General features: G+C 34.4%; 32 protein-coding genes. 17 read left to right on the top strand and 15 right to left on the bottom strand.

All coding sequences use genetic code 11. The features are described from left to right. The 3 genes from J0M08_10980 to J0M08_10970 form a co-directional block, all read left to right on the top strand. On the top strand, positions 1-2,674 hold a 2,674-nt coding region (locus J0M08_10980), incomplete at its 5' end, for a gliding motility-associated C-terminal domain-containing protein (GenBank protein MBN8703581.1). 111 nt (positions 2,675-2,785) lie between these two features. Continuing rightward, positions 2,786-3,844: a class I fructose-bisphosphate aldolase gene (locus J0M08_10975; GenBank protein ID MBN8703580.1), complete on the top strand. Its 1,059-nt coding sequence runs from the start codon at positions 2,786-2,788 to the stop codon at positions 3,842-3,844. A gap of 156 nt (positions 3,845-4,000) precedes the next feature. Beyond that, positions 4,001-4,843 (top strand): acetyl-CoA carboxylase carboxyltransferase subunit beta, encoded by an 843-nt coding sequence (locus tag J0M08_10970; protein MBN8703579.1) that lies wholly within the window; start codon positions 4,001-4,003, stop codon positions 4,841-4,843. Positions 4,844-5,023: 180 nt separating this feature from the next. Here the strand turns inward: J0M08_10970 and J0M08_10965 are convergent, their stop codons facing one another. From J0M08_10965 to J0M08_10935, 7 genes are all read right to left on the bottom strand, one after another. After that, the gene (locus J0M08_10965; GenBank protein ID MBN8703578.1) at positions 5,024-5,212 is read right to left on the bottom strand and encodes a cold shock domain-containing protein; all 189 of its coding nucleotides are present in this window, start codon (positions 5,210-5,212) and stop codon (positions 5,024-5,026) included. A 357-nt stretch (positions 5,213-5,569) separates the two neighbouring features. Continuing rightward, on the bottom strand, positions 5,570-9,148 hold the full coding sequence (locus tag J0M08_10960) for a hypothetical protein (GenBank protein ID MBN8703577.1): 3,579 nt from the start codon (positions 9,146-9,148) through the stop codon (positions 5,570-5,572). Further along, positions 9,149-9,745: a hypothetical protein gene (locus J0M08_10955; protein ID MBN8703576.1), complete on the bottom strand. Its 597-nt coding sequence runs from the start codon at positions 9,743-9,745 to the stop codon at positions 9,149-9,151. 157 nt (positions 9,746-9,902) lie between these two features. Then, positions 9,903-10,754 (bottom strand): hypothetical protein, encoded by an 852-nt coding sequence (locus J0M08_10950; GenBank protein MBN8703575.1) that lies wholly within the window; start codon positions 10,752-10,754, stop codon positions 9,903-9,905. Positions 10,755-10,913: 159 nt separating this feature from the next. Next, positions 10,914-11,840: a hypothetical protein gene (locus tag J0M08_10945; protein MBN8703574.1), complete on the bottom strand. Its 927-nt coding sequence runs from the start codon at positions 11,838-11,840 to the stop codon at positions 10,914-10,916. A 60-nt stretch (positions 11,841-11,900) separates the two neighbouring features. Further along, positions 11,901-13,472 carry an OmpA family protein gene (locus tag J0M08_10940; protein ID MBN8703573.1) on the bottom strand — a complete coding sequence of 524 codons (1,572 nt, stop codon included), beginning with the start codon at positions 13,470-13,472 and terminating at the stop codon, positions 11,901-11,903. A 10-nt stretch (positions 13,473-13,482) separates the two neighbouring features. Continuing rightward, on the bottom strand, positions 13,483-14,589 hold the full coding sequence (locus tag J0M08_10935) for an OmpA family protein (protein ID MBN8703572.1): 1,107 nt from the start codon (positions 14,587-14,589) through the stop codon (positions 13,483-13,485). Positions 14,590-14,715: 126 nt separating this feature from the next. On the opposite strand from J0M08_10935, the gene J0M08_10930 reads away from it, so the two are divergent. Beyond that, the gene (locus tag J0M08_10930) at positions 14,716-16,938 is read left to right on the top strand and encodes a VCBS repeat-containing protein (GenBank protein ID MBN8703571.1); all 2,223 of its coding nucleotides are present in this window, start codon (positions 14,716-14,718) and stop codon (positions 16,936-16,938) included. Here J0M08_10930 and J0M08_10925 read toward each other — a convergent pair whose 3' ends face one another. Further along, complete coding sequence (locus J0M08_10925; protein MBN8703570.1) at positions 16,939-18,021, bottom strand: acyltransferase; 1,083 nt, start codon at positions 18,019-18,021, stop codon at positions 16,939-16,941. Between the two features lie 89 nt (positions 18,022-18,110). Here J0M08_10925 and J0M08_10920 point away from each other — a divergent pair, with 89 nt between their 5' ends. From J0M08_10920 to thiH, 9 genes are all read left to right on the top strand, one after another. Next, a complete protein-coding gene (locus J0M08_10920; protein ID MBN8703569.1) occupies positions 18,111-19,370 on the top strand; it encodes a hypothetical protein in 1,260 nt (419 codons plus the stop codon). A 9-nt stretch (positions 19,371-19,379) separates the two neighbouring features. Next, positions 19,380-20,816 (top strand): MBOAT family protein, encoded by a 1,437-nt coding sequence (locus J0M08_10915; GenBank protein MBN8703568.1) that lies wholly within the window; start codon positions 19,380-19,382, stop codon positions 20,814-20,816. Positions 20,817-20,819: 3 nt separating this feature from the next. Beyond that, the gene (locus tag J0M08_10910; protein MBN8703567.1) at positions 20,820-21,776 is read left to right on the top strand and encodes a hypothetical protein; all 957 of its coding nucleotides are present in this window, start codon (positions 20,820-20,822) and stop codon (positions 21,774-21,776) included. Positions 21,777-21,778: 2 nt separating this feature from the next. Beyond that, positions 21,779-22,987, top strand: a complete 1,209-nt coding sequence (locus J0M08_10905; protein ID MBN8703566.1) for a glycosyltransferase family 4 protein — start codon at positions 21,779-21,781, stop codon at positions 22,985-22,987. A 28-nt stretch (positions 22,988-23,015) separates the two neighbouring features. Continuing rightward, positions 23,016-23,690 carry a tRNA (guanosine(37)-N1)-methyltransferase TrmD gene (gene trmD, locus J0M08_10900; protein MBN8703565.1) on the top strand — a complete coding sequence of 225 codons (675 nt, stop codon included), beginning with the start codon at positions 23,016-23,018 and terminating at the stop codon, positions 23,688-23,690. A 75-nt stretch (positions 23,691-23,765) separates the two neighbouring features. Beyond that, positions 23,766-24,152 carry a 50S ribosomal protein L19 gene (rplS, locus tag J0M08_10895; protein MBN8703564.1) on the top strand — a complete coding sequence of 129 codons (387 nt, stop codon included), beginning with the start codon at positions 23,766-23,768 and terminating at the stop codon, positions 24,150-24,152. A 306-nt stretch (positions 24,153-24,458) separates the two neighbouring features. Continuing rightward, complete coding sequence (locus J0M08_10890; protein ID MBN8703563.1) at positions 24,459-26,054, top strand: ATP-binding cassette domain-containing protein; 1,596 nt, start codon at positions 24,459-24,461, stop codon at positions 26,052-26,054. Positions 26,055-26,056: 2 nt separating this feature from the next. After that, positions 26,057-26,959: a YegS/Rv2252/BmrU family lipid kinase gene (locus tag J0M08_10885; GenBank protein ID MBN8703562.1), complete on the top strand. Its 903-nt coding sequence runs from the start codon at positions 26,057-26,059 to the stop codon at positions 26,957-26,959. Positions 26,960-27,067: 108 nt separating this feature from the next. After that, positions 27,068-28,177, top strand: coding sequence for a 2-iminoacetate synthase ThiH (gene thiH / locus J0M08_10880; protein MBN8703561.1), 1,110 nt, complete (start codon positions 27,068-27,070; stop codon positions 28,175-28,177). Between the two features lie 35 nt (positions 28,178-28,212). On the opposite strand, the gene J0M08_10875 is transcribed toward thiH, so the two are convergent. From J0M08_10875 to folK, 3 genes are all read right to left on the bottom strand, one after another. After that, positions 28,213-28,923 (bottom strand): YjjG family noncanonical pyrimidine nucleotidase, encoded by a 711-nt coding sequence (locus tag J0M08_10875; protein MBN8703560.1) that lies wholly within the window; start codon positions 28,921-28,923, stop codon positions 28,213-28,215. 60 nt (positions 28,924-28,983) lie between these two features. After that, positions 28,984-30,717, bottom strand: a complete 1,734-nt coding sequence (locus tag J0M08_10870; GenBank protein MBN8703559.1) for a hypothetical protein — start codon at positions 30,715-30,717, stop codon at positions 28,984-28,986. A 111-nt stretch (positions 30,718-30,828) separates the two neighbouring features. Further along, positions 30,829-31,335 (bottom strand): 2-amino-4-hydroxy-6-hydroxymethyldihydropteridine diphosphokinase, encoded by a 507-nt coding sequence (gene folK, locus J0M08_10865; protein MBN8703558.1) that lies wholly within the window; start codon positions 31,333-31,335, stop codon positions 30,829-30,831. 155 nt (positions 31,336-31,490) lie between these two features. Here folK and sppA point away from each other — a divergent pair, with 155 nt between their 5' ends. Both sppA and J0M08_10855 read left to right on the top strand, forming a co-directional pair. Beyond that, positions 31,491-33,263 carry a signal peptide peptidase SppA gene (gene sppA, locus J0M08_10860; protein MBN8703557.1) on the top strand — a complete coding sequence of 591 codons (1,773 nt, stop codon included), beginning with the start codon at positions 31,491-31,493 and terminating at the stop codon, positions 33,261-33,263. Positions 33,264-33,491: 228 nt separating this feature from the next. Next, entirely contained in the window at positions 33,492-35,084 is a 1,593-nt protein-coding gene (locus J0M08_10855; protein ID MBN8703556.1) for a DNA polymerase/3'-5' exonuclease PolX, read from the top strand. Between the two features lies 1 nt (position 35,085). On the opposite strand, the gene lepB (J0M08_10850) is transcribed toward J0M08_10855, so the two are convergent. Continuing rightward, entirely contained in the window at positions 35,086-36,159 is a 1,074-nt protein-coding gene (lepB, locus tag J0M08_10850; GenBank protein ID MBN8703555.1) for a signal peptidase I, read from the bottom strand. A gap of 75 nt (positions 36,160-36,234) precedes the next feature. Continuing rightward, positions 36,235-37,989 carry a signal peptidase I gene (lepB, locus tag J0M08_10845; GenBank protein MBN8703554.1) on the bottom strand — a complete coding sequence of 585 codons (1,755 nt, stop codon included), beginning with the start codon at positions 37,987-37,989 and terminating at the stop codon, positions 36,235-36,237. Positions 37,990-38,099: 110 nt separating this feature from the next. Here lepB (J0M08_10845) and J0M08_10840 point away from each other — a divergent pair, with 110 nt between their 5' ends. Both J0M08_10840 and J0M08_10835 read left to right on the top strand, forming a co-directional pair. Then, complete coding sequence (locus tag J0M08_10840; protein MBN8703553.1) at positions 38,100-38,678, top strand: DUF479 domain-containing protein; 579 nt, start codon at positions 38,100-38,102, stop codon at positions 38,676-38,678. Between the two features lie 63 nt (positions 38,679-38,741). Continuing rightward, complete coding sequence (locus J0M08_10835) at positions 38,742-39,410, top strand: hypothetical protein (GenBank protein ID MBN8703552.1); 669 nt, start codon at positions 38,742-38,744, stop codon at positions 39,408-39,410. 5 nt (positions 39,411-39,415) lie between these two features. Here J0M08_10835 and J0M08_10830 read toward each other — a convergent pair whose 3' ends face one another. After that, positions 39,416-41,473: a SpoIIE family protein phosphatase gene (locus J0M08_10830; protein ID MBN8703551.1), complete on the bottom strand. Its 2,058-nt coding sequence runs from the start codon at positions 41,471-41,473 to the stop codon at positions 39,416-39,418. A gap of 36 nt (positions 41,474-41,509) precedes the next feature. Next, positions 41,510-43,656: BamA/TamA family outer membrane protein (locus J0M08_10825; protein MBN8703550.1), on the bottom strand; the 2,147-nt coding region annotated here is incomplete at its 5' end.

Genomic DNA, 43,656 nt, shown 5'->3' with positions numbered 1-43,656 from the left:
CGGGAAAACAAATATAACATTGACCTTTGAATACCTAATGGCAGGGGAAGGTAATAATGATTATGGTGAAATTTTTTACTTTGATGGAACAACATGGTCTTCTTTAGGAAAACCTGCAACGGTAAACTGCGCACATTTTTTATTCGGCTGTGGCAATGAAGGTGCTTGTGGAACTTCCCTATTTTTGGGTCAGGGAGTATGGGCTTCGCACTCAATTGTACTTCCTGCTTCTGCAAATAATAATGCAAATGTCAAGATTGGATTTCTGTGGGTAAATAATGGCAATAATGTGGGGACAGACCCTTCTTTTGCGATAGATAATGTAATATTAAGCACAACAGTAACATCAACCCCTCCAGTAGCAAACTTCAGTATCTCTGCAGCTTCTGTGTGCGAGGGTAATTGCGTTAGTTATACCGATATGAGTACCAATACGCCAACATCTTGGGCTTGGAGCTTCCCGGGTGCAACACCTACTTCGTCTACATTACAAAACCCAACTAATATTTGCTACAACACTGCGGGTGTATATAACGCTTCGCTTACCGCTACCAACGCTTCAGGCTCTAACACAACTGTTAAAACATTTACTGTGCTTGCCAAACCCACCATTTCAGTCAGCTCAAATACAGTGGCTTGTTCCGGAGGTACCGTAACATTAACAGCCAGTGGCGGCACTTCTTATAGTTGGCTACCTGCAACTGGTTTAAATACTACATCGGGGGCTAGTGTTAATGCAACACCATCTGCTACCACATCCTATACTGTTTTAGGCATAGGTTCAAATGGCTGTGTAAATACAGCAGTAGTTACCGTGAGTGTAAGCAGCATAAATGTTGTTATATCGGGCAATCAAAATATTTGTCCGGGCTCTCAAACTACCCTAACAGCAAGCGGAGGAAGCACTTATACATGGTCACCCAATCAAGATATATCATCAACTACGGGGGCTGTAGTCACTTTTTCTCCGGCCAGTACAACGGTTTATTCTCTTTCTGCTAGCAATGGCAGTGGGTGTAGCAGTAGCACCACACTTACTATTACAGTTGCCAATCCAAGTGTAAGCCTTATTGGAAATCCGGTTACATGTCAAGGTATAGGCGTTTCTTTAAGCGGTGCAGGCGCAGGTTCTTACGACTGGACAAGCGCAACAAGCAGTACCATTGGCTCTCCGGTTACATTGTCTCCAACTACAACAACTACCTATACACTAACCGGAACAAACTCGGGAGGATGCTCTGCCTCTACCGTATTTACATTAACAGTAAATCCATCCCCAACAATTACATTGCCAAGTACAGCCATTGTTTGTCAAGGAAGTTCAACCATACTCAGCGCATCGGGTGCTAACACCTACAGTTGGGCTCCATCAACAGGACTTAATACTACTTCGGGTGCTAGTGTAACTGCATCGCCAACAGCCAACACAACCTATACAGTAGTTGGAACAAGTGCATTTTCGTGTACAGCAGAAGCAACAGTTGCGGTTACAATCGATAATTTTTCGGTAACAATTAGCGGGCTAACACAAATTTGCCCAGGAGGCAATACTACTCTTACTGCAAGTGGGGCCGCAAGTTATACTTGGTCTCCGAATACAAATATTTCTTCTACTACCGGGGCGGTTATTACATTTTCGCCATCTAGTAGCACAGTTTACTCTGTTACGGCACTTAGTTCTAATTCATGTGCAGTAACCTCTACTGTTGCGATTACAGTAAGCTCTCCAACGGTAAGTGTTCTTGGGAATACATCTGTTTGTATTGGAAGTTCTTCAACATTATCAGGTTCTGGAGCGTCACAATATATTTGGGCTACACCATCTGGTACCACATCCGGTGCTACCTTAACTATTTCACCTACTTCCGGAAGTACATATACCTTAGTAGGGATAAACGCAGGTGGATGTTTAGATATGCTACAATTTCCTATTTCTGCATTACCAACTCCTACAATAACTGCAAGCACAGACACTACCATTTGCGAAGGAAAAACAGTTTCATTAAGTGCATTTGGTGCAAGTAGCTATCAGTGGAGTACAGGAGCAAATACAACTACTATTTCTGTAACGCCAACTACAACCACAACATATACTGTTGGTGGTCAAAATGCGAGTATTTGTGAAGGTATCGAAACCGTTGTTGTTACTGTAAATCCAGCACCTACTGCCAGTGCAGGTCCAAATACAACTGTCCTCACTGGAGGATCCACTATTCTAAACGGAAGTGGTGGTGGCACCTATCTATGGTCTCCGTCAGTTTCGCTTAGTTGTACCAACTGTCAAAATCCCACGGCTACGCCTTTAGTAACAACAGTTTATACAGTAACTGTTACTGATGTTAGTGGATGCAGCTCCATTTCTACTGTAACAGTAACCATAGAAATTGATTGCAACAAAAAAGAACTGTTTATGCCAAATGCCTTCTCACCCAATAAAGACAAACAAAACGATACTTATGAAATTAAAGGGTACGAATGTTTTAGTGAATTTATTTTCATAATTTATAACCGTTGGGGCGAAAAAGTTTTTGAAACCATAACCGGAAAAGAGAAATGGGACGGCACGTATCAAGAAAAAGAACTAGATACCCAAGCTTTTGCTTATAAGTTTATTGGCACCACAAAAGCTGGAGAAAAGGTGGAAAAAACGGGTACTTTAAGCCTAATCAAGTAGTATTCATCACTTTGCCCTGTTTTAATTGACATACCTTTGATTTTCAGACAGATAATCGATTTTACTATTTAACATTATTTCCTTACGTTTGTGCCACAAAATATAACAGGCATGTCGTATAATAAAATTGTAGAAACATTAGGCAAAGAAGCCGATTTCTTATTAAAACACGAATCAAAAACCATAAAAAAAGAACTGCTTCACTTACCCGGAGCTGATTTTGTGGATAGAATTTTTAAGGACTCTAATCGCACACCTCAAGTACTAAGGAGCCTTCAATCGATATATGGCACCGGAAGACTAGCAAATACAGGCTATGTTTCCATATTACCTGTCGATCAAGGGATAGAACATTCGGCCGGAGCTTCTTTTGCGCCCAATCCAATTTATTTCGATTCGGAAAACATTGTAAAACTGGCTATTGAAGGTGGCTGTAACGCAGTAGCTTCTACTTACGGGGTATTAGGCTCCGTAGCTAGAAAATACGCACATAAAATCCCATTCATTGTTAAAATAAATCATAACGAATTTTTAAGCTACCCAAATAAATACCACCAAATAATGTTTGGCACCATTAAAGATGCTTGGAATATGGGAGCTGTAGCGGTGGGTGCAACTATTTATTTTGGTTCGCCAGAATCGTCTCGACAAATTGTAGAAGTAGCAAAAGCATTTGAAATGGCTCACGAACTAGGAATGACAACCATATTATGGTGTTACCTACGTAACAATGGATTTAAAAAAGACGGAATTGATTATCATGCTGCAACTGACTTAACGAGTCAAGCAAATCATTTGGGAGTTACTATTCAAGCTGATATTATTAAACAAAAACTTCCTACAAATAATGGTGGTTATAAAGCGGTTAATTTTGGAAAAACACATGATAAAGTTTATTCCGAATTATCGAGTGACCATCCAATAGATTTATGCCGTTACCAAGTTGCTAATTGCTACATGGGCAGAATGGGATTAATCAATTCGGGTGGAGAATCAAAAGGAGCATCGGACTTGGCAGAAGCAGTTGCAACAGCCGTTATTAACAAAAGAGCCGGTGGTCAAGGATTAATTTCGGGTCGTAAAGCATTTCAAAAGCCAATGAAAGAAGGTGTAAGTATTTTGAATGCAATACAAGATGTGTACTTAAGTAAAGAAGTTACAATTGCATAAAATGCAAAAAATACGAAATACGAAATACGAATATCTAAATTCTAAAACGAATACGATAATAGAATTTAGTGTTTGGAATTAATTATAGATAGAGTGTAGAAAATTGAATTGTGAGGTTTAGAGTTTCGGATTTAGAAATTAGAATTTTGTATAATTATGAGTTGGTTTAAAAGAATAAAAGAAGGTATTACAACTTCTACCAAAGAGAAGAAAGAAACTCCGGAAGGATTGTGGTACAAATGCCCTTCTTGCAAAAAAATAACTCCTAGCGATGAGCATATTCACAACAAATACGTTTGTGTTAATTGTGGATACCATGATAGAATTGGCTCGGCAGAATATTTCGAAATTTTATTCGACAATAATCAATTTACTGAACTAAACCCAAACCTTACATCAGGTGATCCACTTCAATTTTCCGACACAAAAAAATATCCTGAAAGACTTAAAGAGTCCCAAAAAAAGACTGATTTAAAAGACGCCTTGCGCTCTGCTGTTGGCAAAATAAACAATCGAGATTTAGCAATTTGCTGCATGGATTTTTCTTTTATTGGAGGATCGATGGGATCGGTTGTTGGAGAGAAAATAGCAAGAACAATTGATTATTGTATAGAACACAAAACGCCACTTCTAATAATTTCTAAATCGGGTGGAGCGCGCATGATGGAAGCGGCTTATTCGCTTATGCAAATGGCAAAAACATCAGCCAAACTATCTGTTTTAGCACAGAAAAAAATTCCTTATATATCCTTGTTAACAGACCCAACAACCGGTGGAGTTACAGCATCCTACGCCATGTTAGGCGACTTAAATATTGCTGAACCCGGAGCCCTGATTGGGTTTGCAGGACCACGTGTAGTAAAAGAAACGATCGGAAAAGATTTGCCTAAAGGCTTTCAAACATCAGAATTTGTTTTAGAGCACGGATTTTTAGACAAAATTATAGCTCGAACTGAATTAAAAGAAAAGCTATCTCAACTTTTAGGAATGATGTATTAAACCCTAAATAGACAGTTGAAAAATTCAATTATTTACAACTAAAAACTAAAATGGCTTTTAGTTTTTTTGAATTAGTTTGAAAGTATTACTAATACTAAATACTCTTAAAGAAAGGACAATTTTGTTATAAAAAAAGGCAACCCAATTGGGTTGCCTTTTTTTTAAGAATTTGCCTATAAATTATGCTAAACAAACGTTTACTGCATTAAGACCTTTTTTACCTTCTTGTGTATCGTATGTTACTTGATCGTTCTCACGGATATCTTCTTTTATTCCTGATACGTGAACAAATATTTCTTGTCCGTTTTCACCTTTAATAAATCCGAAGCCTTTGGCATCGTTGAAAAATTTTACTGTTCCTTTATTCATTTTGTTTTTGTTTTGCGCCCACTTAATACAAGAAGGCAATTGATTAATTGTTATTTATTATTACTACCACACCTATGTTTTTTTAGTGTAGACATTATAGTGCCCAAAAATGGTAAAACACCTATTACTCAATTAAGAAAAGTGTAAAAATGATCAAATTGCAAGTAGAAGTTACAAAATAGATTGTGATACAATCTTCAAAAGAAGTACGCAAATATACCCCGTTAATGCGAAATAACCTAATTTATATTTTAAGCGTGGTATTATTGGTTAATGTACGCATACGAAACATATTAAAATCTTAGTATAATTATTTTTAGAAAACATCTAGGCGAACTATTAATAGTTAAGAAAATATCACTTAACAAGTGTTTTCTTAATCTGAGAAGCTTCTTGAAGACTAATTACTTTACCATTGTAGTATGCAGAAACAAAGGCATCTACAAAGCCTACACGAATCAAGTTATCTCGCTCAATTGTAGCAGAAGATTCACTGATAAACTGACCACCGGAAATTCTCACAAAATTATTGTCAATACGTTCGTACATCAATCCTTTTAAATCCTTAAATGTAGCAGGACTTAATGGCTTTTGGAAAGCACCTATTTGAATGGTATAAACCAATCCTTTTAGTTTAGTTGCATCTTGTAAATCTTTCAAGAATGCGTCTTTTATTACATCGTAGTCAACATTTTGTTTCCCGCCTTTAGTAGCATTGGCTGCGGCATTTTTATCAGCTCCTGCTTTACCGTTTTTCGCACCTTTACCACCCTTAGTTCCTTTTGCACCTTTCCCTCCTTTACCATTATCAGCAGCATTTTTGGCAGTTAGCAACGAATCGCCTATTTGCTTGCCATCTGCACCAAATGTTTTTTTATTAATTTTTCTTCGCTTTTCTACAATATAAAATGTAATAAACAAACTCTCGGTATTCTTGTCTAATTCCAACTCAATATTATTTTGCAAAATCTTCCATCTATCGCTTAACACATTTTCATCCATATTTAATGTATATTTCCCGAAAGGAACATAAAAATTAAACTCTCCGTCTTTTCCGGTAAGTGTATGAATTACTTTTCCATTCATGGCACTTATCTTAATGCCAGTTAAATCAATAGGTGTAACATCTGTATTCTCACTAACCTTTTCTCTATCTAGCACCACTTTACCATATATCTTTATACCCTTTACAAATGGTATAGGCACATGCTTATCTCCTACTCTATCTATTATAACATCCAGTTCTTCTTCTATATTTGGAAAATAGCCTTCTAACTCCTCTAACGAAAATGCACTAAGTTTGTAATTACCGGTTGGAACGTTTTTTATAGTGGCTTTTCCTTTCTCGTTAGTCAAAACCTCCCATTTATCTAATTTTAAAACAATATTTTCTAAGTTATATTCGCCAACTTCTTTTTTACCATTTCCATTCAAATCAATAAAGGCGACAAAATCAGTTGAATAAAACTTGCGCTTAGAAAAAGGAATTGGAACACCAAACTCCTTGCGCACACCAAAATTCAATAGCACACTTTTCGTTATAAGATTCTTAGATTCCTTGTATCCCTCAGAAATTGTAGAGTTCAGCGACTGTCTCTCACTAGATGCATTGGAGCTGCTAATAAAGAAACCGGCAGTTACTCTAAATCGCCATCCATTATCTGTAAAATAAAACAAGTCGGGTGTGTATCCAAAACTATGTCGTTTGAATGTATTGAAGAACGTATAGTTAATATAATTTTGAAGCACCAAATGAGGATTTTTAAACTGGTACTGATAATTAACTGAAGCTGCTATTGTTTGTGGATACATGCTGCCGTTTAACAATGCATTTTGATATGGAGTTAAATTTCCGTAAGTATATCTGAAATTTGCGCTTAACACTCTATAGCGCATTAATGTAAAAAATTGAAAGAAAAAATAATCTTTCGGAGTAGGCTTTTCGTCTATAGAACGAGTATAGCCAGCCATTGCATTCGAACTAACAAGCGTATTCGTTTCATAATCATAATTACCAACATTAAGATTAATACCACGTGTATGAAATCTAAAAGCATCGAACCTTGAAAAATTATAAAAAGCTCCTAGTCCAACAAATCTTGAATCAAATCTTCGTGTCGCATTAATCATATTCTCCTGTCTAACTTGCTGATAGGGATTGGAAGTATTTAAAAGAGAAATGTATTTCCTGTTATTATAGTTATTTGTCAACTGAAAATTCCAAACTTTTTTATGAGCATAGCTACTTGTATGGTTTACTATTAACATATCACCACCATTATATGGGTCAAAAAATTTAGAAATATAACTACCGGAAATACTAGATCGCATTCTTCTATCACCAAAGTAAGACCCTGTATAGCCACCAAAAAGCTGAAATCCTGATCTTGTAAAAATATTTCCTGTTTGAGACGATTTATGATTTACAAAAACACCGCCTGCATTTACAGAATGTCTTGATGCAATTTTATAAGAACCATTCAAACTAAAGTAATTAGAAACCAATTTTGTAGCACTATTATTTGCTCTAGAATAACCAACATTATAATTTCCGAAAGTTGGTAAAAATGAATAAACCAACCCAAAACCGTCTCTATTTGTTGGGGCAAAAAAACGAGGACTTCTAGTATAAAAACCTGCTATTTTATGTTGTGGTAGAAACCTATACCCAGCTGTCATCCCTCTTCCTGGCACAGAATATGCACCACCTCCAACTCCTCCAACATCTCCCAATTCAAAAAAATAATTTTCTTTAAAATAACCTACATAATGAAAACTTGATGTTAAATATTGATTGGTATAATAATAATTAGAAAAGAAAAACTGAGAAAAATAGGTTAGATAGGCTCCGTTTTCCAAAACTGAATTACCTCTAAAATTTAAGTTGAGTATTGGTTGGCCGCCTAAAATGTTGGTAAGATTGGCATCCATAATAATAGGGAAGACAGAATACCCATATTGATTTGCTTTTAGGTTATCGCCCAACTTTACAAAGTCTATTTTTTTTGCTTTTGTTAATGCTCTACCTCCTCTAATTTTAGGTTCGCTCGTTTTTGCAAATATGGTATATACTTTTTGTTCGCTGGAGCTATTGGGTCTGTAATTTTCCGAATCTATGATTTTGTAATTTCTAAGTCCGGAAGTGTATTTTACGTTATATGCAAATATGGTATCTTGATTGGGTTTCAACTTAAAATCGTGTATCGATTTTTTTATTACTCTATCTGTAGTATCGGTAATCATTATCTCTTGTCTGATATTCTCCATATCTAACAATAGCTCTTGGTCTTCATTACCAGTATTCATAACACTTAACTTAAAGTGCGAACTATTGTCTTTGTTTTTAAAATAAATTTTTTCAGTTGGTAGTACAGATATATCCCATGAACTAACACGCTCTCTAGAGGTGTAAAAATAACCTGTAGCTACAGGTGTGCTATCCTTTTCAAGAATGTATGCGTTAATTAAATATTTCGTATTTCCTCTAATCTTTCCGTGGGGGATTATTCTAACAGGAACAAACAAACTATCTCCTGGCAAAACAGTATATAGTTTTTTTCTATTGTTTAATGTTTTCCATCCTGCGGGATAAGAGATATCTACACTAAAATCTAAGGTTTTAGAGGTTCTATTATCCACTCTCATGGTTTTCGAAATAATTTCACCCTCTCTAATACTCATAGAAAGTGTATCAAAGCGAGCAAATATTTTTTTTATGGTATCAGGAATTGGCTTCAGACCTCTTAACATACTGCCTCTTAACTTTGGAGGAGCTGGCTTTGCAGCTGTATCAACAGTTGTAGGTGCAGTTGAAGAAATTGGCTGTGAGGTACTATCTGTTGGTGTTGTAACAGGTTGTTGGGCATGCAAACCCAATGCCGAAAAAACAGCAAGTAAAAAACAAAGGGGGATTATTTTTACGAAATAAAATTTCACCTAGTTATCTTCTGTTAAGCAATACCGTACTGTTAATTGATAAATACCAGGCCTTAGGGTTAATGTTGGTAATACTCGGTAATCTACCGTAAATGCATACTGACCATAATCTGTTAAGTATGTACCTTCTGTATTTACATTTTGATTAAGTGCACATGTACCGGCTCCGGGCAAAACATCCGCACCAGGGTTCTCAACAATATCAATAGTTTGATTGATGTTAGGAATATCAACAAATGAAGTTCCGGAAAGAGATGTATTACATTGGTTACGAATTCGCATATCTAATAAATCAACGGTAGGGTGCGGTGGTCCAGCAGCCCCATAAGGAGTAATAAGCTCCCATTCTGTTACAGGTGTTAACCCACCTCCATTATCAACATTTGCGTGCAATTGCCATCTACAGGGAGCTGCAGCTTCTGTTATTGCTAACTTTAGAACAGTTCCTCCACTTTGAGTTATACCTCCAACAAATTTACCAAAAGAATCGAATGTTAAATCTACATTTGATGAAGTGGACATGAGGTAAACAGAGCCCCCTCCAACAGGATTGCAAAAACTTGTAGGAGAAACCACACAAGCAGGCTGTGCGAACATTTTGAAGACAAAACAAACAAATAGAAAAAAGGTTGTGTACGTCTTTATCATTAGTAACAAATATAACTGTTTTTGTCTAACGAAGAATTAATTTGATAGAAAATATCAAAAAAAAAGGGGTTGAAAAATCAACCCCTTTTTTTAATATTTTTAATACCTATTGGTCTTGTGTTAAGATGTATTTTACATACATTGTATAAACACCAGGCTGAGCATAGTCAGTTGCAGTGTCAATCAATGTAGTAGCGCCATCTGCGTTAGTTACATAAGCTGCAGTTGTATTGATTGTTGTTGCATCATCATGCGCAGGGAATACCACCGGTAAACCTGGCAAAATTCTGTAATCAAGTACGTAGTAGTAGCTACCTGCTGCTAAAGTTGCTGTAGAGTTAAGTAAATAACTTCCACCTGCTATTTGGCAGTTAGCAATAGTACCTGTTCCACCTGCAATATATTTCTCAGAAGTACCCAAAACCCCTGTTGAGGTAGGAGAAGAATACGGAGAAGCAGGACTTGGTGCATAAATAGTGTTGTTACTAGAAACTACGTTAGCCGCGGATCTAATTTGGAAAGGACGGCTATAATCACTAGACTGAGCTATTGTGTTAGCACAAGTAGCAGCTATAGCAGGATTTGCAGGGAATTGGTGAAGCTCCAATGCTGTGATTGGAATTTCATCAACACCACCTGTTGCTGCTTGGTACTGTACTTGGTTATCCCAACAAAAGTTCGCTACGTTACCTTGCGATAAACCAGCTGCCCATAAATCCCAAGATACAGATGCACTCACTTTTAATTGTGTTGCTCCGTACTTTGTGATACCAGCATAATACTCACTGATTTCATCAAAAGTAAAGTCTAACTGATCAGGTCCTTCCATTTTTAATTGAAGTACCGGTTGTAAATCCATCGTAATGGTTACGTTTTTTTCGTCTTGCAATTGTGCAAACGAACTGCCTGCTAGTGCAAGTGCACCAAGAAGAGCAGATGATTTAGTAAAATTTCTCATATTGTTTTTTTTAGTTAAGAATTCAGTAAATATATACATTTTTTTGAAAGTAAAAACTTTCTAAGGATTTTTTTCTGTTTTTATTTTAAGAACTATTCATGTTTCCTTTTTTGTGTTGTTATACTCCTAACAATACAATAAGGTTACAAAATTTTAAAATTATTCTATTTTAAATTCTAACTCTGCAGCTTCCACTTCTTCATCGCTACCAAAATCAAGTACTGCTGTGGCTATATAATTACCTTTTCCAATGTTACCCGGCAATTGGTAATCTAATGTTCTTTCCATGCCAGGGAAGATGGTAAACTGTTTTAAGAACAATTTCTCCTTGTATCCGGTATTCAAATTATTAACCTCTACATAGGCTTTACAAAAACCTATTCCATCACCTACATTTCTAGTATTTACGTACACGTATTTATTTTCCTTGTCGTAATTAAAATAGAATTTGGTTATTTCTACTTTATTTATTTTAACATTCGGAGGGTTCTGAAAAATATAAACGCCAAATCCAAATACCGGAATAACCCCCATCACCATATTCGACTTGCCATCATTTGGAGGGGTGATGTATTTTTTTTCGGTTGTTTCATCCACCATCATTAAACACCATGCGGACCTGTAGGCATTGGGTTCGTCAGGAACGTTAATTGTTATAGCAATTTTTTGTGCTTGCCCAGGTCTTAATTCCACAAAACTAGGAGTAGCGCTAATCCACTTCGTTAATCCGTACTCGTGGTTTTTACCAAATGGAACTTGTGTTACAGCTCCCTTATTACTCATGTCATAATCAGCAAAAGAGATTTTAAATTTTTCAGATTTTTTGGTGTCGTTTGTTATAGTAACGTAACGAGTTTCCGTAGAACCAGGCTTTGCTCTAAAACGCAAAGAAGATGGAGAAACTGCTACTCCCATATCTGTAATTAAAGAATCGGGTTTTTGTGTAGAATTCTCTGATTGACCAAAACGAGATTTTTTCTTCGTTGTGTCTTGCGCTGCACTATTAGTTGCAGCTCCTTGAGCAAAAACAAAAACACTAACACAAATCAAGAGTGAAGTAATTAGATTTCTTTTAAAATTCATCATTTTCATATTATATAAAATTGGATTTTTCACAACAAAATTAAGACTCAATAATACGCAAAATTATGCTTTTAACAATAACACCTCTACTCGCATATTTTTTTGCATCTGCTCTTGCGTATTAGCATCAGGTATTAATGGTTTGTTTCCACCATACCCTTCTACTTTTATTCTTTTACCGTCTATTCCTTTTTTTGTAAGGTACTCTTTTATTTCTAGTGCACGCAAATACGAAAGTTTTTTGCTACTTCCACTAAAAGACCATTCCTTTCCAAGCTTTGCTTTTAGCGGGTCGGGAGCAATTTTTTTGTTCCCATTGGTATGTCCGGAAATTTCAATTATTACAGTTGGATTATCCTTCATGTATTTATACAATCTATCCAGCTCATGTTTCGATTGCGACTTTGTTACGTATGTATTTGCATGAAACTGGATATTTCGAAGAATAAATGTTTGCCCGGCAGTAAGTGGCTCTAATTTCAGATTGAATATATTTGAATTTGTTTTCGTTACTACATCTGCTATTTCAATTGTTTTTTCAAAGGGTTTATAGCCAATTGCGGTGCATTCTACTCTGTATTTTTTTGTATTATCTACATTGAATAAGTACTCTCCAGGCTTTCCAGTTTTTGCAATGGCAACTTCTTTACCTGTAAGCTCATCAATTATTTTAATTGCAACATCAACAGCAACTCCTTTTATACTGTCAATAATTTTACTCCTTATACGCACGGGCTTATACAATAAAGAATCTTTTTTTGCCACAGAAACTGTTTCGGTAGTTACTGATGACTTGGGCGGAGTATTAAATTTTACCGAAGAAATTGATGCAGTACCCGTTTTTACAGGTAATATAGCTTTTGTTCCGGGTAACGTTTGACTTTCATATCCGTTTAATGAGTATTTAGGTATTATGTCTACCCCTTTGGGATTAAAGGTTATTGAAGACAATTGAATAACCTTTCCATTTTCAGGGCACAAAATTTCTTTGATGTTAGCAATTCCTTCACTTAAATTAGATTTCAACTCTTTATCGAACGCTTCTAACTTGGAACTATCGGCTTTAATTACAGGAGCTCCTTCTTTTGTTGCTTTTAAGACATATGAATAATCGCAGGTATTAAAATCGATAATGTGCCCAATATCACTCCCCCACAAATTTACAATCTCAATATAAATTGCATCTCCTCGTTTTACTTGCACCTCTTTTATATATACTAGTCCCGCTCTAAACTCCTTTGATTGAGCCGAATCGGCAAACTCTCGTTTTACTTTAACATTTGTAATTGATTCTATTTTATTTTCCGTTATTGCATAACAAAAATTTAAATTTTCGGGAATTTTATATAGCCTAAAATCGTATCTGTCTGTAGTAAGAAGAGGAAACAAATTAAACTTAAAAAAGCAATCTTTATTAAACACCATTTTATACCAAAAAGACCGTTTATCGTCTGGCAAATTGGGCATTTGAGTTTCGTAAAACAAATCGAAATGACCTATTACCTTAGCTTGCGAAGGCATTACAAATTCTGATACTGAGCCGGTGCCTTCGTACTTTTTCTTATTGGATTGGCAATACAAAATAGAAGCTTGAAGCACCATCAAAAAAATAAAAATCTGTATAATTCTTTTCACTTCCTTTTAACTACATTTTTAAAATGTGTACCTCAACACGCATGTTTTTCAAACTCTCTTGAAAATTCTTGGGTTCAGGGTAAAGTTCCTGATCTCCGCCCCAACCTTTGGTTTTAATACGCTTTTGCTCTACTCCTTTTTTATTTAAAAAATCTTTTACTTCCGATGCACGTTTTTTTGATAATTTTTTTGCAGTGCCATGAAAAGCCCATTTGCCACCCATTTCGGCTCTCCGTTTTTCTCGTTTTATGTATCTGTTGGAATTTGTATGCCCCTCGATAGAAATAACAGCCTCCGGATTTGAAGCCATATACTTATACAAATTTTGAAGTTCTTTATTTGATTCTGATTTAAAAACCGGTGTATTGGGGTGAAAATAGATGTTTTTGAGAATAAAACTCTCTCCTACTTTTAGTGGTGTTAGTAAAATTTGAAATCTGTTGTCTTCTCCTTTTACTTCCTTACTAATATTTACAGGTTTATCAAAAGCCTTGTATCCAATGGCATTGCACTCTACTTTATACAGTTTATCCTTCTCAATATATACTTCGTATTCTCCATCTGCTAACTTTTTTATTTCTGCTTTTTTTCCTGTCAATTCATCTGTAACGGTTGGCATATAATCAATAGGTAGCGCTTTTACTTCATCTACTACTACAATTTTCACAGATGTTTTTTTGGTAAATGGGGTAAGCTCTAGTTGAAACCGATTATCTTCTCCTTTTGCCTCTTTGCTTATGTTTACAGATTTAACAAAGGGTTTGTAGCCTTCTACCTTACATTCTACCTTGTATATTTTATTAGTCTCAATGAAAATATCATACTCTCCATCACTCAATCTAGTTGGCTCTATTTTTTCTCCGGATAATTCATCTACAATAGTTGGCGGACTATCAAGCGGTGTACCCTTAGAAATATCTGAAACCACAAACCTTACGGATGTTCTTTTTACAGCCGAAACTTCTTTCTCGTGAGTTTTATTCTTTTGTACCGATTTTGGGTCTAAATTTTTCTGCTCGATAAACAATGGCTTATGTTTGGATGGTGTTTGCGCTAAACCAATAGACACTAGTATCCAAAACAAAAAAAAGAAACAATAATATTTTTTTGAAGTCATCAGCATGTATTAGTAAATTTAGGTGTGTTATGCTAAGCATTTTGTCTAAGAGACAGGTAGATTTCAACTTATACTTGTTAATAGAATTTGTAAAGCAATTTTTATAACGGTATTTTAACGCTAAGAATGATATATTGTAACCGATTTTTGTATTTATTTTTTCTTTGGGTGGAGGTGGCTTATGCCCAACCTTTCTTTACACGCCAAGACACCATAAAGGTGGAAGAAAACTCTATTATATTAAAAAATGCGTGGGCGGGAGGTATTAACAGCGCTCAATTTTCGAGCATTGATTTGGATTTAGATGGCAAAAAAGATTTATTCATTTTTGATAGAAGTGGAAATAGAATTACAACCTACCTCAATATTGGCAGCATAGGAGTTTCTAATTATAAGCACGCTCCACAGTTTCAAACTAAATTCCCTCCGTTACACGATTGGGCTTTACTAGTAGATTACAACTGTGATGGCAAAGAAGACATTTTTACCTACTCCATTGCCGGATTTGCTGTTTATGAAAACACTTCTAGCTTATCATCAGGGTTGCAGTTTTCATTGGTAAAATCGCAAGTTAAATCGAAACAGTTTAACAACGTTCTAAATCTATATGTAAGTAGTGTTGATATACCCGCTCTTGTAGATGTAGATAGCGATGGAGACATTGATGTACTTACATTTCAGTTGGCAGGAAGTTATGTAGAATACCACAAAAATTTATCAAAAGAACTTTATGGTTCGTGCGATAGTTTGGCATTTGAGCTTAGAAACAACTGCTGGGGTTATTTCTCCGAAAACCCTTTTAATAACAATGTGCAATTGAATGACACCTGTTCGTTCAATGTTTTAGCGCCTGAAAAGAACTATGTCCCCACCTCTGATTTTTTACAACAAGTGCAACATGCAGGATCTTCTTTACTTGCCTTAGATTTAGACGGAGACAACGACAAAGAGCTTATTATTGGTGACATTTCTTTTAAAAACCTTGTAATGCTTACCAATGGAGGAACTAGCAGTGGCGCTAAAATGATAGCGCAACAACCAACCTTTCCTACCAACTCCGTTGCCGTAAATTTATCCGTATTTCCGACAGGATACAGTGTTGATATTGACAATGATAATTTAAACGATCTTATTGTAACACCTAGTGCACCCAATATTTCAGAAAATTTTAAAAGTGTTTGGCTTTATAAAAACATAGGCACATCTAACAATACAGCATTTAGCCACCTCCAAGATAATTTTTTGCAAGATGGAATGATTGATGCCGGAGAAAATGCACATCCTGCTACATTCGACTACAATGCAGATAATTTACAAGACCTTGTAATAGGAAACTATGGCTACTTTCAGCAAAGTGGGGGTTTTCAATCTACCTTAACATTGTATGAAAATACCGGCACTGCTACAAATCCAAAATTCAACTTAATTACACGCGATTATGCTTCTATTGGCGCTTATAATTTTCTAAGCATCCATCCTACATTTGGAGATATAGACGGAGATGGAGATACAGACATGCTTATTGGAGAAAGCACCGGAAAACTGAATCTATTTACCAATACAGCCGGAGCTTCTAATCCTGCATCGTTTGTTTTAAGTCAGGCTAATTATCAAAGTATAGATGTAGGTAGCAATGCAACGCCACAGCTGGTTGATGCGAATGAAGATGGCTTGTTAGATTTGGTAATTGGAGAATTAGGTGGAAATTTGAACTATTACGAAAATATTGGCAGTACAAGTGTTGCAACCTTTTCCTTAGTATCACAAAATTTTGGTAATGTAAAAGTAAATAAGCCTATCACAACCATTGTAGGGTCAAGCACACCCTTTCTTTTTAAACAAAGTAATACGTTTAAACTGTTTGTGGGCTCTGAATACGGAAGCATATATGTATATGACAACATTAGCAATAATTTAAGTGGCACCTTCAATATAATTGACTCCATGTATTTAGACATTTGGGAAAGTCCAAAATCTGCACCTTTCTTGAATGACTTAAACAACGACAACTATCTCGATTTACTATTAGGCACAAATACCGGAGGAGTTGCGCTATATATGGGGGGCGTAAATACAACCGTAGAGAGTTCAAAGGCTTTACCGACTAAATCATTTATAGTTTACCCCACTATTGCTGAAAACGAAGTAACCATAAAACAAATTGGAATTTGCTCAAGTAACACTGAAATTGAATTACTCACCATAACAGGGGTATCATTACAAAAAATAAAAATAAACTGTAATGAAACAGTTAATTTAAACCTATCTAATTTTTCTTGTGGAATTTATTTTTTTAGAAATAATTCGTTGTCTCGTCCTGAATATTCTAAACTAATTATTAGTCGCTAACTAATTAACAGCCGACCTTGTTTTCATTCGTTCTATCACTTTTCCACGCAGAGATAAAAAATATTCTTCAAAATATTCATAAGAAAAGAAAGAGATTGAATAGGTAAGAACTACCGCAATTATAAAATCAACTAAATGGGAACCTGTAGTTAAGTAGGTAAAAGAATAATGATAAACAAAAGTATGCAGCAAGAAAATGGAATATGTATATAAACTTGATTTTGTAACAAACGTATGAATAAGTTTACGCACAAAATTATGTGTACTAAAATCCTTAAACGTAGCCATGTAAGGCGTACAAAGAGCTATTGACAATCCCATTACAGCAAAAATTATAATTCGAACAAACTCGTTTTGATTGATTGTATTTTCAACACTATTCAAACTCGTATAATATTGCAAAAAGCCAAACATAATCAACAACCCTGCAACAAAAAAAACTACATGCTCAAGAACTTTATAAATGGATTTAAAATAATTATTCAGGTATGCAAGTATAACACCCAATATAAGAGGTTCTGCACGCACAAGTACATTTGCATTTAATCCTTCGAATGGTGTATTTCTATACAACACAAAATATATTCTAAGGATAAAGCTTCCCAAAACAGCTAAAGACAATAGAACCAATACGATTCTATGAGATGAAGTCTTTTTAATCAAGTATAAATAAAAAGGGATAAATAAATAAAACCATTCCTCTATAACTAAACTCCACGTTACACCGAAAAAACTTACCCCGTAAAAATTATTCTGCAAAAAGAAAAAGTAATAAATAATGTTGTAACCTATTTCTCCTTTTGTAAAAATAAATTTCACAATTAATATTGTATAGTAAAGAGGGAGCGTTTTAAACCACCTTTTTACTAAAAAAGCTTTTACTTGTGTTAAAGAATTGTCTTTTCCTAAATCTCTAATTAAATTATTTCCAATTAAAAATCCGCTCAAAACAAAAAAGAGCTCCATACCTACACCACCCAAACTAAAAGGATTTAAAGAATCAATTGTATAGTTTGCATGAACTAACAATACTATCCAAAGAGCAATTACCCTAATTATATCTAATCCAAAATTTCTATTCATTCGTGGGCGGAAATTACATAAAAAATCATAAAATAAGTGAATGAAAAAGTATATGTTTATAGAATCTTTAACAGGAAAGATAAAAACGAATGCCAAAAAATACATTAATCATATCATACACATTTCCGCCCGCAGAAGGAATTGGAGGTAGACGTTGGGCAAAGTTTTGCAAATATTTACATAGAAATGGTTGTGATATAACTGTTTTGAGTAGCAAGAATAATAACACTAAAAACTCCGAATGGACTGAGGATATTGCCGAGTACAAAGAAAAAATATATTACCGAAACACAGGATATCCGAGCTATTTAGGCATCAATCCTTCTAATGTAGTCGAAAAAATTGCATATAGATGGTCGTTATTAAAATCTAAACTATTGTTAAAGGGTAATTATTATGACAAATCAGGCTTTTGGACAGACCAACTTTTAATGGAGGTTGAACAAATCTGTTTAGAAAAAAATATAAAAAACATTATTGTAAGCTGTGCTCCTTTTAGAATGGCTCACACCTTATGTAAGCTAAAAGAAAAAAACAATAATCTAAATTATATTGTTGATTTCAGGGACCCTTGGACTACAAACAAAACAGCATACGGGTTTGAATCGCTATCTAAAAAAAGACAACTTTTTGAATTGGATGCGGAAAAAAAGGTAATAAATACCGCCAATCATATTATATGTGTTTCGGATGAAATGACAAATTATTTTAAATCTATTTGCACGAACAACACTACCCAATTTCATACTATCACAAACGGCTTTGACAAAGAGGATTACCCTACTACTGCACAAACCATTGACCGCAGGAACCCAAAGCTACAATTTGTTTTTACAGGTACTTTTTACAACAAAGCACTTACTCATTTTGAGAAATTAATAACCGCTTTGGACTACCTAAAAAAAAATGACAATGCCACCTACTCCAACCTAGAGTTTAGTTTTTGGGGTACTGTTCCACTAGAAATTATTGAGTTAAAGAAAGACCACGCTAACATTACATTTTACCCAACTATTCCATTGAAAGAGGTATATAAAAAAATAAACGAAGCAGACGTATGTATGCTATTCTTGACGGACGATTTAACTTTTTCATTTAGCACAAAATATTACGAATATATTTCTCAAAAAAAGACCATTGCTGTATTCAGCAATCCAGGAAAGATGAGCGAACATATTTTAAAAGAACAGCTTGGATATCACTTTACCAGAGAAAACATCTCAGATACACTCAAAACAATTTACAATGACTTTAAAAACCAGAAACTCGTTGCAAATAAAAATTATGATATTAGTTCGTATGATGTAAAAAATTTAACTACAAAAATTTCAAATTTGCTTATTGACTAACAACTACTAATGTTATTTAACTCATTCGATTTTCTTATTTTTTTTCCGATTGTAACACTAATCTATTTTTCACTTGCGTTTAAATTTAGATGGGTATGGCTATTGGTGGCAAGCTGCTATTTTTACATGGCATTTGTACCAATCTATATTTTAATTTTAGGCTTTACGATTGTCATAGATTATTTTGCAGGTATCTGGATTGAGAATGCCCCCAACAAGACCAAAAAAAAGATTTTACTTTCGCTAAGTTTAATTGCAAACATTGGTGTTCTTGCTATTTTTAAATACTATAACTTCTTCAACGAAAACATTACAACTCTTTTATCCTTAGCAGGCAAAAGCAATCCTATACCCTATTTAAACATTCTATTGCCAATAGGCTTATCCTTTCATACTTTTCAGGCAATGAGCTATACGATTGAGGTATATAGAGGAAATCAAAAAGCTGAAAAACATTTTGGAATTTATTCGCTCTATGTTATGTTTTATCCGCAATTGGTAGCGGGTCCTATCGAGCGCCCTCAAAATATACTGCATCAATTTCACACAAAACACAACTTCAACTATTCACTTGCTGCAAGTGGACTAAAATTAATGACCTGGGGGTTGTTCAAAAAAGTGGTTGTTGCTGACAATGTAAGTATTCTGGCAAACACTATTTATTCGTCTCCTAATGAACAAAATGGGCTAACTGCATTAATTGGAGCATACGCATTTAGCTTTCAAATTTATTGTGATTTTTCAGGCTATTCCGATATCGCTATCGGGTGTGCAAGAGTAATGGGTTTTAATTTGATGAACAATTTTAATATTCCTTACTTGGCACACAACATCAGTAATTTTTGGTCGAGATGGCATATTTCTCTTTCTACTTGGTTTAGAGACTATTTATATATTCCATTAGGAGGAAACAAGGTTAGTAAATGGAGATGGTATATTAATCTACTTATCGTTTTCTTGATTAGTGGATTGTGGCATGGAGCAGCCTGGACATTTATAATATGGGGCTTTTTAAATTGGCTATTTACGGTAGCAGAAAAAATATATCCAATTAACAAGCTATTCAGCAAGAAAAATTTTCTTAGCATATTTCTAACATTTCATTTAACAACACTAGCTTGGATATTTTTTAGGGCTCCTAATTTTGAAGACGCATTCATTATTATTTCAAAGATTTTCGAGTTGCCAATTGCCATATCGCAGCTTTTTGCAAGCCAACCTGTTTTTGCTCCATTAAAATTAGAAAGCTCGCTCCTATTACCTTTACTTTTGCTACTTACTGTGGCTTTTTATACAATTGATTGGTTAAAAAACAACGAAACACTAAATAAAAAATTTGATAGGAATATGGCTCTGCGATACACAATCTATTTTTTATTAATAACAAGTATTTTTTTATTCGGCTACATGGAAGAAGATACTTCTTTTATATACTTTCAGTTTTAGTGCATGTTTAAACTACTCTATAAAACAACTGCGATATTCCTACTCGTTACTGTATTTATATATACGGTTTCGAAATTCGACAATTTGCAAACACCCAATGATTTTAATATTGCTCGAGTTCAATCATTGCCAACTAGTAAATTAGATGTATTATTTATTGGACCGTCATTTAGTTACTGTGGAATAAACACTCCTCTTTTTGATTCGATTACTGAATTAAACTCCTATAATTTAGGTGTAGCATCGGCAGGTGTAAACTACTATGAATTACTGCTTGCCAATTTCCTCTCAACACATGCGGAATATCCAACGTATATTTTTTTCAATGTAACCCCCATTACATTCTGCGAAAATTCTGATGCATGGAATTTATACCCTATTCACAGATACCTAACTCCTTCTGTGAGTAACGAATACTTATTATTTAATGATTATATTTCTTTTCACGATTTTATAAAACTGATTCGAAAAAGTTTCTTTAAGTCAGTCCAAACTATTTTCAATACCAACTCAGCAGACGTGAGCGCAATCGCAATCAAGAAAGAATTAATGAAAAAAAACAAAGGGTACTCTCCTAACAACTCCGCATACAACAATCTAGAGGAAAAAGAAAATGAACAAAAATACACCCAATACAAAAAATATAGTTTTGATGAAGAAAAATACAAGAGATTTATACAATTATTAAAAAGATGTAAAGATGCCGGAATAACTCCTGTTGTGCATGAAACACCTACTTTTGAACTAAAAAAATTTTACTCAGAAAACTACATAAATGATTACAATAAAAAACTACTTTTGCTATCGAGCTATAACGTTACATACTTAATAAAAGAACCTATTGAAATGAATAACAAAAATCTATTTGCTTCTATTGACCACCTAAATACTGTTGGAGCAAATATTTATACTAACTATTTATCCAAAGAATTTATTAAACAAATAAATACATCTAAGTAGCCTTGAAAATTTTATATTACTCCTCGCACCCACAATTAAGTTTATATGCACAATCAGGTCCGGGTACGCATATTCGTGAGATGATAAATGCCTTTCAAGAACTGGGGCATGATGTACTGCCCGTAATTATGGGCGGAGACAAGCCCCTTCAAACAAATCAAAAACATATTTCACAAAAAGAGTCTGGACTAAAAAAAGCAATAAAAAAAATAGTTCCTAAAAAAATCTGGCGTACACTTAAAGAATACAAGCTTCTTCAGTTCGATAAAGCAGCGGAAAAACTATTGCATGATAAAATTGTAGAGTTTAATCCAGACATTGTGTATGAAAGAGGTGCTTATTTGCAAACTTCCGGACTTAATGTTTTAAAACTATTTCCACACATAAAACATGTAACCGAGATAAATGCACCTTACTTAGAAGAAATGCTTCAATTTGAAGGCGTAGACACGCTTTTAAAGAAAAAAGCAATAACTGCAGAATCAAGACAAATAAAGGAAAGCACACTAGTTTCGGTAGTTTCAACTCCACTAAAAAAACACTACTCTCAATATACCCAAACAACGGATAAAATTGTTGTAGTACCCAATGCAATAAATGAAATTCTAATTAATATAGATGTTGTTTTACAGGAAAAAATTCGCAATCAATACCGTCTTAGCAATAAAACGGTTATCGGATTTGTGGGGTCTATATTTCCATACCATGGAGTAGATTTGCTAATTGAATCGTTTGCTGCACTGCTGCCCAAACACCCACAAATAGCGCTTTTAATTGTTGGTGACGGGCAAATACTACCCGACTTAAAAAAACTAACACAATCGTTACATATTGAACAACATGTTCATTTTACAGGAAGCGTAAAGCACACAGATGTTTTTTCACACATAAATTGTATGGACATAACCATACTTGCCAAGACCAATTACTTCTGCTCTCCAGTAAAAATATTTGAATATGGAGTATTAGAGAAAGCTATTGTAAGTATTAGCACTTCTGCCATTCAAGATGTGCTAACGCATAAAAAAAATGCATTTTTAATCCCATCCGCATCTAAAAACGAATTAACAGATGCTATTTCATACTTATTAAGTAATCCCGAAGAAGCTAGAAGATTGGGCAGAAAAGTAAAACAAGATATTCTTTCAAATCACACGTGGATTAAAAATGCCCAAACAATTTTACATCTCCTTGAAAAGCACAATTCGTAATAATTCCGCCATATTTGTAACTTAGCGTATGCGCATTGATATAATTACAGTTTTACCGCAATTGCTCGAAAGCCCTTTTCAACACTCTATACTAAAACGAGCCATTGATAAAAAACTAGTAGAAATAAACCTGGTTAACCTGCGAAACTACTCAACCAACAAACACAAAAGTGTAGATGATTATGCCTTTGGTGGGGGAGCCGGAATGGTAATGATGGTGGAGCCTATTGCAAATTGCATTGTAGATTTGAAGTTGAAGCGAGAATACGATGAAGTAATTTACATGAGCCCGGATGGGGAATTATTAAACCAAAAGCTCTCTAATAGCTTATCAACATTGCAAAATATTATAATTCTTTGTGGTCATTATAAAGGTGTGGATGAGCGTGTACGTCAACATTTAATTACTCGAGAAATTTCTATTGGAAATTATGTTTTATCGGGCGGAGAACTAGCCGCTGCGGTTTTGTGTGATAGCATAATTAGAGTGATTCCTGGAGTTATTTCGGACGAAACCTCTGCCCTAACCGACTCATTTCAAGATAATTTGATAGCCCCCCCCGTTTATACACGACCAGCAGAATACAATGGCTGGAAAGTACCGGATATACTCCTTTCCGGCCATGAAAAAGACATTGACAATTGGCGGTACGAACAATCTATTGAAAGAACCAAGCAAAGAAGACCGGAATTATTGAAATAAATTAATTAGCCGCAGTTTTCTTATTTTCAAAAACATTTTCTATATTTGCCCTCCTAATAAGAAAATAGATTAAAAATGGAACTTTTAAAATACGTAGAGAATAAATTAACTCATAAAGTTAGTTTACCTGAGTTTAAGTCTGGTGATACTGTTACCATTCACTATAAAATTAAAGAAGGCGATAAAGAACGTATCCAACAATACCAAGGTGTTGTTCTTCAGGTTCGTGGAGATGCAGCTGTGCGCTCATTTACAGTAAGAAAAATTTCTAACGGAGTTGGAGTAGAAAGAATTTTCCCTATCAACTCTCCTTATATCGACAAAATCGAAGTAAACAAAAAAGGTGCAGTTACAAAAGCACGTATTTTCTATCTGCGTGGAAGAAGCGGTAAAAAGGCTAGAATTGAGCAAAAATACGACAGAGATAAAGAAACAACTAAAGCAGCAACAGCTACTGCTTAAAATCAATACAACCATTAATAAAAAAAGCGCCTTAAGGCGCTTTTTTTATTAATGGCAATTACTACAATCTTTACTTTTGGACGACTTTACCTTTCGAGGAATCATCTTTTTTATAAAATACACTACACTTAAAAGTAGTGCCAACCCAATTACAATATTTTCAACCATAAATCAAATATCAACAATTGAAGCTAGAAAATCAAAAAGGATAAAAACAAATACATTATTAACTAGCCTTGTCTAGATATAGCTTTAGTAAAGAATTTGCGCTACCTTTGCGCCCATAATTAAACACATTCACATTCTATGTTAGAGGTACAAAATCTTTCATTACAATACGGCAAAAGAGTATTATTTGATGAAGTAAATTTAAAATTTACCGGGGATAATTGTTATGGAGTTATAGGTGCTAATGGTGCAGGAAAATCAACATTCCTAAAAATACTTTCCGGAGAAATTGAGCCGAATTCGGGCAAAGTAATTATGTTACCGGGCAAACGTATGGCTGTACTTAGTCAAAATCACTTCAAGTTTGACAATGAATTGGTTTTACATACCGTAATAATGGGGCATAAGCGACTTTGGGACATTACCCAACAAAAAGAAGCCATTTATGCAAAGGCTGATTTTAATGATGAAGACGGGCTTTTAGCCTCAAAATTAGAAGGCGAATTTGCTGAAATGAATGGATGGAATGCAGAATCGGAAGCAGCCTCTTTACTTAGTGAATTGGGCATTACAGAAGACTTGCACCTTAAACAAGTACAAGAACTTAACGGAAATCAAAAAGTACGAGTATTGCTAGCACAAGCGTTATTCGGCAATCCAGATATATTGATATTAGATGAGCCTACGAATGACCTTGATTTAAATACCGTTACTTGGTTAGAAGATTTTTTACTGAACTTTAAAAACACCGTAATTGTTGTATCTCACGACCGTCACTTTTTAGATACGGTTTGTACAAGCATTGTTGACATCGATTATAAAAAAATAAAACTATACACAGGAAACTACACATTTTGGTATCAGTCGAGCCAGTTAGCTGCCAGACAGCAATCATCTGCTAATAAAAAGGCAGAAGATAAACGAAAAGAATTGCAAGAATTTATTACTCGTTTTAGTGCAAATGCATCAAAATCACGGCAAGCAACAAGTAGAAAAAAATTATTAGAAAAAATAAAAATCGAAGACATTCAACCGTCTTCACGTAAATATCCTGCAATTATATTTAACCAAGCCAGAGAAGCAGGAAACCAGTTGCTGCATGTAGAAAACATTTCTAAAACACTGGATGGAAATGTTCTATTTAAGAACCTTTCTTTTAACGTTACAAAAGGTGATAAAATTGCCGTACTTTCTAAAAACAGTTTAGCAATTACCACTTTATTTCAAATCTTAAATAATGAAGTAAAGGCAGATTCAGGCGTATGTACTTTCGGTCAAACAATTACCACGGCATATTTACCAAACGATAACAGCAATTATTTTAAATCAAAAGATAGCCTAATTGATTGGCTACGACAATATTCTACAGAAAAAGACGAAGTATATATCCGTGGATTTCTAGGAAAAATGCTATTTACAGGAGAAGAGACTTTAAAAAGTTGTAGCGTTTTATCGGGCGGAGAAAAAGTTCGTTGTATGGTTTCGAGAATGATGTTAGCTAGTGCTAATTTGTTGATGCTTGACGAACCAACAAACCACTTAGACTTGGAGTCCATTACAGCATTTAACAATGCATTAAAAGATTTTCCCGGCACAGTTATTTTCACATCGCACGATCATGAATTTACCAATACGGTAGCCAATCGAATAATCGAAATTGGTCCGAATGGCTTTACAGATAAATCGATGACGTATGATGAGTATTTAGAATATAAAAAACTGCAAGTAGCCTAATTTTGAATAGCTCAATACTACTTATAGTAAATCCTGTTGCAGGAATAAGAAACGGAGTATCGTTTGCTAATCATGTAAAAAAAACAACCGAATCTAGCAACACGCTAGTTGCTATTTTTGTTAGTAAACAGGCAGGACATATTATAAAACATCTATCCTCAACAGACCTTTCTGTTTATTCTAAAATAGGTGTAATTGGCGGAGATGGCACTTTCCATGAGGTTGTAAATGGTGTTTGCAACAATCCAAACTTTAACTACACTACCCCTTTGTTTTTATTCCCTGCCGGTACCGGTAATTCACTTTGTCACGATTTAAATATTTTAGATTTAGAAAAAAGTATTGCAGTTTTTACAAAGGGAAATACCCAAACGCTAGACATATTAGAAATTGAAACATCCAATCAAAAAATATATTCTTTTAATATAATTGGTTACGGATTAGTTGCCACCATAAACAAAACAGCTGAAAAGCTACGAATAGCAGGGTCTGCGCGGTACAACATTGCTTCTATACTAGAGATAATAAAAAACAAAAACTATCGTGCCCAAATTCGACTAGACAATACACAAGCCGAAGATGACTGGTGCTTTTTATTAGCTTGCAACACAATACATACCGGCAAAGGAATGAAAATGGCCCCCAATGCCTTAGTAAACGATGGTTTTGTGGATGTACTGCTAATTAAAAAAGTTTCTGTTCTTCAATTGCTTTCCTTATTCCCTAAAATATTTGCCGGTAAACATGTATTGTCTCCTCTTGTAAAGATTCACAAAGTAAAAGAGTTTGAGATACTCCCCTCTAAAGGCGATACCACCATAAACATTGATGGCGAGTTGAAAGGAGATGCCCCTATTAAAGTAAAACTGCAACCCAATAAATTAGTTATCATTCATGCTAATTAGCTCTTTATCAAATTCTCTATTTATACCAACCACTGCTAGCTAGTAAATTTATTTAGTACCTTTATAGTAGCGGTAATATCAAGCAATACGCAATACAACTAAAGTTAGGTGAGTACATTCCAACACATATTCGACCAGTACAATTGGGAAACAACCCAACAAAGCATCTACTCTAAAACAAAAGCAGATGTTGTTGTTGCATTGCAAAAAGAAAAAATCACACTGGAAGATTTCAAAGCCCTACTCTCTCCTGCTGCTGAAAATTATTTAGAAGCGATTGCGCATAAAAGTCGAGAGCTTACACAAAAACGATTTGGCAATACAATGCAAATGTACATACCCATGTATTTATCGAACGAATGCCAAAACATTTGCACATACTGCGGTTTTAGTTTGCATAATAAAATAAAACGCACTACGCTTACCGACACACAAATATTGCGAGAAGCTGATGAAATAAAAAAACTAGGATACGACCACATATTGCTTGTAACGGGTGAATCATCGCATGTTTCGGTTGATTATTTTTTAAATGCATTTAACTTATTGAAAGATAAATTTTCTCAAATTTCAATTGAAGTTCAGCCACTAGAACAAGAAGAATACCAGCAGCTTATCGATGCCGGGCTTTACAGTGTATTGGTATATCAAGAAACATACCACCAAGCAGATTATAAGCTACACCATACCAAGGGAAAAAAATCTAACTTTTACAATAGATTGGAAACGCCTGACAAATTAGGCAAAGCGGGCATTCACAAAATTGGTGTAGGTGTTTTATTAGGGTTAGAAGATTGGAGAGTAGATAGTTTTTTTACAGCATTGCATTTAAAATATTTGCAAAAAAATTATTGGCAAACAAAATATTCTATATCGTTTCCTCGCTTGCGCCCGGCACAAGGCGTTTTAGAGCCTAAAATAAATGTAACAGACAAAGAGTTGGTTCAACTTATTTGCGCATACCGCCTATTAGATGAGGATGTAGAACTTTCTATCTCTACTCGCGAAACGGAAAAATTTAGAGACAATATTATTAAGCTTGGTATTACCTCAATCAGTGCGGGTTCAAAAACCAATCCTGGGGGATATGCAACCAACAAAGAATCTTTAGAGCAATTTGAAATATCAGATGAGCGAAGCCCGGAAGAAATTGCAAAAATGCTTAAAAAAAATGGCTACGAAATAGTTTGGAAAGATTGGGATAAAATTTATTCTTAGTTTACCTCCTAAATATTTTTTAGCAATCTAAACAATCAGAATAATCTCTTTAAATCACTTAACTGATGAATTGTGTATGTACAGTTATCGGACACCTGCTTTAATGTCTCTTTCAATTTATTATTGACAAAATAAATTTGTTCGATTCCTGCATTCTGCGCGCCTATAATATCTACTTCCCAACTATCTCCTATCATTATGCACTCTAAATTAACTGCACCTATCCTTCTCATTGCAAATTCAAAATATTCTTTTTGGGGTTTGGTAAATGCACTTGATTCGGATGTTATTACTGTACTGAAGTATTCTCGTATCCCACAATTAACAAGCTTTGTTTGTTGGCTATCTGCAAAGCCATTCGACAGAATGTGTAAAGAATAATTTTTAGCAGACAAATAATCAAGTGCTGCTTTCGCGCCCTCTATTAAATACGATTTTTCCTTACAGTTGGTTGTATAGTACGAATTCAATTGGCTCGCCAACTCGTTATCATCAATACCTAAATCAGACAATGCTTTTTGAAAGCGTATATTTCGTAATTCGTCTTTTGTTATTCTTTTCTCGCGATACAAGAGCCACATATATTCATTAGCAGCAATAACACTCTTGAGCAATGCAGGAAACGCTACATACTTTTGCAAATCATACAAATGGAACAATTCTAAAATAGTTTCCTCAGAGCTTTTTTCATAGTCCCATAGAGTTCCATCTAAGTCGAAAAAAATATGTTTATACTTTTTTTGCATTGCTCTTTAAAACAAAAAGGCGACCGATGGTCGCCTTTTTGTTTTATGTATATTTAGAATTTATTCAACAATAGCTTTAAAATCAGCGTTAGCTCTATACTTTAAGAACTCGCAATCATCCTTTGCTTTTGCCTTTAATGAAGAGTCTTTGTTAATTGCAGACTTCAAGTTATTTATCATTAAATCATTGTTATTTGAACGCGCACCAACAATAGCTTTTAAGTAATAAGAAATAGCCATGTCTTTTTCAGGCGAGTTATCAATGATAGCTAATGCATTATTTGCACTACCATTTAATACTTGAGCTAATGCAGCATTGAAAGAATTTGTACTTCCAAAATTTGTAACTGCAGCAGCATACTCTCCATTCATAATATTGATAATTCCCATGTTGTATTCCACTTCAGAACCAGCACCGGAAGCAGATTTATAATAATCCATTGCTGCCTTTTTATCTCCTTTTAATCGAGCTGTTGCTCCAAGGTTATTCAATACAATAGGATTCGCGGTAACTAGTTTATTTGCTTTTTCAAATTGTGCTTGTGCATCACCTACTTTATTTTGCATTAAATAGATAAAACCAACATTGTTAATACATCTCCAATCATTTGGATACAATCTTTCTCCCGCTTTATAGATAGAAAGTTTTGTATTCATATCTGTTGTAAGGTTTGCAGCATACAAAACCTCCTCTACTGATAACGAATCAGGCGTTGTAGTAGAAAGTTTAGCAATTTGGTCGTCTGTTCTGCTGTTCTGTTCTCCGTTTATTGTAATAACAGCTCTTCTTAATTTTGGTAAAATCTCGTTAGAAACTTCCTCGTAAGTTTTAGCTAAGTTCTTTATTTCTCTCTCTCTAATATCCAAATCAGAATACATAGTAAGAACTCGTAAAATCAAATCCTTATCAGCAATACTAGAAGCTTCCATCAACTTTTTAAATCCTTCCCAATCTTCGGCTGTTGTAACAATGCTGTAAAAAGACTCTGCAGTTGCAGCTTCTACTTTATTTTTCTTGTCTCCAAACACACCCATCATAGCCTTCATACCAGATTTAGCACGATCTTGAGCTAAGTCAGCATTCAAGGTTTGCTCTCCGTCTGGTGATGCATAAGCAGATACGTTTGCATTTTTAAAGGTATATCCTTTTGCCACACCTTCTGCAATAAAAGCTTTTACCGCTTTCATTTCAGTATTGCTCATTTCATTAGGACGAACGGTAGATTGATTAACTGTATAGTATATGCTTCCAGTTGTAGTAACAGGAACAGTTTTCGTAAATTTATCTTTTGCAGCTATTGCTTTCTCATCACTTTTCACTAACAACGGAGTTGCAACAACACCATCAGCAATCTTTACCTCAGGAAAATCTTTTGTTTTGGATTTCATGCTTCCTGTTGCTTTTACAAAAAGCTCAGATTTTGCCATTTCTGGAGTATATGCAATTTTATCGTTATACATAAAGCTTCCGCCATTTGCATAGGACACTTTAGTTCCTGATCCTTCAGCAGCTTCTCCCAATACAGTAATCGGTTTAAGTGTTTTTTCTCCACCTTGATATTTAAGAGTTGGAGTAATTACTACAGTTGCCTTTTTAGCAAAGAATTTAGCCGGATACTTACCCGAAACAGTAACCTTTACGCTATCTGCATGCATTTCCAATGGCTTTGGAGACACTTCGTAAGTAACTTTGGGTGCATTTTTCACCATTTTGCCTAGTCCATTGCAACCAGCAAGTAATACAGAACCGCTAAGAGCAATTGCTATTGTTTTTAATCCAGTAGAGTTTTTCATTTTTTGTGTTAATTATACGGATGCAATATTATACAATGTTTTTAACATATAAAAGGAGTTTTTTCACATTCTTTTAACATAGTTGACTGGATTTCAACCACTAAAAAAACACTATTGCGGCAATGGCTCTAAAACTCCCTCTAATGGTAACTCTGCATTTAAATCTGCTATTCTTTTACTTAAAGTGGGATGATAAAAATTTGGCGCAATTTCTTCTAAAGGCTGCAAAACGAACTTTCTCTCTTGAATAAGTGGATGCGGAACAACCAACAAGGTAGTAGCTAATACATCTGAATTAAAAAAAAGTATATCGATATCTATTGTTCTCGGCATCCATTTAGTATTTGGAGTTCTAATCCTGCCCAAAGCAGCTTCGACAGCTTGCGTTTTTTCAAGAAGTTGATGTGCATCAAAAGATGTTTTTATCTCAATTGCTTGATTATAATAATCATCTTGTTGAGTATTGCCCCAAGCGGCTGTTCTATAAATGCTGGATTTTTTTACAACCGGCCCAATTTGTTCTTGAATTTTAACAACTGCTTCGTTAAGAAACGCAAGCTTGTCTCCAAGATTACTTCCTAACAGTAGATATACAGTATTTAGGCTGTCGTTTTTCACAAAATTTATTAGTGTAATTAGCTTTTAAGCAGTTATATTTGTCAACCAAAATTAGAAATACATTTTGTAAAACACACAACTACCAAATAAAACCAACATCCAATCACAATATTATTGTTGTAAATATTAAATTTAAAAACTAAACAAACACACAAATGAAACAATTTTTCGCATCGTGCTTAGGTTCAATAATTGGACTTTTTATTGCATTTTTTCTTGTTGTTATTATCGGCATTGCAATTGTTGCCAGTGCAATAAGCTCTACAGAAGAAACCAAAACCTTTAAACCAAAAGACAATTCGGTACTACACATAAAACTAGATAAAGAAATTCCAGAACGTAGTTCCAAAAACCCTTTCGAGAATTTTGATTTTGGGTCAATGGAAGACAATAAAAGTGTTGGACTTAATGACATTTTAGCTTCTATTAAAAATGCAAAAACAGACGAAAAAATAAAAGGTATATTCTTAGACTTATCTTTCATTCCGGCTAGAATGGCTACGTTGGAAGAAGTTAGAAATGCGCTTATTGATTTTAAAACGTCCGGAAAATTTATTTTTAGCTACAGCGAAATATACGAGCAAGATGCATACTACTTGGCATCGGTATCGGATAAAGTTTATCTTAACCCTTACGGAATGCTTGAATTTAAAGGAGTTGGAGCACAGGTTATGTATTTTAAAACCATGTTAGAAAAATTAGAAGTGCAACCTCAAATTTTTAAACATGGTAAATTTAAAAGTGCCGTAGAACCTTTTGACCACGATAAAATGACACCCGAAAATCGTGAGCAAATAAGAACATATGCAGGTTCGTTGTGGACTCATGTATTAGAAGGTGTTTCAAAAGAAAGGAAAATAAGTGTTGAAGAACTAAGAACCATCTCAAACGACTTGTTGATAAGAACTCCGGAAGATGCAGTTAAATACAAACTGGCAGATAAGCTTGCATACAAAGACGAATTTCTAGATGATTTAAAAGAAAAATTAGGCATCAAAAAAGATGATAAGATTAGTACAGTTAGCTTAGAAAAGTATTCTAAGTTTGAAGATTCTGACAAGAAAGAAACAAAAGACAAAATAGCAATTGTTTATGCAGTAGGCGAAATACAAGGTGGTGAAGGGGATGACGAAACTATTGGTTCCGATAGAATTTCGGAAGCAATTAGAAAGGCAAGAAAAGACTCTTCTATAAAAGCAGTTGTGTTGCGAGTAAACTCTCCGGGCGGAAGTGCGCTTGCATCGGAAGTTATTTGGAGAGAAGTTATGCTTACTAAAAAAGAAAAACCGGTTGTGGTTTCGATGGGAGATGTAGCTGCTTCGGGAGGTTATTATATTGCTTGTGGTGCAGATGCAATTGTAGCAGAACCAAATACGATTACCGGTTCAATTGGTGTATTTGGAATGTTGTTTAATATGAAAAATTTATTCAATAATAAATTAGGCATCAATATTGATACCGTAAAAATTGGAAAGTATTCTGACTTAGGCACTCCATTTAGAGCTGTAACAACAGAGGAAGGAGCTATTATTCAAAATGAAATAGAACGTATATACGATACCTTCATAACACGTGTTGCCGATGGAAGAAAAATAACAAAAGCAAACGTTGACAGTATTGGTCAAGGACGCGTATGGAGTGGTGTAGATGCCAAACGAATTGGATTAGTTGATGAATTGGGCGGAATTGACAAAGCAATTGCACTAGCAGCACAAAAAGCAAAATTAGACACGTACAAAATAACAGACCTTCCAAAACAGAAAGATCCGTTCGAAGAATTTGTAAAAGAATTTTCTGGCGATGTTACTACTAAATTTGTGAAAAACGAATTAGGAGAAAATTATATTTACTACAAAAAAGCAAAAGAAGTAATGAACATGAAACCTGGTGTGCAGGCCAGAATGGAGTACGATATTACAGTGGAGTAACTAGTTTACAAGTTGCTCATTTAGGAAGTTTAAATTCTGAAAACTAGAAGATAATTTATTCAAAAATTATCTTCTAGTTTTTTTTAGAGCGTACTTTCCTGCAAATTGAATAAAGCACTTATCTATACTGCAGTAAAAAAATCGCGTACACTTCAATAAATTAGGCAATTGAAAAAGAAGTAATACATCAAATTTCAACTTTCGAACTTTAAACTTTGCAACCAAAAAATGACAAACTCAGAAATAGCAGACACCATAAAGCTCACAGCACAGCTAATGGAATTACATAACGAAAATCCATTTAAAATAAAATCGTTAAACAATGCTTCTTTTCAAATTGACAAACAACCTGTAGCTCTTGAGAATAGTACAAAAGATGAAATAGAAAAACTACCAGGTATTGGGAAAAGTATTGCCGCTAAAATAGATGAATTAAATAGAACAGGACAACTAGCCGAGCTTACTGAAATTCTTTCAAAAACTCCGTCAGGACTATTAGAAGTATTGAGAATAAAGGGATTGGGACCGAAGAAAGTTTCAACACTTTGGAATGACCTAGGAATAGAATCTGTAGGAGAACTGTACTATGCATGTATTGAAAATAGATTAATTACACTTAAAGGCTTTGGCACCAAAACACAGGAAGCTGTAAAAAAATCGATTGAATATATACAAGCCAATAAGGGAAAATTTTTGTATGCTCACGCTGAAGTTATTGCAAACAGTGTAGTTGAAGAATTACGAAAAAAACACAAAAAAGTTGAACTAACCGGAGAAATAAGACGTAAAAACGAAATCATAAATAGTATTGATATAGTTGTAGAATCGATAGATACAATAGAATTACCAAGCGTATCTATTCCAATAAAAATAAATATTATACCTGCCACACAAAACAGCTTCCACTCTACCCTATTTGAAACTACAGCTACTTCAGCGCATTTAGAAAAAAGCGAATACAACAAGTTGGGGACTAAAAATTTTGCAAGCGAAGAAGAAATATACAAACAGCTGAATTTACAATACATTGAACCGGAATTACGAGAAGGCCTCAATGAAATTGAACTTGCAAAAACAAACTCTATTCCTAAATTAATTGAGACAACCGATTTAAAAGGAGTTTTGCACAACCATACTACATATAGCGATGGAATTCACACGTTAGAAGAAATGGCCACACATTGCAAGCAATTAGGGTATGAATATTTAGGGATTTGTGATCACTCGCAAACAGCAGTATATGCAGGTGGTTTAAAACCAGAGGCAATTCTAAAACAACATGCCGAGATAGATATCTTGAATGAAAAGTTAAAACCATTCAAAATTTTTAAAGGGATAGAGAGCGATATTTTAAATGATGGTCCACTCGATTATCCGGAAGAATTATTAAAAACATTCGACATGGTTGTTGCATCAGTGCATTCCAGCTTAAAAATGGATGAAGAGCGAGCAACCAAACGTTTGTTAAAAGCAATTGAAAATCCATATACTACAATACTAGGTCACATGAGTGGACGATTATTGCTTTCCAGAGAAGGCTATCCGCTTGACTATAAAAAAATAATTGATGCATGTGCTGCCAATAAAGTAGTTATAGAGCTAAATGCAAACCCACATCGACTTGATATTGATTGGCGTTGGATAAATTATTGTCTTGAAAAAAATGTACTTATTTCCATCAATCCAGATGCGCACGAAAAAGATGGATTCCAAGATATGTATTACGGTGTTTGTGTTGCTAGAAAAGGAATGGTTTCTGCTCAAACATGCCTAAATGCAATGTCGCTGAATGAGATTAGTTCGTTTCTAAAAAACAAATAATCTATTCTATACTTTTAAAAGTTCTTTCTCTTCTTATCTTCTTAAAAAAAGATTTGCTTTTATCAACTGAGGTAAACAAATAAACTGCCTTTCCTACAATATGATCTTCAGGCACAAATCCCCAAAACCTTGAATCTGCAGAGCTGTGACGATTATCGCCTAACATAAAATAATAATTCTTTTTAAACGTATAATACGAAGACACATTACCATTTATATAAATAGAGTCGTACTTAATTTCCAACTCATTCTTTTCATAGAATACAATAATTCGATAAAACAACGGCAAATTTTCAAGTGTTAACATTGTTGAATCACCTGCTTTAGGTACTTTCATTGGCCCCCAGTTATCTATGTTCCATGAATACTTTTTGTCGTTAGGAAATACCATATCATTGGCAACTCCACGTTTATCAACATACTGCTTTATTTCTTTTATATTATTCATTCGAGCTACTCTACTCAATGCACTATCTGTAAGAGAAAACATATAATCTCCTTTTCCTGAAATTCTACCTCCATCGGTAATTCCCATCATAGCAAATGAATCGGGATTAAAGTGTCCTTTTTTTTCCGTTTTAATAATATAGTTCAACTCTGCGTTAACAGGCAATTCCAGCAAACTATCATTTACAAAAACCTTGCTCTCGTTAATCTCAATAGAATCTCCGGGCAATGCTATACAACGTTTTATATAGTGCGTGCGATGGTCAATTGGAACACCTGTTTCCATCGGATAATTAAAGACTATAATATCATTTCGCTTTATTGAATTTATTCCAGGCAGTCGAAAATAGGGACTTTGTATCCAAGTCAAATAAGACCTTATTCCTAAAAGAGGAATATATTGATGACTAAATGGAATGGACAAAGGTGTTATTGGCAACCTTGCGCCATAGCTCAATTTATTTACAAAAATAAAATCTCCAACTTGCAATGTTTTTTCCATTGAAGAAGTTGGAATTGTATATGCTTCGAACAAAAAAGTGCGCAACACAAGCACCACCAGGAATGCAAAGAAGGTGGCTTTTAACCACTGTCTATATGTAATTATTCTTCTTAGTTTTTTAACCACATCTGTTTTTTAAGCACGTTGTTAATCCCGGTCTAATATAAATAGATGGTATAACAACTTACTTATACGCAAAATTTAGGATTTGGTTGTAGCGTTCGGTTTAGAATCTTTCTTGCGTCTTTTTCTTATGTACGAAAACCCTCTTATTCCAACAAGAATAACTATAAAATGCAGCAAATACGACCGAGAAATACCATCGCTACTAACAAATGTAAAAAAGCGACTCCAACGGGCTTTGCTTTCGGATGAAAACAGCTTACCAACATTTAGTTTCCCACTTAATGGATTTTGTTGCGCATCTTTCCACGACATCCAAATAAACACAGGTCGCCCTACAATATGATCTTCGGGCACCAACCCCCAATACCTTGAATCTGCTGAATTATGACGATTGTCTCCCATCATAAAATAATAATCAAGTTGGAATGTATAGCTGTTGGTTTCCTTCCCATTAATGTATATTTTACCTTCTCTAATTTCCAATTCATTATTCTCGTAGTTCTTTATTAATCTATCGTACAAGCAAATATTAGAAGTGTCGATTTTAACTGTAAGCCCTTTGTTAGGAATAACAAGCGGCCCAAAATTATCGTTATTCCATTTGTAAGTAGGTTTGTGCGGAAAAATTTCAGGCGCATATTCATTTGCAGCATCAATTTGTTTTTCTACAGAAATGACGTTGGGTATTTGTTTTGCTTTTGCGGCAGTTTCTGCAGGCATATTAATTGTATAAATTATCGTATCTCCCGAAGCTCCCTCAATTCTAAGCTCAGTAACATACACATCTAATTTATCCAACAACGGGAAGTTGAATCGAGGTGTTTGCGAGCCATCCAGATTAGCTTGCACGCCAATAAATACAAACCCTTTAGTTTTTACCGTGTAATGGTGCTGTGCCTTTTCGGGCATAGGGCTTAATTTATCATCAATGTAAATATCGCCTTGCTTTATTTCAAATTTATCTCCGGCAATTGCCACACATCGTTTTACGTAGTTCTCACGCTTATCTGGCGGACGAGCTACTATACCTCCAAAAGGTTGTCCTGATGCAGGATTAATATTTTGCGGATTCCAAACATTCGCTCTTCCAAAATCTCTACAAAGTTGGTAATAGCTTTGGTTTTGCGCACCTAGCGCCACCGTATCTCCATCGGGATAATTAAACACCACATAATCATTACGCTTTACGTTTCCAAATCCGGGCAAACGCAAGTAAGGTAATTTAATCCACTCTAAATATGATTTGGTAGTTTCTGTAAGAGGCAAGGTGTGATGCGCAAAAGGAAAAGCCAACGGTGTATTTGGAACCTTTGCACCGTATGCCATTTTACTTACAAATAAATAATCGCCAACCATTAACGACTTTTCGAGTGAAGAAGTAGGAATTGTAAATGCCTCTAAAAAGAAAGTACGAATAACAGTAGCTGCTACAACAGCAAATACTAAAGCCTCCACCCATTCTCGTACTGCGGATTTCGGCAACTTTGATTTTTCAACCGGACCAACATATTTAGCATTTGCATCAAAACCTAAATAACACAGATAAAAATATGGAAATAGCAGTGCTAATGCTTGGTTCAAAATACTTTTATTGGAATACGCTTTTGCAAGCATAAGAGCCATAATGCCAATCATTAAAAAATTCACCCCAGGCACAATCATTAAAAACACCCACCACCAAGGCTTTTGAATAAGCTGAAGCCAAGGAATAAAATTATAAAACGGAACAAATGCCTTCCAGGTTGCAATTTGTTGTTTTTGGTAGATTTTGAATAAACCAACACACATAACAATGTGAAGGAAAAGAAGTATTGTATATTGATTAATCATAATTTTTTATCTGTTTGCTAAGTAAACTTATATTTTTACTTTTTATTTATTGTAAGTAGTTAAATGATGTTAATTATAAGTATATTTTTTGTAATAATTATAGCCAACAATTGAATTATCTAGCCCATTTTTTTCTAGCAGGAAAATCAGAAGATTTACTAATTGGCAATTACATTGCCGATTCGGTAAAAGGAATTGCCTATACAAACTACCCTGCAGGAATAAGCAAAGGAATACTAATGCACAGAGCTCTGGATAATTTAATTGACACACACGAAATAGCTGCCCAAACAAAAGAGTTACTAAAGCCTCACTTAAAAAGGTATTCGGGAATTGCACTCGATTTTCTATACGATTACCTACTCGCAAAAAATTGGGAGAAATTTTCGGATGAACCACTACAACATTTTTCAGATTCAACTATCGAAATTTTGTCCATGTACTCTAATTTGCCTGTAGAACAACAACAGTTTTTAAGATATATGAAAGCTTACAATTTACCGGCAGCCTATGCTAAAGAGGATATTATTAGACAAGCACTATACCATTTCACTAAGCGAATTAACGCTCCGTACGAATTAAATATGGCTATTGATATTTATAACTTAAATAAAACAGATATTGATTCTCATTTTGATTTATTTATGAAAGAAGCGGTTATTTTTTCGCTGGATTTTTCAAATAGCTAACCAACTTATTTTTTTATCAAGGGGTTATTTTTAATTTAGTTTATTATTATTGAAATTTTTGTAATGAAAAAACATATTCTTTTTTGGGTATTAGCTTTGACTTTTTCTGCAATTAATGCCCAATCTAACAAGTTAGGAACTGTGAGTGGCAATATTGGGGCAAATGCGGGCATAAATGCGGCTCAACTAGGCAAAGCAGGCATTTCTTCTTATACGCTTAGTGATGCATCTATATTCACCTCTAATTTTCCAATCGAATTAAATTTAGGTATTGCTAAACCTTTAAGTATTGGAGCAAATTACACTCCGAGCAATTGGTCTATAATAGGAGAAAGTGGGAATGTTTCCGGAAAATTTGCCGCTTTGGGAGCTAATATTAATTTGTACATTATCAACAGGAACAGATTTAATATGCAATTATCGCTTACTCCATCGTATTTATTATTTAAACCTATTGATTTTTCCTTTAATCAAAACAGCAACACCATTAAGGCTAATTTAAGTGGGGTTGACTATAAAGCACGGCTGTTATTTAACATTTACTTTACTAACCATTTCGGGATGTACTTCAATATTGGTTACAATACGTATAAAATTTCTATTAGCGATTATAATTTATTGCTTCAAGACCCAAATTTAGAACAAGAATTAAAAGACTTGATTTCTGAAAATTTCAAATCCTCCTTACCCGGATTTCAAGGTGGTGCTGGTATTGTTTTTAAGTTTAAATAAGCAGATTAGAGCTTAACACCAATAATACAAATATCATCAATTTGCTCCGTGTTTCCTTGCCATGTAATATAGGCGTCAATCAAACGTTCTTTTTGTCTATTGGCATCCAACATAAAACCATTCAATAATACTTCCGAAAGTTGCTTAGACCCAAATTTTTTGCCTTTAGGCCCCCCAAATTGATCGTTATATCCATCAGAAAACAAATACAAACAATCCCCTTTCGAAAGCTGCTGTTTATGTAAGGTAAATGGCACCATATTTTCGTAAAAACCAATAGGTTGCTTATTGGGCAGTAACTTCAATAAACTTCCATTTTTAATAATCAGCAATGGATTATTTGCTCCCGCCCATTCCATTTCTAATGTTTTTTTGTTTACACACACCATTGAAATGTCCATTCCATCCTTTGTTTGTTGATTCGTGCCTACTTGCTTCAACTCCTTTACAAATTTGTCTCGTAGACCACCTAATATTTCATCAGGACGCATTCTCTTTTCAGAGCTTGCCAATTCGTTTAAAAACGCAACCCCTAACATAGTTAAGAAACCACCAGGAACTCCATGTCCAGTACAATCGCAAACAGCCAAATACCACCAATCTCCTTTCTCTGAAATCCAATAAAAATCGCCACTCACAATGTCCTTGGGTTTAAATAAAATAAAATGCTCTGGTAACAAATCAACTAAGTGTGTTTCTTCTTTTAATAGCGCTAACTGTATGCGTTGAGCATATCTTATGCTACTAATGATTTCTTCGTTTTTTTCCTCAATTACTTTCTTTTTTTGATTAATCTCCTTTGTGCGTTCTTTTACCTTTAGCTCTAGTTCAATATTAGCCTTGGTTTTAATCTCATTCAGTTCCTTTAGCCGTTGAAAAGCATCGTCCTTAAACTGCTTAAATCGATCTACAACCGCTAGGGTAAGTAACGACACTTCTGCAGCAGAACCAATTTGAATTCCGTATTCCGTAAAATAATTTAGAGGCAATGCTCCTACATTTTTAAGAATAAATAAGAATACAAAAACAACTAAAATAACAAACGCAATAATAAAGAAACGTGCAGGCTTGTAGCCTCGCTTCCATATTATATATGCTGCAGGAAGAATTAAAATATTTACTAAAAATGTGATTGTATTTATTGCATAAACCGAAGCCAAAAATGTTTCCTCAAAAGGCAAAATAGAACAAACCAACGAGACAAAAACAACAATAGTTATGTATTTAAAAACAACAAATAATTTAGGCAGTTCTTTTTTTAATTCAAGAAAAAATATTGAAAATCCTAATAAAAACAACACGGATAAATTCGCAAAAATAGGGTTAGCATGTTTAGCCAAATAAACCGATTGCGGCCATAAATATTGAAACCCGAGTCCGGTTAGGGATAATTGCAAAAAAAGTAATCCAATTAAATAAGCTACATAAAACAAGGTTGTTCTGCTATTCAACACCAAATAGAAAAACAAATTCAACGCAATAGCAAATGCAATTAATCCAAAATAAAGACCAAAAATAAGTTGCTCGTTGCTTGATTGTTGTGTGTAATAAGTAGGCTTTCCAATAGATAACGGCACATGAAATTGCTCTCCACTATTCTTTACATAAATATAAAATTCAGTAATAGAGCTTGGAGGTAGCTGTACAAAAAATCGAAAATACTTATCTTTTATTGTTCTTTTCTCAAATAGAAACGCGTCTCCAGCACTCTGGACAACAGTATCTGTAGCATTTACATAAATTAATTTGGCTTGATCTAAATTTGGATTTTTAATTTCAATGAAATTGCTGATTGGTTCATTTGCAGTATTATATACAAAAAATTTAAACCAATAAGCCGAACGACTAAAACCAAAATTAGGCACTTCGGAAAGAATAGGCTCGTACTGTAAACTTTTTATTTGTGCTAGTGAAGTAGGCTCTACAACTTCTTTAGCAACCGACAAATATGGATAACCAATATTTACAACAGTTGTTGACTTTTTTAATTCAATAATTTGAGGTTCGGCAAGTGTTTGCGTAACTAAAAAACAAAATACCACAAACAAAAAATATCTAGCCATTAAAAAAATTTGATACAGGAATTTAATGAATTTATTTTAGAACGGATAACCGAGCCCGATGTTAATATTAAAAAAATCATATTTAGACCCATACGTACTTGCGTATTTAGCTTTCCACGACTTATCGAACATATTTCTAGCAACCCACCTACCTTTCTCACCAAATAAAGGATCTCGGACTTTTGCACCAACATCCAATCTAAAAATAAAAAAAGTAAAATCGGCACGTAAACCAGTACCTACGCCAATGGCAATCTCTTTATAAAATGTGTCTAGTTTAAAATCTCCCCCTTCTCTCTTACTATTAGGGCTCTTCAGCCAAACATTGCCGGCATCTGCAAAAATAGCTGCATTTAAGAATCCATACACTTTAAATCGGTATTCAATATTTGTTTCTAACTGAATATCTCCAATTTGATCGTAAGCACTTTGAGCTGCACTCTGAAACGAACCCGGCCCAAGAGATCTTGCTCGCCAAGCTCTTATCCCATTTGTTCCTCCAGCAAAAAAACTTTTTTCAAATGGTAATACGTTTAAGTTTTCCAATGCATACCCAAGCCCTGCATAAGCCCTAAATACAATACTTCTTTGTGGGCTTAAAATTTTAAAATGTCTGAAATCTGCATCTGTTCTTATGTACTGTGAATAAATAACATTGAAAAGCCGGTAACTTCCACTTGTATCTTTGGGAGAATTAGCTAATTTGTTCAGCAATCGGAGTGTATTACCAGATGACTCTAGTCCAAATCGAAACAAGTTGTACTTCTTACTTTGCTTTTTTAAATCTTGACTGTTATAATTAAATCCATACCTACTGCTAATAGTAAAGTGGTCGGTATAACTTGTTAATATTAAAAAATCGTTAGTGTTTTTTAAAAAGGTTTCGAAACTTTCTTTTTTGTCTATTTTAACATAACTAATCTCTAACGGATTAATTGTATGTTTTTTTTGAGCAGTTTCCTTCCAATTATATCCAAATGCGATATTGCTTGCATACCTCTCGTAATCAGATCGCACTTGATAATTAAGAGCACTTGTAAATCGAGTTTTAGGTTCTGAATTTTTTGACGCATTTACCCTAAATGGCAATAGGAATCGGGGAATATCCATATTAGCCTCCGGACCAAGTTCTATTGTATTAAACTTTATTAGATTTTGATTTTTATCTGCCGCATTTTCATTAATCAATTTCTGATTATTTATACCTCCTCTTAGTTTAATTTCAAATATCTCAAACGATTTAAATGCATTCTTATTCTGATAGGTAAAACTGCCTGAAATTCCATTGTTTCCGGATGTTGTAGTATACTCTCCTTCTAAGGTAAACGACTGTTTGTTTATTGGTGACAACGAAATAAAACAATCCAAATAACCTGGTCTTACTTCCTTAAACGAAATTGTAACCAATTTAAATGCTTTTAACTCCGACAATCTTTTATAGGTAGCCTCTACATTGCTTATTTGATACAAATCGCCTTTATGAACATATACTGCTGTTAGAATATTCCTTGGTTTATATTCTAATTTTTTGTTGTAGAGAAATACAAAATCTAAATATTGAATTGTATCAGGCGCTGAATTGTCATTAAGTTGCGAGGTATAGTTTGTGTTGATTATGGTTTGATTAATATAATAACGGGGATGTGGAATTTCGAGCAATGAATCTTTTATATTTTTATGCGGAACAGAATAATTTTTCACCCCAATAGTTATGTTTATTGTATGTGTCTTTCTAGAACTATCAACGGTATAATACATATATTCTTTTGCAAACTTGTAATATCCATTATTTAGCAAGTCTCGTCCTACTCTTTCTCGTTCCTTTTGCAAAACATCAGTATCAAATATGTTCCCCTTCTTTATTAGTGAACTTGCTGTATCCAAAAACACATAATAAGCCAAAAGCTCATCTTCAATTGCATATGTTATGGTATCTATCCTATAAGGCTCTTTAGACGAAACAAGATAAAAAACACGAGCCTTCTTATTCTTCTTATATGTAGAGTCCTTAACTTCTGCATCAAAATAACCTTTATTAAAATAAAATTTTTCTAGTTGTTTTGTTGTGCCTTTAGTTAACACTGAATCGTATAATACAGGCGGTTCGCCAAAATCCAACAGAACTTCTGAGAAAAATTTTCTATTTTTTCGCTTCTTTTTTTTTGAATTTGCAAACTTTAAAT

The sequence above is a fragment of the Bacteroidota bacterium genome, from assembly GCA_017303975.1.
Lineage (GTDB): Bacteria > Bacteroidota > Bacteroidia > JAFLBG01 > JAFLBG01 > JAFLBG01.
Note: the sequence above shows the minus strand (reverse complement) of the source record. Positions and strands in the feature narration are given on the sequence as shown.

What these genes read in the sequence shown, in the direction of transcription:
- J0M08_10975 (MBN8703580.1), top strand. Translation starts at nt 2,786, where the DNA reads ATGTCGTATAATAAAATTGTAGAAACATTAGGCAAAGAAGCCGATTTC.
- J0M08_10970 (MBN8703579.1), top strand. Translation starts at nt 4,001, where the DNA reads ATGAGTTGGTTTAAAAGAATAAAAGAAGGTATTACAACTTCTACCAAA.
- J0M08_10965 (MBN8703578.1), bottom strand. Translation starts at nt 5,212, where the DNA reads ATGAATAAAGGAACAGTAAAATTTTTCAACGATGCCAAAGGCTTCGGA.
- J0M08_10955 (MBN8703576.1), bottom strand. Translation starts at nt 9,745, where the DNA reads ATGTTCGCACAGCCTGCTTGTGTGGTTTCTCCTACAAGTTTTTGCAAT.
- J0M08_10950 (MBN8703575.1), bottom strand. Translation starts at nt 10,754, where the DNA reads ATGAGAAATTTTACTAAATCATCTGCTCTTCTTGGTGCACTTGCACTA.
- J0M08_10945 (MBN8703574.1), bottom strand. Translation starts at nt 11,840, where the DNA reads ATGATGAATTTTAAAAGAAATCTAATTACTTCACTCTTGATTTGTGTT.
- J0M08_10935 (MBN8703572.1), bottom strand. Translation starts at nt 14,589, where the DNA reads ATGACTTCAAAAAAATATTATTGTTTCTTTTTTTTGTTTTGGATACTA.
- J0M08_10930 (MBN8703571.1), top strand. Translation starts at nt 14,716, where the DNA reads ATGATATATTGTAACCGATTTTTGTATTTATTTTTTCTTTGGGTGGAG.
- J0M08_10925 (MBN8703570.1), bottom strand. Translation starts at nt 18,021, where the DNA reads ATGAATAGAAATTTTGGATTAGATATAATTAGGGTAATTGCTCTTTGG.
- J0M08_10920 (MBN8703569.1), top strand. Translation starts at nt 18,111, where the DNA reads ATGCCAAAAAATACATTAATCATATCATACACATTTCCGCCCGCAGAA.
- J0M08_10915 (MBN8703568.1), top strand. Translation starts at nt 19,380, where the DNA reads ATGTTATTTAACTCATTCGATTTTCTTATTTTTTTTCCGATTGTAACA.
- J0M08_10910 (MBN8703567.1), top strand. Translation starts at nt 20,820, where the DNA reads ATGTTTAAACTACTCTATAAAACAACTGCGATATTCCTACTCGTTACT.
- trmD (MBN8703565.1), top strand. Translation starts at nt 23,016, where the DNA reads ATGCGCATTGATATAATTACAGTTTTACCGCAATTGCTCGAAAGCCCT.
- rplS (MBN8703564.1), top strand. Translation starts at nt 23,766, where the DNA reads ATGGAACTTTTAAAATACGTAGAGAATAAATTAACTCATAAAGTTAGT.
- J0M08_10890 (MBN8703563.1), top strand. Translation starts at nt 24,459, where the DNA reads ATGTTAGAGGTACAAAATCTTTCATTACAATACGGCAAAAGAGTATTA.
- J0M08_10875 (MBN8703560.1), bottom strand. Translation starts at nt 28,923, where the DNA reads ATGCAAAAAAAGTATAAACATATTTTTTTCGACTTAGATGGAACTCTA.
- J0M08_10870 (MBN8703559.1), bottom strand. Translation starts at nt 30,717, where the DNA reads ATGAAAAACTCTACTGGATTAAAAACAATAGCAATTGCTCTTAGCGGT.
- sppA (MBN8703557.1), top strand. Translation starts at nt 31,491, where the DNA reads ATGAAACAATTTTTCGCATCGTGCTTAGGTTCAATAATTGGACTTTTT.
- J0M08_10855 (MBN8703556.1), top strand. Translation starts at nt 33,492, where the DNA reads ATGACAAACTCAGAAATAGCAGACACCATAAAGCTCACAGCACAGCTA.
- lepB (MBN8703554.1), bottom strand. Translation starts at nt 37,989, where the DNA reads ATGATTAATCAATATACAATACTTCTTTTCCTTCACATTGTTATGTGT.
- J0M08_10835 (MBN8703552.1), top strand. Translation starts at nt 38,742, where the DNA reads ATGAAAAAACATATTCTTTTTTGGGTATTAGCTTTGACTTTTTCTGCA.
- J0M08_10830 (MBN8703551.1), bottom strand. Translation starts at nt 41,473, where the DNA reads ATGGCTAGATATTTTTTGTTTGTGGTATTTTGTTTTTTAGTTACGCAA.